The organism is Paenirhodobacter hankyongi, from assembly GCF_003664585.1.
Classification (GTDB): Bacteria; Pseudomonadota; Alphaproteobacteria; order Rhodobacterales; family Rhodobacteraceae; genus Rhodobacter; species Rhodobacter hankyongi.
In genome coordinates, this window is the sequence record NZ_RCHI01000007.1 from 111,601 (window position 1) to 165,784 (window position 54,184).

Annotated in this window: 55 protein-coding genes, 1 tRNA gene, 1 pseudogene and 1 riboswitch (2 of these 58 running past the window's edge); of the genes and pseudogenes, 31 read left to right on the plus strand and 26 right to left on the minus strand. The window is 70.0% G+C overall.

Annotated features, from left to right (window positions below):
• From hydA to DYS74_RS09450, 7 genes are all read left to right on the plus strand, one after another.
• Positions 1–524, plus strand: the 3' end of a protein-coding gene (gene hydA / locus DYS74_RS09420) for a dihydropyrimidinase (protein ID WP_121533170.1). 931 nt of this gene lie to the left of the window's left edge; only the last 524 of its 1,455 coding nucleotides appear in the window; its start codon lies off the left edge, out of view; its stop codon occupies positions 522–524.
• Positions 524–1,312: an ABC transporter ATP-binding protein gene (locus DYS74_RS09425; RefSeq protein ID WP_121533172.1), complete on the plus strand. Its 789-nt coding sequence runs from the start codon at positions 524–526 to the stop codon at positions 1,310–1,312. Before hydA ends, DYS74_RS09425 begins: the two co-directional genes overlap by 1 nt.
• Positions 1,302–1,838, plus strand: a complete 537-nt coding sequence (locus DYS74_RS09430) for a hypothetical protein (RefSeq protein WP_147435485.1) — start codon at positions 1,302–1,304, stop codon at positions 1,836–1,838. The genes DYS74_RS09425 and DYS74_RS09430 overlap by 11 nt, the downstream gene beginning before the upstream one ends.
• A 9-nt stretch (positions 1,839–1,847) precedes the next feature.
• Positions 1,848–2,711, plus strand: coding sequence for an ABC transporter permease (locus tag DYS74_RS09435; protein WP_121533176.1), 864 nt, complete (start codon positions 1,848–1,850; stop codon positions 2,709–2,711).
• Positions 2,708–3,556, plus strand: coding sequence for an ABC transporter permease (locus tag DYS74_RS09440; protein WP_121533178.1), 849 nt, complete (start codon positions 2,708–2,710; stop codon positions 3,554–3,556). The genes DYS74_RS09435 and DYS74_RS09440 overlap by 4 nt, the downstream gene beginning before the upstream one ends.
• Positions 3,557–3,603: 47 nt before the next feature.
• Entirely contained in the window at positions 3,604–4,584 is a 981-nt protein-coding gene (locus DYS74_RS09445; RefSeq protein WP_121533180.1) for an ABC transporter substrate-binding protein, read from the plus strand.
• A gap of 99 nt (positions 4,585–4,683) precedes the next feature.
• Positions 4,684–5,121 carry a hypothetical protein gene (locus tag DYS74_RS09450; protein ID WP_121533182.1) on the plus strand — a complete coding sequence of 146 codons (438 nt, stop codon included), beginning with the start codon at positions 4,684–4,686 and terminating at the stop codon, positions 5,119–5,121.
• Here the strand turns inward: DYS74_RS09450 and DYS74_RS09455 are convergent.
• On the minus strand, positions 5,118–6,236 hold the full coding sequence (locus DYS74_RS09455) for a mechanosensitive ion channel family protein (RefSeq protein ID WP_183077494.1): 1,119 nt from the start codon (positions 6,234–6,236) through the stop codon (positions 5,118–5,120). The two genes, DYS74_RS09450 and DYS74_RS09455, sit on opposite strands and share 4 nt — an antisense overlap.
• 174 nt (positions 6,237–6,410) lie before the next feature.
• Here DYS74_RS09455 and DYS74_RS09460 point away from each other — a divergent pair, with 174 nt between their 5' ends.
• The 5 genes from DYS74_RS09460 (at position 6,411) to DYS74_RS09480 (ending at position 12,439) form a co-directional block, all read left to right on the plus strand.
• Positions 6,411–7,715 carry a helix-turn-helix transcriptional regulator gene (locus DYS74_RS09460; RefSeq protein WP_121533184.1) on the plus strand — a complete coding sequence of 435 codons (1,305 nt, stop codon included), beginning with the start codon at positions 6,411–6,413 and terminating at the stop codon, positions 7,713–7,715.
• Positions 7,716–7,791: 76 nt separating this feature from the next.
• A complete protein-coding gene (locus DYS74_RS09465; protein WP_121533186.1) occupies positions 7,792–8,211 on the plus strand; it encodes a response regulator transcription factor in 420 nt (139 codons plus the stop codon).
• Positions 8,211–8,519 carry a hypothetical protein gene (locus tag DYS74_RS09470; protein ID WP_121533188.1) on the plus strand — a complete coding sequence of 103 codons (309 nt, stop codon included), beginning with the start codon at positions 8,211–8,213 and terminating at the stop codon, positions 8,517–8,519. Before DYS74_RS09465 ends, DYS74_RS09470 begins: the two co-directional genes overlap by 1 nt.
• Position 8,520: 1 nt before the next feature.
• On the plus strand, positions 8,521–11,208 hold the full coding sequence (locus DYS74_RS09475; protein ID WP_121533190.1) for an ATP-binding protein: 2,688 nt from the start codon (positions 8,521–8,523) through the stop codon (positions 11,206–11,208).
• 136 nt (positions 11,209–11,344) lie between these two features.
• The gene (locus tag DYS74_RS09480) at positions 11,345–12,439 is read left to right on the plus strand and encodes a FliM/FliN family flagellar motor C-terminal domain-containing protein (RefSeq protein WP_183077495.1); all 1,095 of its coding nucleotides are present in this window, start codon (positions 11,345–11,347) and stop codon (positions 12,437–12,439) included.
• Positions 12,440–12,445: 6 nt separating this feature from the next.
• Here the strand turns inward: DYS74_RS09480 and DYS74_RS09485 are convergent, their stop codons facing one another.
• The 12 genes from DYS74_RS09485 to DYS74_RS09540 form a co-directional block, all read right to left on the minus strand.
• A complete protein-coding gene (locus DYS74_RS09485) occupies positions 12,446–13,954 on the minus strand; it encodes an aldehyde dehydrogenase family protein (RefSeq protein WP_121533194.1) in 1,509 nt (502 codons plus the stop codon).
• Complete coding sequence (locus DYS74_RS09490; RefSeq protein WP_121533196.1) at positions 13,951–14,421, minus strand: (2Fe-2S)-binding protein; 471 nt, start codon at positions 14,419–14,421, stop codon at positions 13,951–13,953. Before DYS74_RS09490 ends, DYS74_RS09485 begins: the two co-directional genes overlap by 4 nt.
• On the minus strand, positions 14,418–17,447 hold the full coding sequence (locus tag DYS74_RS09495) for a molybdopterin cofactor-binding domain-containing protein (protein ID WP_121533198.1): 3,030 nt from the start codon (positions 17,445–17,447) through the stop codon (positions 14,418–14,420). Before DYS74_RS09495 ends, DYS74_RS09490 begins: the two co-directional genes overlap by 4 nt.
• Positions 17,444–18,295, minus strand: coding sequence for an aromatic ring-hydroxylating oxygenase subunit alpha (locus tag DYS74_RS09500; protein ID WP_121533200.1), 852 nt, complete (start codon positions 18,293–18,295; stop codon positions 17,444–17,446). Before DYS74_RS09500 ends, DYS74_RS09495 begins: the two co-directional genes overlap by 4 nt.
• 10 nt (positions 18,296–18,305) lie before the next feature.
• On the minus strand, positions 18,306–19,673 hold the full coding sequence (locus DYS74_RS09505; RefSeq protein ID WP_121533202.1) for an amidohydrolase family protein: 1,368 nt from the start codon (positions 19,671–19,673) through the stop codon (positions 18,306–18,308).
• Positions 19,670–21,187 (minus strand): GMC family oxidoreductase, encoded by a 1,518-nt coding sequence (locus tag DYS74_RS09510; protein ID WP_183077496.1) that lies wholly within the window; start codon positions 21,185–21,187, stop codon positions 19,670–19,672. The genes DYS74_RS09505 and DYS74_RS09510 overlap by 4 nt, the downstream gene beginning before the upstream one ends.
• Positions 21,188–21,233: 46 nt before the next feature.
• Positions 21,234–21,842 carry a thiamine pyrophosphate-dependent enzyme gene (locus DYS74_RS09515; RefSeq protein WP_121533206.1) on the minus strand — a complete coding sequence of 203 codons (609 nt, stop codon included), beginning with the start codon at positions 21,840–21,842 and terminating at the stop codon, positions 21,234–21,236.
• A complete protein-coding gene (locus tag DYS74_RS09520; RefSeq protein ID WP_113900952.1) occupies positions 21,839–22,339 on the minus strand; it encodes a thiamine pyrophosphate-binding protein in 501 nt (166 codons plus the stop codon). The genes DYS74_RS09515 and DYS74_RS09520 overlap by 4 nt, the downstream gene beginning before the upstream one ends.
• 105 nt (positions 22,340–22,444) lie before the next feature.
• Entirely contained in the window at positions 22,445–23,365 is a 921-nt protein-coding gene (locus DYS74_RS09525) for a LysR family transcriptional regulator (protein WP_121533208.1), read from the minus strand.
• Between the two features lie 8 nt (positions 23,366–23,373).
• The gene (locus DYS74_RS09530) at positions 23,374–24,003 is read right to left on the minus strand and encodes a glutathione S-transferase family protein (RefSeq protein ID WP_121533210.1); all 630 of its coding nucleotides are present in this window, start codon (positions 24,001–24,003) and stop codon (positions 23,374–23,376) included.
• Complete coding sequence (locus DYS74_RS09535) at positions 24,000–24,647, minus strand: Rieske (2Fe-2S) protein (RefSeq protein ID WP_121533212.1); 648 nt, start codon at positions 24,645–24,647, stop codon at positions 24,000–24,002. Before DYS74_RS09535 ends, DYS74_RS09530 begins: the two co-directional genes overlap by 4 nt.
• Positions 24,648–24,671: 24 nt before the next feature.
• On the minus strand, positions 24,672–24,929 hold the full coding sequence (locus tag DYS74_RS09540) for a hypothetical protein (RefSeq protein ID WP_183077497.1): 258 nt from the start codon (positions 24,927–24,929) through the stop codon (positions 24,672–24,674).
• 293 nt (positions 24,930–25,222) lie between these two features.
• On the opposite strand from DYS74_RS09540, the gene DYS74_RS09545 reads away from it, so the two are divergent.
• From DYS74_RS09545 to DYS74_RS09575, 7 genes are read left to right on the plus strand one after another with little or no spacing between them, the layout of a single operon-like run.
• The gene (locus DYS74_RS09545) at positions 25,223–26,347 is read left to right on the plus strand and encodes a BMP family ABC transporter substrate-binding protein (RefSeq protein ID WP_121533214.1); all 1,125 of its coding nucleotides are present in this window, start codon (positions 25,223–25,225) and stop codon (positions 26,345–26,347) included.
• A 7-nt stretch (positions 26,348–26,354) separates the two neighbouring features.
• Positions 26,355–27,911, plus strand: coding sequence for an ABC transporter ATP-binding protein (locus DYS74_RS09550; protein ID WP_121533216.1), 1,557 nt, complete (start codon positions 26,355–26,357; stop codon positions 27,909–27,911).
• Positions 27,908–28,957 (plus strand): ABC transporter permease, encoded by a 1,050-nt coding sequence (locus DYS74_RS09555; protein WP_121533218.1) that lies wholly within the window; start codon positions 27,908–27,910, stop codon positions 28,955–28,957. The genes DYS74_RS09550 and DYS74_RS09555 overlap by 4 nt, the downstream gene beginning before the upstream one ends.
• A gap of 1 nt (position 28,958) precedes the next feature.
• Entirely contained in the window at positions 28,959–29,894 is a 936-nt protein-coding gene (locus tag DYS74_RS09560) for an ABC transporter permease (RefSeq protein ID WP_121533220.1), read from the plus strand.
• Positions 29,891–31,297, plus strand: a complete 1,407-nt coding sequence (locus DYS74_RS09565; protein WP_121533222.1) for an 8-oxoguanine deaminase — start codon at positions 29,891–29,893, stop codon at positions 31,295–31,297. The genes DYS74_RS09560 and DYS74_RS09565 overlap by 4 nt, the downstream gene beginning before the upstream one ends.
• A 10-nt stretch (positions 31,298–31,307) precedes the next feature.
• Positions 31,308–32,171: an aromatic ring-hydroxylating oxygenase subunit alpha gene (locus tag DYS74_RS09570; RefSeq protein WP_183077498.1), complete on the plus strand. Its 864-nt coding sequence runs from the start codon at positions 31,308–31,310 to the stop codon at positions 32,169–32,171.
• A gap of 3 nt (positions 32,172–32,174) precedes the next feature.
• The gene (locus tag DYS74_RS09575; protein ID WP_121533226.1) at positions 32,175–33,488 is read left to right on the plus strand and encodes an amidohydrolase family protein; all 1,314 of its coding nucleotides are present in this window, start codon (positions 32,175–32,177) and stop codon (positions 33,486–33,488) included.
• Between the two features lie 3 nt (positions 33,489–33,491).
• On the opposite strand, the gene DYS74_RS09580 is transcribed toward DYS74_RS09575, so the two are convergent.
• Positions 33,492–34,052: a nucleotidyltransferase family protein gene (locus DYS74_RS09580; protein WP_121533228.1), complete on the minus strand. Its 561-nt coding sequence runs from the start codon at positions 34,050–34,052 to the stop codon at positions 33,492–33,494.
• 90 nt (positions 34,053–34,142) lie between these two features.
• Here DYS74_RS09580 and DYS74_RS09585 point away from each other — a divergent pair, with 90 nt between their 5' ends.
• Together DYS74_RS09585 and DYS74_RS09590 are read left to right on the plus strand one after the other, a co-directional pair.
• Positions 34,143–34,481 carry a TraR/DksA family transcriptional regulator gene (locus tag DYS74_RS09585; protein WP_121533230.1) on the plus strand — a complete coding sequence of 113 codons (339 nt, stop codon included), beginning with the start codon at positions 34,143–34,145 and terminating at the stop codon, positions 34,479–34,481.
• A gap of 96 nt (positions 34,482–34,577) precedes the next feature.
• Entirely contained in the window at positions 34,578–36,572 is a 1,995-nt protein-coding gene (locus DYS74_RS09590; RefSeq protein WP_121533232.1) for an enoyl-CoA hydratase/isomerase family protein, read from the plus strand.
• 9 nt (positions 36,573–36,581) lie between these two features.
• Here DYS74_RS09590 and DYS74_RS09595 read toward each other — a convergent pair whose 3' ends face one another.
• The gene (locus DYS74_RS09595) at positions 36,582–36,797 is read right to left on the minus strand and encodes a hypothetical protein (protein ID WP_121533234.1); all 216 of its coding nucleotides are present in this window, start codon (positions 36,795–36,797) and stop codon (positions 36,582–36,584) included.
• Between the two features lie 153 nt (positions 36,798–36,950).
• Here DYS74_RS09595 and DYS74_RS09600 point away from each other — a divergent pair, with 153 nt between their 5' ends.
• On the plus strand, positions 36,951–37,199 hold the full coding sequence (locus DYS74_RS09600) for a DUF2312 domain-containing protein (protein ID WP_121533236.1): 249 nt from the start codon (positions 36,951–36,953) through the stop codon (positions 37,197–37,199).
• Between the two features lie 88 nt (positions 37,200–37,287).
• Here DYS74_RS09600 and DYS74_RS09605 read toward each other — a convergent pair whose 3' ends face one another.
• Positions 37,288–38,169, minus strand: a complete 882-nt coding sequence (locus DYS74_RS09605; RefSeq protein ID WP_121533238.1) for a hypothetical protein — start codon at positions 38,167–38,169, stop codon at positions 37,288–37,290.
• Positions 38,170–38,250: 81 nt separating this feature from the next.
• Here DYS74_RS09605 and DYS74_RS09610 point away from each other — a divergent pair, with 81 nt between their 5' ends.
• Both DYS74_RS09610 and DYS74_RS09615 read left to right on the plus strand, forming a co-directional pair.
• Positions 38,251–39,939, plus strand: a complete 1,689-nt coding sequence (locus DYS74_RS09610; RefSeq protein WP_121533240.1) for an ABC transporter permease — start codon at positions 38,251–38,253, stop codon at positions 39,937–39,939.
• 42 nt (positions 39,940–39,981) lie between these two features.
• Positions 39,982–40,057, plus strand: a tRNA-Thr gene (locus DYS74_RS09615).
• 236 nt (positions 40,058–40,293) lie between these two features.
• Here the strand turns inward: DYS74_RS09615 and DYS74_RS18940 are convergent.
• Positions 40,294–40,506 (minus strand): annotated as a pseudogene (locus tag DYS74_RS18940) (transposase); the annotation flags it as partial.
• A gap of 360 nt (positions 40,507–40,866) precedes the next feature.
• On the opposite strand from DYS74_RS18940, the gene DYS74_RS09625 reads away from it, so the two are divergent.
• A complete protein-coding gene (locus DYS74_RS09625) occupies positions 40,867–41,352 on the plus strand; it encodes a hypothetical protein (protein ID WP_121533244.1) in 486 nt (161 codons plus the stop codon).
• 40 nt (positions 41,353–41,392) lie between these two features.
• On the opposite strand, the gene speB is transcribed toward DYS74_RS09625, so the two are convergent.
• The 7 genes from speB to DYS74_RS09660 are packed head-to-tail and all read right to left on the minus strand — an operon-like array spanning position 41,393 to position 47,313.
• Positions 41,393–42,367 (minus strand): agmatinase, encoded by a 975-nt coding sequence (gene speB, locus DYS74_RS09630; protein WP_121533246.1) that lies wholly within the window; start codon positions 42,365–42,367, stop codon positions 41,393–41,395.
• Positions 42,368–42,378: 11 nt separating this feature from the next.
• Positions 42,379–43,149 carry a creatininase gene (locus DYS74_RS09635; protein ID WP_121533375.1) on the minus strand — a complete coding sequence of 257 codons (771 nt, stop codon included), beginning with the start codon at positions 43,147–43,149 and terminating at the stop codon, positions 42,379–42,381.
• An 11-nt stretch (positions 43,150–43,160) separates the two neighbouring features.
• A complete protein-coding gene (locus DYS74_RS09640; RefSeq protein WP_121533248.1) occupies positions 43,161–43,868 on the minus strand; it encodes an SDR family NAD(P)-dependent oxidoreductase in 708 nt (235 codons plus the stop codon).
• Positions 43,862–44,620 carry an SDR family NAD(P)-dependent oxidoreductase gene (locus DYS74_RS09645; protein ID WP_121533250.1) on the minus strand — a complete coding sequence of 253 codons (759 nt, stop codon included), beginning with the start codon at positions 44,618–44,620 and terminating at the stop codon, positions 43,862–43,864. The genes DYS74_RS09640 and DYS74_RS09645 overlap by 7 nt, the downstream gene beginning before the upstream one ends.
• Positions 44,617–45,396, minus strand: coding sequence for an ABC transporter ATP-binding protein (locus tag DYS74_RS09650; protein WP_245965249.1), 780 nt, complete (start codon positions 45,394–45,396; stop codon positions 44,617–44,619). The genes DYS74_RS09645 and DYS74_RS09650 overlap by 4 nt, the downstream gene beginning before the upstream one ends.
• Positions 45,396–46,211, minus strand: a complete 816-nt coding sequence (locus tag DYS74_RS09655; RefSeq protein ID WP_121533252.1) for an ABC transporter permease — start codon at positions 46,209–46,211, stop codon at positions 45,396–45,398. Before DYS74_RS09655 ends, DYS74_RS09650 begins: the two co-directional genes overlap by 1 nt.
• Before the next feature lie 49 nt (positions 46,212–46,260).
• The gene (locus DYS74_RS09660; protein ID WP_121533254.1) at positions 46,261–47,313 is read right to left on the minus strand and encodes an ABC transporter substrate-binding protein; all 1,053 of its coding nucleotides are present in this window, start codon (positions 47,311–47,313) and stop codon (positions 46,261–46,263) included.
• A 172-nt stretch (positions 47,314–47,485) separates the two neighbouring features.
• On the opposite strand from DYS74_RS09660, the gene DYS74_RS09665 reads away from it, so the two are divergent.
• Positions 47,486–48,121: a TetR/AcrR family transcriptional regulator gene (locus tag DYS74_RS09665; RefSeq protein ID WP_121533256.1), complete on the plus strand. Its 636-nt coding sequence runs from the start codon at positions 47,486–47,488 to the stop codon at positions 48,119–48,121.
• A 3-nt stretch (positions 48,122–48,124) separates the two neighbouring features.
• Here DYS74_RS09665 and DYS74_RS09670 read toward each other — a convergent pair whose 3' ends face one another.
• Positions 48,125–49,105, minus strand: a complete 981-nt coding sequence (locus tag DYS74_RS09670) for an MBL fold metallo-hydrolase (RefSeq protein ID WP_121533258.1) — start codon at positions 49,103–49,105, stop codon at positions 48,125–48,127.
• Between the two features lie 339 nt (positions 49,106–49,444).
• On the opposite strand from DYS74_RS09670, the gene DYS74_RS09675 reads away from it, so the two are divergent.
• Positions 49,445–50,650, plus strand: a complete 1,206-nt coding sequence (locus tag DYS74_RS09675; protein ID WP_121533260.1) for an NAD(P)/FAD-dependent oxidoreductase — start codon at positions 49,445–49,447, stop codon at positions 50,648–50,650.
• A 28-nt stretch (positions 50,651–50,678) separates the two neighbouring features.
• Here the strand turns inward: DYS74_RS09675 and DYS74_RS09680 are convergent, their stop codons facing one another.
• Positions 50,679–51,566 (minus strand): LysR family transcriptional regulator, encoded by an 888-nt coding sequence (locus DYS74_RS09680; RefSeq protein WP_220668839.1) that lies wholly within the window; start codon positions 51,564–51,566, stop codon positions 50,679–50,681.
• A gap of 90 nt (positions 51,567–51,656) precedes the next feature.
• Here DYS74_RS09680 and DYS74_RS09685 point away from each other — a divergent pair, with 90 nt between their 5' ends.
• From DYS74_RS09685 to DYS74_RS09700, 4 genes are all read left to right on the plus strand, one after another.
• Positions 51,657–52,196 carry a GNAT family N-acetyltransferase gene (locus DYS74_RS09685; RefSeq protein ID WP_121533262.1) on the plus strand — a complete coding sequence of 180 codons (540 nt, stop codon included), beginning with the start codon at positions 51,657–51,659 and terminating at the stop codon, positions 52,194–52,196.
• Positions 52,197–52,198: 2 nt separating this feature from the next.
• Positions 52,199–53,362, plus strand: coding sequence for an MFS transporter (locus DYS74_RS09690; protein WP_121533264.1), 1,164 nt, complete (start codon positions 52,199–52,201; stop codon positions 53,360–53,362).
• Between the two features lie 62 nt (positions 53,363–53,424).
• A riboswitch (TPP riboswitch) is annotated at positions 53,425–53,534 on the plus strand.
• On the plus strand, positions 53,525–54,136 hold the full coding sequence (locus tag DYS74_RS09695) for a YkoF family thiamine/hydroxymethylpyrimidine-binding protein (protein ID WP_121533266.1): 612 nt from the start codon (positions 53,525–53,527) through the stop codon (positions 54,134–54,136). (Overlaps the previous riboswitch by 10 nt.)
• Positions 54,137–54,158: 22 nt before the next feature.
• On the plus strand, positions 54,159–54,184 hold the 5' end (the start) of the coding sequence (locus tag DYS74_RS09700; RefSeq protein WP_121533268.1) for an ABC transporter permease. Its footprint extends 727 nt past the window's final position; 26 of the gene's 753 nt are visible here — the first part of the coding sequence; it begins with the start codon at positions 54,159–54,161; its stop codon lies beyond the right edge, outside the window.

The window sequence follows — 54,184 nt, forward strand, 5'->3', positions numbered from 1 at the left end:
CCACCGACCATTGCGCCTTCACCGTCGAGCAGAAGCGCTATGGCGTCGGCGATTTCACCAAGATCCCGAACGGCACCGGAGGCCTCGAGGACCGGATGCCGGTGCTGTGGGAGAAGGGCGTGAACACCGGTCGGATCACGATGAACGAATTCGTCGCCGTGACCTCGACCAATATCGCCAAGATCCTGAACTGCTATCCGAAGAAGGGCGCGGTGCTGGTCGGCTCGGACGCCGATCTCGTGGTCTGGGACCCGAAGGCGTCGAAGGTGATCTCTGCCAAGACCCAGCAATCGGCGATCGAATACAACGTTTTCGAGGGCATCGAGGTGAACGGCCTGCCGCGCTACACGCTGTCGCGAGGGATGCTCGCCTATGCCGACGGCAAGGTGCTGGCGCCCGAGGGCCATGGCGAGTTCGTGGCGCGCGAGCCGAACGGCTCGGTCAACCGCGCGCTCTCGACCTGGAAGGAGCTGACCGCGCCGCGCCCGGTCGCGCGTGCCGGCATTCCGGCTTCGGGGGTGTGATGGCGGCGATCCCGATCATCGAGGCGCGGGGCGTCGATCTCGTCTTCCAGACGAACGACGGCCCCGTGCAGGCGCTGCGCGATGTGAACCTCGAGGTCGCGAAGGGGGAGTTCGTCTCCTTCATCGGACCCTCGGGCTGCGGCAAGACCACCTTCCTGCGCTGCATCGCGGCGCTGGAAACGCCGACCGGCGGCACGCTGAAGGTGCGCGGCATGAGCGCCGACGACGCGCGCCGCGAACGCAGCTATGGCTATGTGTTCCAGGCGGCGGGGCTGTATCCGTGGCGCACCATCGCCGGAAACATCCGTCTGCCGCTGGAGATCATGGGCTATCCGAAGCCCGATCAGGAGGCGCGGGTCGAGAAGGTGCTCGAGCTGGTCGACCTCAAGGGCTTTGGCAAGAAGTTCCCCTGGCAGCTCTCGGGCGGCATGCAGCAGCGCGCCTCGATCGCGCGCGCGCTCGCTTTTGACGCCGAGATCCTGTTGATGGACGAACCCTTCGGCGCGCTCGATGAGATCGTGCGCGACCGGCTGAACGAGGAACTGCTCAAGCTCTGGTCGCGCACCGGCAAGACCATCGGCTTCGTCACCCATTCGATCCCCGAGGCGGTCTATCTGTCGACGAAGATCGTGGTGATGAGCCCGCGTCCGGGCCGGATCACCGACGTCATCGACAGCCCGTTGCCGCGCGGCGAGCGGCCGCTCGAGATCCGCGACAGCCGCGAATTCCTCGAGATTGCGCATCGCGTGCGCGAGGGGCTGCGGGCAGGGCATGCCTATGAGGTCTGAACCGCACCGCCCCCGGACCTGGCCCCGGAGCTGCTCCGTCGCGCTGGCGGCGGTGATGGCGCTTGCCGCGCCCGCCGGGGCCGAGACCCTGGTCGATGCCTATGGGCTGGGCACCCATGCGCCCCGGCCCGAGGTCTGGACGAAGATCGACGATACGCTGTCCGTTCGCGCGCAGATCCGCGACGCGGAGGGCCGGCCGGTCGATCATGCCCGGCGTGGCGCGGTGCTGCGGTTGGGTCTTGATGCCTTCGTGCAGCCCGGTGCCGCCGACCGGCCGCTGGCCCTGAGCTGCGCGATCTCGTTTTACGACGCCGACGGGCGGGCCGCGCCTGGCAGCGACACGGTGCCGTGTTACGCGGGGCGCCTTGCGGCGGGCACCGGCCGGTTCCGGCCGCTCGATCTTGATTTCCGCTTCCGCAACACGGCGGGCGATCCTGCCGGCACCGCGGCGGTGGTGGTGCGTGTCACCGATACCGGAACGGGCGAGGGCATCACCCTTGCGCCGACCTATCGACTTGAGGACTGAGGCCGGGCGATGAAGACCATTCTGCCGATCCTGACCGTTGTCGCCGCCATTGTCGTGCTGTGGTATGGCGCGGCGGTCTGGCTGAATTCGAAATGGGTCTATGACCAGGCGGCGCGGGCGGGCACCGAGGTGACGACCGCACAGCTGATCTCGGAGACCATGGCGCAGGAGCGCCCGGTCCTGCCCGCGCCGCATCAGGTGCTGGCCGGGCTGTGGGACGGCGTCGCGGGGCAGAAGATCACCTCGAAACGCTCGCTCGTCTATCACGGCTGGGTCACGCTCTCGGCGACGATGGCGGGCTTCGTGCTGGGCACGGCGGCGGGGCTGATCCTGGCCATCGGCATCGTGCACAGCCGCGCCATGGACATGTCGGTGATGCCCTGGGCGATCGCCAGCCAGACCATCCCGATCCTGGCGATCGCGCCGATGGTGATCGTGGTGCTCGCCTCGCTCGGCATCAAGGGGCTGGTGCCGAAGGCGATCATCGCGGCCTATCTCAGCTTCTTCCCGATCCTTGTCGGCATGGTGAAGGGGCTGCGCGCGCCCGACGGGATGCAGCTTGACCTCTTGCGCACCTACAACACGCCGCGCGCGGCGGTGCTGTGGAAGCTGCGGCTGCCGTCCTCGATGCCCTATCTCTTCGCCTCGCTGAAGGTGGGGGTCGCGGCGGCGCTGGTCGGCACGATCGTGGCCGAGCTGCCGGCGGGCGCGACGGCGGGTCTGGGCGCGCGGCTGCTCTCGGGCAGCTATTACGGCCAGACGGTGCAGATCTGGGCCGCGCTTTTCGCCGCGGCGCTGCTGGCGGCGGCGCTCGTCGCCGTGGTCGGCGCGATCGAGGCGGTGACGCTCAAACGCATGGGGATGGCACGATGAGCTGGCAGGGCTGGGCGGCACTCGCCTTCTGGATCGCGACCTCGGCGCTGAACGTGACCATTGCCAACCGCTGGGGGGGGCATCGCTGGGCGCGGATCTTCGTGCCGGTGCTGTTCGGCATCACCCTGCTGGTGCTGTGGCAGGGGATGGTGATCGGGCTGGGGGTCAGCCCGGTGATCCTGCCGCCACCCTCGATGATCGCGGCGCGCTTTGCCGAAAGCACCGGGCTGCTCTGGGGCGATTTCGCCCAGACCATCCTGAAGGGGGCGCTGGCGGGCTATGTCATCGGCTGCGGCGCGGCGGTGCTGGTGGCGATTGTCGTCGACCGCTCGCCCTTCCTGCAGCGCGGTCTGCTGCCGGTGGGCAATTTCGTCGCCGCCCTGCCGATCGTCGGCATTGCGCCGATCCTGGTGATGTGGTTCGGTTTCGACTGGCAGTCGAAGGCGGCAGTCGTGGTGGTGATGGTGTTCTTCCCGGTGCTGGTGAACATGGTCGCGGGGCTTGCCGCCACCGATGCGCTGCAGCGCGACCTGATGCAGACCTATTCCGCCACCTACCGGCAGAGCCTTCTGAAGATGCGCCTGCCGGCGGCGATGCCCTTCCTGTTCAACGGGCTGAAGATCGCCACCACGCTGGCGCTGATCGGCGCGATCGTTGCCGAATTTTTCGGCAGCCCGACGCGGGGCATGGGCTTCCGCATTTCGACCGCGGTGGGGCAGCTTGATATGCCGCTCGTCTGGTCGGAGATTGCGGTGGCGGCCCTCGCCGGGTCGGGCTTCTTCGGGATGATGGTGCTGATCGAGAAGGTGGTGACCTTCTGGCACCCCTCGCAGCGCGCGAAATGAGTTTTTCAACACCGGGGAAACACCCGGGGTCAACTGTGGAGACGACGATGAAGAAATTTCTGATCGGTGCGGCGGCGCTGGCCCTGATGGCGGGGGGCGTGTCGGCCGAAGAGGTCAAGCTGCAGCTGAAATGGGTCACCCAGGCCCAGTTCGCGGGCTATTACGTGGCCAAGGACAAGGGCTTCTACAAGGAAGAGGGGCTCGACGTCGACATCATGCCGGGCGGCCCGGATATCTCGCCGACCCAGGTGATGGCCGGCGGCGGCGCCGATGTCACCGTCGACTGGATGCCCTCGGCGCTTGCCGCGCGCGAGAAGGGGCTGGCGCTTGTCAACATCGCCCAGCCCTTCAAGCATTCGGGCATGATGCTGACCTGCCTCAAGGAAACCGGGATCAAGGGGCCCGAGGACTTCAAGGGCAAGACGCTCGGCGTCTGGTTCGGCGGCAACGAATACCCGTTCCTGAGCTGGATGGCGACGCTCGGCATCCCGACCGACGGTTCGGCCGAGGGCGTGAAGGTGCTCAAGCAGGGCTTCAACGTCGATCCGCTGCTGCAAAAACAGGCGGCCTGCATCTCGACGATGACCTATAACGAATACTGGCAGGTGATCGATGCGGGCATCGCGCCCGAGGATCTCGTCACCTTCAAGTACGAGGACGAGGGCGTCGCCACGCTCGAGGACGGGCTTTACGTCATGGAAGACAAGCTCAGCGACCCGGCCTTCAAGGAGAAGATGGTCAAGTTCGTCCGCGCCTCGATGAAGGGCTGGAAATACGCCGAGGCGCACCCCGACGAGGCGGCCGGGATCGTGCTCGAGAACGACGAGTCGGGCGCGCAGACCGAAAAGCACCAGAAGCGGATGATGGGCGAGATCGCCAAGCTCACCATGGGCTCGAACGGCGCGCTCGATCCGGCGGACTACGAACGCACGGTGAAGATCCTGCTGGCCGGCGGCTCGGACCCGGTCATCTCGAAGGCGCCGGAAGGGGCCTATACGCTCGACATCACCGACGCGGCGCTGAAGTAAGCACGGCCCGCGCGGATCTGGGGCGCCCTTCGGGGCGCCCTTTTTTCATGGGCGATTCCTTAACCCCTCTGTGCTGATCTCGGGGCCGGAGGACTGCCCATGACCCGCACCTATGTGACCGACGAGGATTTGCCGGCGCCGCTGCTCTGGACGGGTGGCGCGCTGCTTGTCGTCGTGGTCGGGGTGCTGTTCTGGGCGGTGTGGAAAAGCCAGTTCGCGGCGCCGCCGGGCTATCTTTTCGACACCCCGACCGAGGCGGTCGAGGCGGGCTATTGCCTGGCCGTCGCGCAGGATTATCTGCCTGCGGGGGCTCCGGTCGGCTCGCTGCAGGACGAGGCGGCGCAATTCTGGATCGGCCGGTTGCGAAAGCTTGACGTCGACCGCATGGGCGGCGCGATCGCCGCCGGGCGGGCGAAGCTCGGCGCCGATCTGCGGGCCTCGCGCGGGCGCGAACGGGCGTGGTTCGACTATGCGCTCGACCGTTGCACCCGCCGCGCGATGAATTATGGCGCGCGCTTCGGCAGCCTTGAGGATTAGCCCGGCTCCCCGGCCAGGGACGGCGCCGCCGCGGTGACGGCGATCTCCTCGCGGGTGCGGGGCAGGGCGTTGGGATGTTCGGCCTGCAACCAGCCGATCAGCTTCTCGCGCATCTCGCAGCGCAGGTCGAAGGCGCGCGGCGCGGTGCGGGCCGAGACGAGCACGCGCAGCTCCATCACCCGTTCGCGGAAATCGGTGACCTGCAGCGCATAGACCTTGCCGTCCCACAGGGCCGAGGCTTCGGCCAGGTCGCGGCCCTTGGCGCGGATCTCCTCGACCGGGGCGCGGTGGTCGAGATAGAGCAGCACGGTGCCGATCAGCTCGGCGCTCTCGCGGGTCCAGTTCTGGAAGGGCTGTTCGATGAAATAGCTCAGCGGCACGATGAGCCGGCGCCAGTCCCACAACCGGATCACCACGTAAGTCGAGGAAATCTCTTCGACATTGCCCCATTCGCCCTCGACGATGAGGGCGTCGTCGATGCGGATCGGCTGGGTGATGGCAAGCTGGATCCCGGCGATCAGGTTCTTCAGCAGGGGTTGCAGCGCCAGGCCCACGACGATGCCCGCCGCGCCGCCCGCAGCCAGCAGCGAGACGCCGTATTGCCGCACCGGCTCGAAGGTCATCAGCGCCGCGGCGGTGGCGAAGAGGATCAGCACCAGCTTGGCGACCCGCATCAGGATGCGGGTCTGCGTGACATGCTTGCGGGCCAGCAGGTTATCCTCGGCATCCAGCTTGAAGCGGCGCAGGTGCAGCGTCGTCCAGATTGAAAGCGCGGTCCAGGCGATCCAGGCGAGGCACAGGATGAAGGCCACCAGCAGAAGCTGCGCGAGCCCCGCCGCCATGGTCGCCCCGAGTGGCGCGAGCGACAGCGCGAAGCGCAGCGCGGCGATGGCAAGGACCAGCCGCAACGGTGCCGCGCCGCGCCCGACGAGCGAGCGCCAGAACAGATCGCGGCCCGCCACCAGCCGGTTCAGCGCCCCGAAGACCAGCCGCCAGACCGCGAGCGCCAGCATCAGCGCTGCGCCCAGCACCAGCGCCGAGACCGCCCAGTCGGGCAGCCACCCCCCGGCCCGCGCGATCAGGGTTTCAAGGTCGGCCGTCACTGTCTTGCCCATGTTCCCTCCTTTGTGCTGCAACGCAGCAGGGCGGGGCGGGGTTCCGGGGCGCTTCCGCGCAAGGGCGCGGTGTTTCCCGTGCGGGCCTGAAAACCGCTGCCATCACGCGTAAAATGCTTTTGCAGACAGTCCATTGCCTGTAAATTCCGGGCATGGACACGAAGGGAGGTGGCCGTGGCCCGTTCCGCCCTCACCGGCACGCGGATCCGCGAGCGGCGCACGGCGCTGCATGTGAAGCAGGCCGATCTCGCCCGCGGCGTCGGCATTTCCGCGGCCTATCTGAACCTGATCGAGCACAACCGCCGCCGCGTCGGCGATGACCTGCTCGAGACGCTTGCACGCGCGCTCGGGGTCGAGCCGGTGGCGCTGTCGGAAGGGGCCGAGGCGGTGCTCTTCGACGGGCTGCGCGAGGCTGCCGCGGGCGCCGAGAAGGCCGGGCCCGAGCTTGAACGCATCGAGGAATTCGTCGGCCGCTTCCCGGGCTGGGCCGCGGTTCTGGCCGACCGTCAGGCGCGCGTCGGCGCGCTCGAGCGCGTGGTCGAGGGCTATGCCGAGCGGATGGCGCAGGACCCGTTCCTGCTCGACAACCTGCACGAGGTGCTCTCGGCAGTGACCTCGCTGCGCTCGACCGCGGCGATCCTGGCCGAGACCGAGGATATCGAGCCCGAATGGCGCAGCCGCTTCCTGCGCACCATGGCCGAGGAAAGCCTGCGGCTGTCGGGCACGGCGGAGTCGCTGGTGGGCTATCTTGATGAAATGGAGACCGCCGAGACCGGCCTTGCCGCGCCGCTCGAGCAGCTCGAGACCTGGCTTGCCGGGCGCGACTGGCATCTGGCCGAGCTGGAAACCGGCGCCCCGCCGGCGCCCGAGGCGCTGATCGAGGGGGTGCCGGAACTCGCCTCGGCCGCGGCGCGCGAGCTGGCGCTTGCCCATGTCGCGCGGGCGGCGGCCGAGGCGCGGGCGCTGCCGCTGGCGGCGTTCTCCGACGCGCTGGTCGAGCTCGGGCCCGAGCCGGGGCTTCTGGCCGCGCGCTTTGGCGTGCCGGTCGGGATGGTCTTTCGCCGCCTTGCCACGCTGCCGCCCGGCCTGCCCGGGCGGGTGCCGGCGGGGCTGGTCGCCTGCGACGGCTCGGGCACGCTGACCCTGCGCCGGCCGGTGCCGGGCTTTGCCCCGCCGCGCTTCGGCGCCGCCTGTCCGCTCTGGCCGCTCTACGAGGCGCTGGCCCGCCCGTCGCAGCCGGTGCGCGCGGTGATCGACGTGGCCGGGCGGCTGCCGGCGCGCTTCCTCGCCTATGCCTGGTGCGCCCAGCACCCGGTCGGCGGCTTCGACGGGCCGGTGCTGCGCGAAGCGATGATGCTGCTTCTGCCCGCCCCGCCCGGCCGCGAGGGCACCGAACGCGCGGTCGGCAGCTCGTGCCGGATCTGTCCGCGCGCGGGCTGTCCGGGGCGGCGCGAGCCCTCGATCCTGCCCGAACGTTGAGGCCCCCCGACCGCTCGCCGTTTGACAGCGGGGCCCCGTCCCGCGATAGTCGGCCGAGGGGGAGAGGAGGCACAGGATGGCGCAACGTCAGGTGCTGCTGATCGAGGACGAGCCGCATATCGCCGAGGCGATCCGGTTCATCCTGGGTCGTGCGGGATGGCAGGTCATGCTCGAGACGAACGGCGGCGAGGCGCTGGCGCGCATCGCCGGGCTGCGGCCCGAGGCCGTCATTCTCGATCTGATGCTGCCCGGCCGCTCGGGACTCGAGATCCTGACCGATCTGCGCGCCGATCCGGGGCTTGCCGCGACGCCGGTGCTGATGCTGACCGCGCGCGGTCAGGCGCGCGACCGCGAGGCGGCCGAACAGGCCGGCGCCACCGCCTTCCTGGCGAAACCCTTCGCCAATGCCGATCTCGTCGCCGCGCTCGAGGCGCTCGCCGGGGCCGGCGCCGCGAATGGGGCCGCTGCCGCCGTTGCCGCGCCGGGGCGGCGCTGATGCCGCGCAGCGCCGGCCAGCCGCTGTTCCTGGCCCGCCGTTCCTACCGCCGCCGGCGGATGATGGACGGCGCGCGCGTGTTGCCGCTTCTGGGGGCGGTGCTGCTTCTGCTGCCCGGGCTGTGGCATGCCGAAGCCGGCACCGGGCCGCGCACCGGGGCGGGGGGGATCTATCTTTTCCTCGTCTGGTGCGGGCTGATCCTGGCGGCCTTCGGTCTTGCCCGCGGCCTTGGCCCGGCGCTCGAGGCCGAGGAAGAGGCGGTGGGCGAGCCGCCGCCGGCCCCCGGGACGCCGGGCAGGGACGGCTGAGATGCCCTTCGACAGTCTCGTCGCGGTCAGCCTCGGTTACGTCATCATCCTGTTCACCGTGGCCTTCGTGGCCGAGCGGCGGGCGCGGCTTGGCCGGCTGCGGTTCCTGCGCAGCCCCTGGGTCTACACCCTGTCGCTGTCGATCTATTGCACCGCCTGGACCTTCTATGGCGCGGTGGGCTATGCGGCGCGCTCGGGGCTTGAGTTCGCCACCATCTACCTTGGCCCGACGCTGGTTTTCGTCGGCTGGTGGGCGCTCCTGCGCAAGCTGGTGCGGATCGGTCGGGTGCAACGGGTGACCTCGATCGCCGACCTGATCTCGAGCCGCTACGGCAAGTCGAACCTGCTCGGCGTCATCGTCACGCTGATGTCGGTCGCCGCCGCCACCCCCTATATCGCGCTGCAGCTGCAGTCGGTGACGCTGAGCTTCGGCGTCTTTGCCGCCGACCCGCACGAGGGCTGGCCGATGCCCGATCAGGGCTCGACCGCGTTCTGGATCGCGGCGGGGCTGGCGCTCTTCACCATCCTCTTCGGCACCCGCAACCTCGATGCGAACGAACGTCACCACGGCGTCGTCATGGCGATCGCGCTCGAGGCGGTGGTCAAGCTGCTGGCGCTGGTCGCGGTCGGGGTCTTCGTCGTCTGGGGCATCGCCGGCGGGCCCGCCGATGTGCTTGCCCGCATCGAGGCCTCGCCGATTGCCGGCTGGGATCTGCACCCGGGCCGCTTTGCCGGGCTGACCTTCGTCTCGGCCGCGGCGGTGCTGACCCTGCCGCGGATGTTTCAGGTGCTGGTGGTCGAGAATGTCGAGGAACGCCATCTGGCCACCGCGAGCTGGGCCTTCCCGGCCTATCTGATGCTGATGAGCCTTTTCGTCGTGCCGATCGCCGTGCTCGGGCTCGAGCGGCTGCCGGCGGGGGCGAACCCCGACCTCTTCGTGCTGACCCTGCCGCTGGCCGAGGGGCAGGGGCGGCTGGCGCTCCTTGCCTTCCTCGGCGGGTTCTCCTCGGCCACCTCGATGGTGATCGTGGCGGCGATCGCGCTCGCCACGATGGTCTCGAACCACATCGTCACGCCGCTGTGGCTGGCGCTGCGCGCCGGGCGGGCGCAACAGGGCGACGTGCGCGGCCTCGTGCTGATCAGCCGGCGGCTCTCGATCGGCGCGGTGCTGGCGATGGGGTATTTCTACTACCAGCTGTCAGGCGGCACCGAGGCGCTGGCCGAGATCGGGTTGATCGCCTTCGTCGGCACTGCGCAGGTGCTGCCGGCGCTGATCGGCGGCATCTTCTGGCGCGGCGCGACGCGTCTTGGCGCGATGGTCGGGCTGGTGAGCGGTTTCGCGATCTGGCTTTACGCGCTGTTCCTGCCCTCCTTCGGCGGCGGCGGGCTGATGTCGGCGGGGCTGCTGGCGGAGGGGCCCTTCGGCATCTCCTGGCTGCGGCCGCAGGCGCTCTTCGGGCTCGAGGGGCTCGACCCGCTGCTGCATGCGCTGTTCTGGTCGCTGCTCGTCAACACACTCGCCTTCCTCGTCTTCTCGATGACCAGCTTCCCGGGACCGATGGAGCGGTTGCAGGGTGTGGCCTTCGTCAATGTCTTCGATCAGGGCCAGGGCGCGCGCAGCTGGTCGCGCGGCCAGGCCGAGGCCGAGGATCTGCTCAGCATGGCGCAGCGCATCCTGGGTGCCGAGGAGGCGCAGCACTTCTTCCAGACCCGGGCGGCGGCACAGGGCAAGGCCGGCTTCCTGCCCGACCCGACGCCCGAGTTCCTGGCGCGGCTCGAGCGTCAGCTGGCGGGCTCGGTCGGCGCGGCGACGGCGCATGCGATGATTGCGCAGCTCATTGGCGGCGCCTCGGTCAGCGTGCAGGACCTGATCGCCGTCGCGGGCGAGGCCGCCGACATCAAGGAATATTCGGCCCGCCTCGAGGCGAAGTCGGAAGAGCTTGCCCGCACCGCGCGCGCGCTGCGCGAGGCGAACGAGAAGCTGACCTCGCTGTCGGTGCAGAAGGACGCCTTCCTCGGCCAGATCAGCCACGAGCTGCGCACGCCGATGACCTCGATCCGCGCCTTTTCCGAGATCCTGATGGAGCCCGACCTGCCCGAGGCGCTGCGTGCGCAATATGCCGAGATCATCCACGAGGAGGCGCGGCGGCTCACCCGGCTGCTCGACGACCTGCTCGACCTGTCGGTTCTGGAACACGGCAAGGCGCAGCTCACGGTCTCGGTCGCGAACCTGCACGACCTGATCGACCGCGCCGTCTCTGCCGCCTCGAACACCCGGCCCGAGCGCGACTTCCGCCTGGAACGCGACACCCCGGCCGAGCACATGCCGATCTTCACCGACACCGACCGGCTGGTGCAGGTGTTCATCAACATCATCTCGAACGCTCGCAAATATTGCGACGCCGAACGGGCGGTGCTGCGCATCGAGGTGAAGCGGCGCGGCCAGAAGGCGCAGATCGACTTCATCGACAACGGCTCGGGCATCCCGAAGGCCAGCCAGGCGCTGATCTTCGAGAAATTCGCCCGCCTCACCGACACCTCGAAGGCCGGGGGCGCGGGGCTGGGGCTCGCGATCTGCCGCGAGATCATGGCCAATCTGGGCGGCAGCATCGACTATCTGCCGGGGCAGGGGGGCGCCGCCTTCCGGGTCACGCTGCCATTGCGCCGGCGTGAAGGCGAGGCCGCCTGAGACGGCGAAATCCCGCGCGCCTCAATGATTTGTAAACCCTGAGCGGGGCATTCTGGCCGCCAGGGGCGCCCCTGTGGCGTGGACAGCGGCGGGACGGATCGGGCAGATGGCGGGGCAGGCTCAGGACAGGCCGGTATTGGCGCGCAAGGCAGAGGCCGGGCGGCCCGATCCCGGCGCGCCGCTGATGACGGCCGAGCGGGCGATCTCGCAGGCACTGTCGCGCGCGGCGGGCGAGCTGTTCGATCTGCCGCTGGCGGTGAGTGCGATCCGCGAGCGGCGGATGACGCTCTCCGACCTGCCCGAGCTTCTCGAGGAGCTGTCGCTGCTTGCGCTGATCGAGGGGCCGCAGGAGACGCTCGGCCTGCTGGCCCTGCCGCCCGCGACGCTCGCGACGCTGATCGAGGTGCAGATGACCGGTCGGGTCGGGCGCGCCGTGGCGCCGCCGCGCCGCCCGACCCGGGTCGATGCGGCGATGGCGGCGGAGTTCGTCGATGCCGTCCTCGAGGGGATCGAGGACGGGCTCGAGGGCATGGAGGAGCAGGTCTGGGCGGGGGGCTATCGCTATGCCTCGCATCTTGACGATCCGCGCCCGCTTGGCCTGCTGCTCGAGGATCTGGGCTATCGTGTCTGGCAGATCGACCTCGTGCTCGGCCCGGCGCCGGGGCGCCCTGCCGGGCTCTTGTGGGCGGTGCCGGCGCAGGGGCATTTCCGGCGCCAGCCGGTGCGGCCGACGGCGGGGGCTCCGGCTGCCCCCGCGCCCGAGAGCGATGCGGCCGAGGCCGCCGATTGGGCGCGGCGGATGGAGGGCACGGTGATGGGCACGCAGGCGGTGCTCGAGGCGGTGCTGCACCGCGTCACCCTGCCGCTCGCCACGGTGATGACCTTCGGCCCCGGCACCTGCATCCCGTTGCCCGAGGATGCGCTCGAGCGGCTGTCGCTCGAGGGCGCGGGGCGGCGGCGGCTGGCCCCGGCCCGGCTTGGCCAGCACCGCGGCTTCCGGGCGTTGCGGATTTCCTCGGACGAGGACGAGGCGGCGCTGCCGCAGGCGGCAAAGCCGCTGAAGATGAAGACTGCTCCGCCGTTCGAGCCCGGACCCTCGCCCTTTGCCGCCGCGCCGGCCCCGGGCACTGCTGCGGCGGGCATGGGCGCGCTTGGTCTTGCCATGGACTGGGACGGCGACGCCGGGGAGGCGCCGGCCAAACCGGCCGCGCGGCGCAGCTCCTCGGCCTGAGGCGGTTCAGACCACCATGCAGACGGTCTTCGTCTCGAGGTAGTTCTCGAGCCCGTTCGGCCCGTTCTCCACCCCCCAGCCCGAGGTCTTCATCCCGCCTTTCGGCAGCTCGGGCGAGAAGTAGCTGTGGCAATTCACCCAGACCGTGCCCGCCCGCACCGCCGCCGCCATCCGGTGCGCGGCGCTCAGGCTTTCGGTCCAGACCGAGGCGGCAAGGCCGTAGTCGGTGTCATTGGCGAGCGCCAGTGCCTCCTCTGGCTCGTCGAAGGGGGTGATCGCGGTGACCGGGCCGAAGATCTCCTCGCGCATCAACGCCATGTCGGGGCGCACGCCGGCAACGACCGTCGGCGCGAAGAAGGCCGGCGCCTCGGCAAAGCCCGTGCCGCCCGCCAGCACCTCGGCCCCGTCGGCGCGTCCGCCCGCGACATAGGCCGCGACGCGTGCCGCCTGGTCCGGGCTGACGAGGGGGCCGAGGTCCGAGGCCGGGTCGAGCCCGTGGCCTAGCCGCAGCCGCCCCGCCTCGCGCGCCAGCCCCTCGGCCATCGCCTCATAGACCTTGCGCTGCACATAGACGCGCGAGCCCGCAACGCAGACCTGCCCGGAATTGGCGAAGATGCCGCGCGCGACGCCGGGAATGGCGCGCGACAGGTCGGCATCGGCCATCACGATCGCGGGCGACTTGCCGCCCAGCTCCAGCGTCAGCTTCTTCAGGTTGCCGCGCGCCGAGCCGAGCAGGATCCGCCCGACCTCGGTCGAGCCGGTGAAGGCGACCTTGGCGACGCCGGGATGACGGGCCAGCGCATCGCCGACCTCGGCGCCAAAGCCGGTCAGCAGGTTGACGACGCCCGCGGGCAGCCCCGCCCCGAGCATCAGCTCGCACAGCCGGATCGCGGTGAGCGAGGTCTCCTCGGCCGGTTTCAGCACCACCGTGCAGCCCGCGCAAAGCGCCGGTGCCAGCTTCATCGCCGCCATCAGCAAGGGCGAGTTCCACGGCGTGATCGCCGCCACCACGCCGATCGGCTCGCGCCGGGTGTAGGCCATCACCTGCTTGCCGGCGGGCGCATAGCCGATCGAGGGGGTGATCGCGGTGCCGAGGATCTTGCTCGCATAGCCCGCGTAATAGCGGAACTGCGCGATCGCGCCCGGGATCTCGCCAAAGCGGGCGGTGGCGAAGGTCTTGCCCTGATCGAGGCTTTCAAGCTCGGCCAGTTCGTCGGCGTGCGCCTCGATCGCATCGGCGATCTTCCACAGCAGCGCGCCGCGCGCCATCGGCAGCATCTGGGCCCAGTCGGGGCGGGAAAGCGCCGCCTGTGCCGCGGCAACGGCGGCCTCGGCCTCGGCCGCGCCGGCGCGGGCGAGCGTGGCGAGCAGCGCGCCGGTCGCCGGATCGGTGGTGTCGAAGGTCGCGGCGGTGGCGCGCCATTCGCCATCGATCAGGATCTTCTTCGCGCCAGTGGCCAGGAAGGCGCGCGCGCCCTCGGTCTTCGGGGCATGGGGGGTGAGGCTCAGGGTCATGGCAGGTCTTTCAGGCGGTCGCGGGCGGTTCTCGCGCCGCGCAGGATCGAGTGGTAGCCGGTGCAGCGGCACAGATTGCCCTCGAGCGCCTCGGCAATGCGGGCGTCATCGGGCAAGGGGCGGGCGGAGAGCAGCCCCGCCAGCGTCATCATCATGCCGGGCGCGCAATAGCCGCATTGGAAGGCGTTTTCCTCCTCCATCGCGGCGGCGAGCGTCTCGCCCACCGGCAGGGCGGCGAGCCCGGCGATGGTGGTGATCGCGCGGCCCGCGACCTGCCAGCCCGAGAGCAGACAGGCGTTCACCGCGGCGCCATCGAGCAGCACCGTGCAGGCGCCGCAGCGACCGATGGCGCAGCCCGCCTTGACCTCGGTCGCGCCAAGCCGCTCGCGCAGCGCGTCGAGCAGGGTTTCCTCGGCGCCGATCGTCGCCGGGGCGCCGTTCAGGGTGAAGGCGAGGGGCGGGCTCATCGGGCGGCCTCCAGCATCGCAAGCAGGGTTTCGGGCGGGAAGGGCGCGGTCGCGGGCCAGGCGCCAAGCGCATCGGCGACGGCATTCGCGATCGCCGGCGTCACCGCGCCGATGCCAAGCTCGCCCACCCCGCGCGGGCCGAAGGGGTCGGCGGGGTCGAGCGGCTCGTGCGCCGTCGCCCGCATCCGCTCGGGCACGTCGCGCACCGTGGGCATCAGATAGCTGTCGAAGTTGCGCGCAAGCGGCCGGCCGGCGGTCATCGGCATGTCCTCGGTCAGGGTGAAGCCAAGGCCCTGCACCAGCCCGCCCTCCATCTGGCCAAGATACGAGGCCATGTCGATCACCTTGCCCGCGGCGGTGTGGATCTCGAGGTCGAGCACCCGCACCGCGCCGCTCACCCGGCTGATCGCGACACGGGCGAGGGTGACGCCATAGGCGAAGATGAAGCGCGCATTGCCGGCGAGATAGTCGCTTTTCGGGAAGGCGAAGAAGGTCTCGGCGCGCTCCGGCGCCAGTTCGGAAAAGGCGAGGGTGGGGCTGTGATTGCCGCCCTCGGCCTGGACCCCGCCCGGCACGATGCGCAGCCGGTCAGCGGGCAGGCCAAGCCGCCGGGAGGCCTGCGCGAGGATCTTTGCGGCCAGCGCCGGCGCCGTCTCCTCGACGCCGCGCCACACCACATAGCCGCCGCGCGAGGCGGTGGTCGAGCCGCTGTCGGGCGCGGTGCCGGTGTCGCCGAAGATCACCTCGATGTCGGCGCGCGCGCAGTGCAACCGTTCGGCCACCGCGGCATGGACCGAGGCCACCATGCCCTGACCGATCTCGTCGAGCCCGGTGAAGACGCGGATCTTGCCGTCTTCGAGCCGCACTTCGAACCGCGCCTCGTCGGTCGGGATCGTGCCAAGCCCGTTGCCCTGATAGTTCAGCGCGATGCCGGTGCCGGTGACCTCGTCGGGGCGCGCGGCGGCGGGCGCCCACAGGTCCGAGGCAGCGGCAATGTCGAGCATCTCGGACAGCTTCTCGGTCGGCGCGACTTTCTGGCCGAGGAAGCCGGGCTCGCCGGTCCGGCGCAGGTTCCGGCGCCGGATCTCGACCGGGTCGAGCCCGCACAGTGCGGCAAGCCGGTCGATCTGGCACTCGATCGCATAGCTCATCTGGTTCGCACCGAAACCGCGGAAGGCGCCGCCGGTGCCGTTGTTGGTATAGGCAAGCCGGCCGCGGGTGCGGATGTTCGCGACCCGGTAGGGGCCGGCCGCGTGCTCCATCGCGGTTTCGAGCACGCCGGGCGAGAGCGAGGCATAGGCGCCGCTGTCGGCCAGCGCCTCGACCTCCTGCGCCACCAGCCGCCCCTCGGCGTCGCAGCCGGTGCGCATGCGGATCACGAAGGGGTTGCGCTTGGTGCCGGCAAGCACGCTTTCGGCGCGGCTCAGATGCAGGCGCACCGGGGCGCGGGCCTTCAGCGCCAGAAGTGCGAGCGCCGGCTGCACCGTCAGCTCGTCCTTGCCGCCGAAGGCGCCACCGGTCGGAGAGGTGACGACGCGGATCCGGTCCTCGGGCAGGGCGAGGATGCGGGCAAGCTGCATCCGGTCGCGCGCGCCGTGCTGGCCGCCCGCGCAGACGATCAGCCCCTCGCCCTCGGGCGCGGCCCAGCCCCCTTCGGTCTCCATGAAACCGTGCATCTGCCGCGGCGTGACATAGGTGTCCTCGACCACATGCACGGCAGCGGCAAAGCTCGCCGCCAGATCGCCGCGGCTGAGCCCGACCTCGGTCACCAGGTTGCCGGAGGCATGGACCGGGGGCGCCCCGGGGGCAAGCGCCGCCGCCATGTCCTCGACCAGCGGCAGCGGACGATAGTCGACGCGGATGAGCGCCAGCGCGCGTTCGGCGGTTTCGGCGTCGATGGCGGCCACTGCGGCCACCGCATCGCCGATATAGCGCACCCGGTCGGAACACAGCGCCGGCTGGTCCTGGAACAGGATGCCGAAGGCATTCAGCCCCGGCACGTCGCGATGGGTGACGACTGCGCGCACGCCGGGCAGGGCCTCGGCCGCCGCGGTGTCGATCGCCAGGATCTCGGCATGCGGATGGGCGGCGCGCAGGATGCGGCCGACCAGCATCCCCTCGGCCCGCACATCGGTCATGTAGGCCAGCGTGCCGCGCACCTTGGCGGGCATGTCCTCGCGCATGTGCCAGCGCTCGCCACCGGCGGCGCGGCTCAGTTCCGTCAGCTCGGGCAGCGGCGCGGGGGCAGGGCGCGGACGCGCGGGGCGGGGAAGCGGCGCCAGCCCGACCAGCCCCGCGACCAGCGCGCTCGCGGCGACGCGCCGGCGGTAGCGGGCGCTGCGAAAGGCGCAGTCGGGGGCGGCGATCTCGGCCTCGATCCGTTCGCGCAACGCGGCGCGGTCGAGCGTGGCGAGCGGCCGGCCGAGCAGCCAGCCCTCGGTCTCGGGCAGGCGCGCGGGGGCGACCGCGCCGCCGCCGACCGCGAGCCGCACCGCGGCGATGCGGTCGTCCTCGAGGCTGAACGCGCCCGCCGCGGCGATGATCGAGGGGCAGAACCCCGCGCGCAGCCCGGTCTTGCGCCAGATCTGCCGGGCAAGCGGCGAGACGGTGACCGACAGCACCAGCCCTTCGGGGTGGGCGAGCCAGTCGACGAGCGGACGGGGGCCGTGAGTGGTCCCGACCTGCGCCTCAAGCGCAAGAAGGGCAGGAAGAAGGCACCCCGCCCGCCAGCCGATGGTGCCGCCGAGCGTCGCCAGACGGCGAATGTTCGGGGCGGCGACATCGGCCGCCGCCGCGCTCAGAAGCGGCACTGCCCCCCAACGCAGGGTTTCGAGATCGGTTCCCGCGCCGATCCGGTTTCCTTCAATGCCATTCGGCAGCAGCGCCCCGATGTCGACCAGATCCGCCGGCACCGGCTTGCCCGCCGCCGCATCCAGCCGAAAGGCGGTGCCGCCCGCGACCGGGCGCGCCCCCGCGGCGATGCGGGCGAGTGCCTCGTCGAGCGTCGCGGCGCGGGTGACGCTCATTCGGCGGCCATCGCGGCGGGTTCGGCGGTGGTGCCGAAGGTCAGCCCCTTCTCCTTCAGCCAGCGGCGATAGGCGATCGAGGAACTGTCGGCGCGGGTTGGGATCTCGGCCCGCGGCTCGAGCGGCAGAAGCCGCGGGCGCTGGTTCTCGACGATGATCCGGTCTTGCAGGAAGATCACCTGCTCGAAGCGCAGAAGCTGCGTCTGCGTCGCCTGCTGGTCGAGCAGGTACATCACCGGCTGCGCCCGGCACAGACCGGCCTCGATCGGGTGGATGAAGAGCGCGATGGCGTCCTGCCGCTCGGGCGCCGAGGGGCAGACGCGATAGAGCATGACGACGAAGGGATCGGGCACGCGATAGGTCAGCCGGGCGAATTCGCCCTCGGGCCGGGTGCTGGTCATCTGCGGCTGGAAGAAGGTGCAGTTCGTCGCCCAGACCTCGTCGACCTCGCGGCGGATCTCGGACTTGTAGCCGGGCACTTCGGTGTGCGGCTCGGAGCCGAGGATGTCGGTGTGCACGAAGGGAAAATGCGCCATGTCGAGAAAGTTCTCGACCACCCTCAGCCCCGAGGCCCGCATGGTCACCCAACCGCAGGGGACGAAGCGGCGGTCGGGTTCCCCGGCTTCGGCGATGTCGAAGATCTCGCGCCCGGGGGTGCCGAGCGTGGTCCACAGACAGCCGAATTTCTCGCGCACCGGCAGGGCGCGCGCGTCGGACGTCACCTGCCGGCCCGGCCCGATGGTGATCGGGTGGCCCAGCAGTTTCGTCTCCTCGACCCGGTCGAGGTCGGCAAGCGTCGCGACCGCATACCAAGCGTTCAGGGCGACGGGATCTTGCGTGGCGCTCATCGTGGCCTCCTCAGGCATCGGTCCATTGTTTCGAGGCGTTCTCGGCCAGCCACGCCTTGCGGCGGGTGAAAAGGCCGGGGGCAAGGCGGTCGATGCGGGCGATGATCTCGCCCATGTCGCCGGTCTTCAGCGCGCCATCCTCGACGACGATCGCGCCATTGACCATGGTCATCGCCACGTCCGAGCCGCGCACCGCATGCACAAGGTTGTGCTGCAGGTTGAACCACTCGCCATCGGGCAGGAAGGGGGTCATCCGCGGCGTGTCGGCGCGCACCGCGATGATGTCGGCCTTCTTGCCGGGTTCGAGCGCGCCGGTGACATCGCCCAGCCCCACCGCCTTCGCGCCGAGCGAGGTGCCCATGCGCAGCGCCGTCCAGCTGTCCATCGCCGCGGCGTCGCGGTGCCGCAGCTTGCCCAGAAGCGAGGCGGTCTTCAGCTCCTCGAACATGTCGAAGTTGTTGTTTTCCTTCTCGCCATCGGTGCCAAGGCCGACCGGCACGCCCAGCTCCAGCATCTCGGCCACCGGTGCGATGCCCGAGGCGAGCTTCATGTTCGACACCGGGTTGTGCGCGACCGAGACATTGTGGCCCGCGATCAGCTCGACCTCGTCGCGGTCGAGCCAGACGGCATGGGCGAACATCGTGTGGCGGGTCTCGAAGAAGCCCAGATCGCGGAACACCTCCATCGGGCGGCGGCCATAGCGGCGGAGGAACTCGGCCACCTCGATCTCGGCCTCCGAGCAATGGGTGTGGAACGGCACGTCGTATTTCTTCGCCATGTCGATGGCGCGCCGCTGCCCGGCCTCGTCGGCATAGAACAGATGTTCGAGCCCGACCCAGACCGAGACCCGGCCGTCCGCGCCGCCGTTCCAGCGCTGGATCAGCGCCTCGTTCATGTCGAGCCGGTCGAAATAGTCGTAATCGGGGTGCTCGCCCACATAGGGCACGGCGATCAGCCGGTTGCCCATCACCTCGGCGGCCTTGGCCGAGCCCTCCATGAAGCGCCACATGTCGACGACGGTGGTGGTGCCGGACAGCAGGCTTTCGGCATAGCACAGATAGCTTGCCGCCTCGGCTTCCTCGGGGCGCAGCATCCGGTGCATCGGGTTGATGTGCAGCGTCAGCCAGTCCCAGACCGGCAGGTGTTCAGCGGTGCCGCGCAGGAAGCCGGAATGGGCATGGGCGTTGATCAGCCCGGGCATCAGCACGGCGCGGCCCATCGGCTTGACCTTGGCGCCGGGGTGGGCGGCAAGGATCTCGTCGGCGGGGCCGACGGCGGCGATGGTATCGCCGCGCACCACGACCGCGCCCTTGGCGATCACCCGCAGCGCGGCATCCATCGTCACCACGGCATCGGCGGTCAGGATCAGGTCGGTCATGCGTCCTCCAGAATGAACGTCGCCGCGCGTTCGCCGATCAGGGTCACGGGGGCGTGGGTGTGGCAGGCGGGGATCACCGGGATCACGGAGGCATCCGCCACCCACAGCCCGCGCGTTCCCCGGACGGCAAGGCGCGGGGTGACCGGGGCCTCGTCCGAGGCCCCCATCCTTGCCGTGCCGCAGCAGTGGAAGAAGGTCGAGCAGCCGCGCCGGACGAAGGTGTCGAGCGCGTCGCCGGCAAGCCGCCCCTCGGGCGCGGCAAAGCCCGCGAAGAGGCCGGCAAAGGCCGGACCCGTGACCATGTCAAGCATCGCCTCGACGCCGCGTTTCATCGCGGCGAGGTCACGCGGATCGGTGAGCAGGCCGGGGCGGATGTCGAGCGGGTCATCGACCCCGGTGCCGGTCAGCCGCAGCCGCCCGCGCGACCACGACCGCATCACGCCGAGGCCAATGGCGAAGAGCGGCCCCTGATCGGGCAGGCGGTAGTGCTCCATCAGCGCGGGCACCCCCGAGCGGCCCTGGATCGGGAAGGCGAGCAGGTCCGCCTCGGGCAGGCTGGCGTCGGATTTCCAGATCGTCAGCGTGCCGCCGCCGTTCCCCTGCATCGGGCCGAAGGGCTCGGTCAGGCGGAAATTCAGTGCGCGCAGCAGCGGGTGGTCCTGCAGGTTCTGCCCCACGCCCTCGGCCCGCACCCGGCAGGCAAGGCCGAGGCGGGCGAGCTCCGCCTCGGGGCCGATGCCGGCAAGGGTCAGCAGCCGCGGCGTCTCGAAGGCGCCGGCGGCAAGGATCACGCCGCGGCGCGCGGTGAAACGGCCGGCCGTGGTCTCGACCCCGGTCGCGCGGTCGCCGGTGAAGATCAGGCCAAGCGCCCGGGTCTCGGGGAGTAGCGTCACCCCGCGCCCCAGCATCGGCCGCAGATAGCCGTCGGCCGAGGTCCAGCGCCGCCCGTCCTTCAGGTTGAAATTGCCAAGCGCCACGCCGAGGGGCTCGGGCCCGTTCGGATCGGCCAGTTCCGGCAGCCCCATCGCCCGCCCGCCCGCCAGCATCGCGCGGGTCAGCGGGTGCTCGGTGCTCGAGCGCTCGATCGACAGCGGGCCGCCCACGCCGCGCAGGTGGGTGGCGCCGCCCGCCCAGTCCTCGGCGCGACGGATGAAGGGCAGGCAGTCGTCAAAGGACCAGCCCGGCGCCTCGGCGTCCCATCGTGCGTAATCGGCGGGGGTGCCGCGATACCACATCATCGCATTGGTGGCCGAGGAGCCGCCCACGGCCTTGCCGCGCGGAATGGCGATGGTGCGGCCCAGCACCTCGGGGGCGGGGGCATAGTCGTGCGCCCAGTCCCAGATGCTGCGCTGCAACCCGAACCAGCAGGAGGGATCCTCGATCTCGCGCACGCCCTTCGGGTCGCGCCCGGCCTCGAGGACCAGCACCTCGGCGCCCGCCTCGGCCAGACGCCGCGCCACCGGCGCGCCGCCCGAGCCCGAGCCGATGACGATGAAATCGAAGCTGTCCTGCATCGCCCTCGTGCCTTCTGCCCCCATGCCTTCTGTCCAGCGTGTCGTCTCAGTTGTGCTCCGAGGGGCCCATGATGGTGATCCCCTCGGTCGCCTCGACATGGCGCACGAAGATGTACTTGTCCTCGCGCCCGTCGGAATGCTTGCGGCGGATGTCGGGCTGCACCGTGCCCGCGACCTTGGCGACGACGATATAGGGCTCGGCCGCGGCCAGGCCCTTGCGGCAATGGTCCTCGAACTCCTCGAGGGTGCGGGCGGTATAGGCATGCGGCACGCCCGCGCCGCGCGCGATCGCCGCGATGTCGACCCGGCCGAAGGCGGTGTGGGTCGGCGGGCCGCCGATCGACTGATAGCATTCGTTGTCCCAGACCACGACGAACAGGTTCTTCGGCTGCTCGTTGCCCAGCGTGGCGAGGATGCCGAGGTTGAACATCATGCCGCCGTCGGTGTCGAGCGAGACGATGCGGCGGTCGGGAAGCCCCGCCGCCAGACCGAAGGCCTGCGGCGTGACGCAGCCCAGCTGCTGCTGGAACAGGCTGGCCGCGCGCATGTGCGGGGCGGCGTTGTACCATTCGTCGACCGAGGCACCGAGCGACAGGATCACCAGCTCGTCCGACAGCATCGCGGCCAGTTTCGTCATGCAGTCAAAGCGTTTCATCGCACGATGCTCCCCGACAGCGCCACCGCGGTGTGGTAATAGCTGGCATAGGCCAGCTCGTAGGCGTCGACGATCGCCTGCTCGATCCGCGCTTCCTCGCGCTCGACCACATAGGGGATGCGCAGCGCCTGCAGCACCGGCTCCATCGTCACGCCATGCGGCACCGCCCACCAGTTGTTCTCGCCCATGTCGCCGCGATAGCTCATCAGCATCACCACCGGGATGCCGGCGCCGAGCCCCATCCGGGCAAGCGGCTCGACCGAGGCGCGCAGGCCCGAGTTCTCCATCACCAGCGCCGCGCGCTTGCCCGAGAGGAACACGCCGCCGCAGATCGCCGCGCCCTCGCCCTCGTTGGTGACGCGGATGGTGCGGATGTCGGGATCGGCATCAAGCGCCGGATAGAGCTCCTTGAAGAGCGAATCCGGCAGGTAGCAGACGATCGAGACGCCTGCGCGCTTGAGGCCGCGGATCACGGCGTCGACGGCGCTTTGCTGCATTGGAGAGTCTTTCCTGCGTTGTCTTCCCGCTCAGCCAACCAGCTTTCCGGTGTTCCGAAAAGACGATGATTTCCGAACCAGTCGTTGTGCCTGGCGCAACACCTGTCAGGCCAGCCGCTCGAGCGCGAGGCCGAGCGAGGAGCCAAGCGCCTCGGCCGCCTCCGAGGCCTCGCCCTTCGGCCGCGCGATCAGCGACAGGCGTCGCGCGCTGAGGCGCGAATCGGAAAGCGGGATGAACACCAGCTCGCCGCGCGCGATCTCGGCCTGCACGCCGAGCTGGGTCTGCAACACCGTGCCGAGGCCGCGCTTGGCCAGGTCGATCATCAGCCCGATCGAGTTTGTCCGTGCCCGGCGCGAGAATTCGACGAAGCTGCCCGACAGCACCTGTTCGATCGAGCTGTCGAGGGTGAGCGAATGGTCCGACAGGATCACCCGCTCGCCGGCCAGGTCATAGGAGCGCAACGGCCCCTTCTGCTGCGTCAGCCGGGTGCCGGGGGCGACCATCACCCCAAGCGGCAGCTGCACCGCGGTGATCCGGCGCGCGCCGCGCGGCAGGCGCATGTCGAAGGCGATGGCGATGTCGGCCTCGCCCTGCGTCACCAGATCCACCGCCTCCTGCGAGCCGCAGACATGCACGTCGACCGAGATCTCGGGGTGGCGGATCCAGAAGGCGGCAAGCACGTCGGGCACCAGCGCACGGGCCGCACTCTCGATCACCGCAAGCGTCACGGTGCCGCGCCGCAGCCCCTGCAGGTCGCCGATCTCGGTCACCGCGCGTTTCAGCTCGCGGTCGGACTGGCGCAAATGGTAATGCAGCAGCTCGCCCGCCGAGGTCAGCTTCAGCCGCTGCTTCTGGCGCTCGAACAGCGGCGTGCCGATGTCCTCCTCCAGCTGCTTGATGGTGCGGCTGACCGAGGAGGGGGCGACGTTCATCGCGAGCGCTGCCTGCCGGATCGAGCCGAGCCGCGCCACCAGCATGAAGTGATGCGTGCGTGACGAGATCAGCCCGAGCCGGTGCAGGTCCATCTGTGCCCTCAGTGATAATCCGGAATGCCCGGCATGGTGATGAAGCCCGGGGTCAGCCGCACCCGCCGCGCCCAGAGCCGCAGCGCCGGGAAGGCGTCGTGGTCGAGCCCGTGGTCGCGGCTGAGTGCGAAGGCCGGGAACAGCGCCAGATCGGCGAGCGTCAGCTCGGGCCCGGCGAAGAAGCCAAGGCCGCGGATCGTCTGATGCGTCATGTGGTCTTCCATCACCCGCAGCATCCGTGCGGTGCGCGCCGAGAGCGCGGCGAGGTCGCCCGGTGTTGCCATCAGCGCAATCTCGCGCGCGGCCTTCGCCGGTGCCAGATGCTGCGCCCAGAAGGCCAGCCAGTCGTCGATGCGCGCGGCGATGATGCTGTCCTCGGGCATCAGCCGCCGTTCCGGATCGAGCGCGGCAATCCGGCGCAGGATCGCCTCGGGCTGGGTCAGCACCAGCATCTCGTCCTGCAGGATCGGCAGCGTGCCGAGCGGGTTCAGCCGCAGGTAGGCATCCGAGCGGTGTTCGGCGCCCGGGAACATGTCGACGTTGCGCAGATCGAGTGCGACGCCGCTGCAGGCGGCGACCAGCCGGGCGCGATAGCAATCCTCGTCGAGGTCGTAATTGTGCAGAAGCGGCGCGCTCATGCGGCGATCTCCTTCTCGGCGGTGCGGCGCAGCGTCTCGGCCCAGTCACAGATCGCAAGCAGGGTCTCGGTCGAGGCGCCGGGGCGGGTGGCGATATGCAGTGTGACTGCCCCGGGGCGGATCGGCTGCACGCCGATGGCAAGCGGCCCATGCGCGCTGTCGAGGGTCGCAAGCGCCCCCTCGATCACCGCGTTCTCCTCGTTCAGCAGCATGTTGGCCACCGAGATCAGTCCGGCCTCGATGGTGATCGAGCGCACCGGCACCGCGTCGGGCAGAGCCGGCAGTTCGCCCGCCTCGGCGCCAAGCGGCAGCGCCGCCCAGATCATCGCTCCGGTCTCGGTGCAGCCATAGCGCGCCACGCAGATCGAGCCCGGCACCTCGAGCTCGGGGTGGGCGGGGATCTTGCGGCAGGTGCCGCCCTCGTCGAATTCCCAGCCGTGATAGAGGCAGGCGATGTGATCGCCGCGCACGAAGCCGAAGCTCATCTTCATGCCGCGATGCGGGCAGCGGTCCTCCCAGACATGGGCGCGCCCGTCGGTGTCGCGCCAGACCACGATCTCGGCGCCCTCCGCCACGGTTCCCGCCGAGGTGCCCGGCGTGATGTCACGGGCAAGGGCAAGCGGCACCCATTGCGTCCCAGTCATTCTTCGATCCTCGCTGTTGGTCGTTCAGTTGTTGTCATTGCGGTCCACCTCGCGCACCAGGCAATCCGCCGGACCGAGGCTCATCGCCATCTCGAAGGCGTCGAGCAGGTCCGGGGCGCCACTGACGCGCAGGCGCGCCGCCGTTGCGTCGAGTGCAACCGTGTCGAGCGCGATCGACAGCCGCGCCGCGCGGTGCGCGGCGAATTCGGCGAAGCTGTCCGGGCGGATCTGCCCGGAGAAGGTGAAGGTCGCGCGCGATGCAGGGCGCCGGGAAGCAGGCATGGCTGGCCTTTCGGGCGGTGGAAACGGGGCTGGCCGGAGGGCCGGAGGCGCGGTGGATCCCATCGCTCCGGGGCCGGTCGCGGCTCAGTAAGACCAGCCCCGGCCGGCCCGTCAAGTGTTGCGGTCAGCGCAACGTTGAGGTCTCGGATTTGGCGCTAGTCAGAACGGGCGGAATCGGGGCACGCTGCAGATGCAAACGGTGCGCGGTTCCGCAGCCCCGTCCACGACAGAACCGATGACACGGAGTTCCGCCGGCAAGAGCGGACCCGCCAACCGACACTGGGAGCCTCCTCATGATCTCTATCAAGTCTCTTTCCCGCCGCGGCTTTCTGAACATGGGCGCCGCCGCGGGCGCGGGCCTGCTGCTGCCGCGAACCGGGCTGGTGCGCCCCGCCTTCGCGCAGGCGCCGCTCGCCCCCGTCGACGTCAAGGATGCGATGATCGCCTTCGGCCACACCGGCCCGGTCTCGGACGAGGGCTGGACCTGGGCGCATGACCAGGGGATGAAGGCGGTCGAGGCGGCCTTCCCGGGCATCCGCACCTCCTTCGTCGAGTCGGTCCCCTATTCGGCCGACGCCACGCGCATCTTCCGCCAGTTCGTCGCCGACGGGGCGAACATGGTCTTCGCCACCTCGAACTATGGCGATTTCCTCTATGACGTCGCCAAGCGCGCCCCCGAGGTCGCCTTCTATGAATGCGACGGCCGCACCCACATGGACAACCTCGGCACCTATTACGTGCAGCACTGGTATCCGTCCTATGTCGCGGGCATCGCCGCGGGTGCGATGTCGAAATCGGGCAAGCTCGGTTATGTCGCCTCCTTCCCGGTGCCCTCGGTCTATTCCGGCACCAACGCCTTCCTGATGGGCGCGCGCACGGTGAACCCGGCCGCGACCGTGCAGTGCATCGTCATCAACTCGTGGTTCGATCCGCAGGCCGCGACCCAGGCCGGCACCGCGCTTCTCGACAACGGCTGCGACGTGCTCTTCGGGATCATGGACGAGGCCGGCTATCTGCAGGTCGCCGAGGCGCGGGGCGCGAAGGCGGTGATGTGGAACACCGACCTGCGCCGCTATGGCCCGAAGGCCTACATCACCTCGATCATGGTCGACTTCAAACCCTTCTACGTCGAGCAGGTGCGCCGCCGCCTTGCCGGCGAATGGACGCCGACCTACGGGCTGCTGCCGATGGGCCAGGGTGTCGACCGCGACGCCTGGGGCGAGACGGTGCCGCCCGAGGTCGCCGCCAAGGCCGATGCCGCGCGCAAGAAGATGATGGAAGAGGGCTGGAGCCCCTTCGTCGGCGAGATCAAGGACTCGAAAGGCAACATCAAGGTCGCCGCAGGCCAGAAGATGACCGAGGAAGAACTCTATCACTGGGACTGGTCGATCGAGGGCGTCTCGGGCCTCGACGCCTGAGGCGGCGATGGCAGAGCCTTCGATCCAGTCGCGTCTCGGGCTGGCGCCCGGGACGCCTCCGCTTGTCTCGCTGCGCGGGGTTGGCAAGGTCTTCCCGGGCGTGATCGCCAATGCCGATGTCGATCTCGACGTCTTCCCGGGCGAGATCCACGCGCTTCTGGGCGAGAACGGCGCCGGCAAGTCGACGCTGATGAACATCCTGACCGGAATCTATCAGCCCGACGAGGGCGAGATCATCGTCGGCGGTCGCGCGGTCAGCTTCGCCTCGCCCGTCGATGCGATCGCGGCGGGCATCGGCATGGTGCACCAGCACTTCAAGCTGGTGCGCGCCTTCACCGTGGCCGAGAACATCCATCTGGGCTGGAGCGAGACGCCAAGGCGGATCTCGCGCGCGGCGCTCGAGGCGCGCACGGCCGAGCTGTCGTCGCGGCTGGGGCTGGCGGTCAATCCGGCGGCGCGGGTGGCCGAGCTGTCGACCGGCGAGCAGCAGCGCGTCGAGATCCTGCGGGTCCTTGCCCGCAAGGCGCGGGTGCTGATCCTCGACGAGCCGACGGCGGTGCTGACGCCCGCCGAGGCGCGCGAGCTTTTCGCCGCGCTGCGCGCCTTCGTGGCCGAGGGCAATGCGGTGATCTTCATCAGTCACAAGCTCGACGAGGTGCTGGAGATCGCGCATCGCGTCACCATCCTGCGGCAGGGCCGCAAGGTGGCGACCGACTGGACCGAGGCCTGCACCGAGAAGAGCCTCGCACAGCAGATGGTCGGCCGCGAGATCGTGCTGAGCGACATGCGCGGCACCGACATCGGCCGCATCGGCGCGCCGGTGCTGGCGCTCGAGGGCGTCAGCCTGATGTCCGAGGGCGTGACACTGCTGAAGAACGTCTCGCTCGAGCTGCGCGCGGGCGAGATCCTCGGCATCGCCGGGGTCGCGGGCAATGGCCAGCGCGAGCTGACGCAGGTGATGACCGGGCTTGCGGTGCCGACGACCGGCCGGGTGTGGCTGGAGGGCGCCGATGTCACCCGTGCCGGCGCGCGCAGGATCGCGGCGCAGGGCGTGGGCCATATCCCCGAGGACCGGCTGCACGCCGGCATGGCGCCGGCGCTCTCGATCACCGACAACGCGGTTCTGCGCGAATACGCGAAACCGCCGCTGTCGCTCGGGCCGCTGTTCCGGCCCTGGCGCGCGACGCGGCTCGCGCGCGAGATCGCCGCCGCGGCCGAGGTCATGGTGCCGAGCTTCGAGATGCCGGCGCGCAACCTCTCGGGCGGCAACCAGCAACGCCTCGTGGCGCGGCGCGAGATGCGCATCGCCTCGAAGGTGCTGGTTGCGGCCTATCCCTCGCGCGGGCTCGATGTCGGCGCGATCAACACGATGATGCGCTATTTCACCGAGCTGCGCGACGCCGGCGTCGCCGTGGTTCTGGTGTCCGAGGAACTGGAGGAGCTGTTGACCCTCGCTGACCGGATCGCCGTGATGTTTCATGGCGAGATCATGGGCGTCGTGCCTGCCGAGGGCGCGGATATCGAGGCGATCGGCCTGATGATGGGCGGGAGGCACGCGGCATGAGCTATCGTCTGCAACGCCTGCCGGTCGCCAAACCCTCGGTCGCCTTCGCGGCGCGCATCGCCTCGGTGGTGCTGGCGCTGCTGACCGCGGGGCTGGTGCTGAAACTCGTCGGCATGGAGCCTCTGGCGCTGGCCGGGCGGGTGCTGAAATCGACCTTCGGATCGAGCTTCGGGCTCGAGGATCTGGCGCTTCTGTTCACGCCACTCCTTTATTGCGGGCTGGCGGTCGCGGTGGCGCTGCGGATCGGGGCGTGGAACATCGGCGCCGAGGGGCAGTTCAATCTGGGCGCCTTTGCCGCGGCGGGGATCGCCCTTTTCGTGCCGGGGCCGGACTGGGCGCAGCTGCCGGCGATGGCGGTCACGGGGGCGCTGGCGGGGGCCGCCTGGATCCTGGTGCCGACGCTCGCGCGCGCCTATGCCGGCGTGTCCGAGCTGATCACAACGCTTCTTTTGAACTTCGTCGCGCTGCTCTTGGTCTATTGGGTCTCGACCGGGCCTTGGCTGGACCCGTCGGGGCATGCGCTCGCGACCACCGCGCGGCTGCCGGTCTCGGTGCCCGAATTCTGGGGCATCGTGCATTGGGGGCTGCCGGTCGCGGTGATCCTCGCCGTGGGGCTGGCCGCGGTCTTTGCCTTCACCCGCTGGGGCTATGAGGTGCGGATCGGCGGCTCGAACCCGGGGGCGGCGCGCTATGCGGGCATGCCGGTGCGGCGCCACCTGATCGCGGTGATGCTGCTTTCGGGCGCCATCGCCGGGCTGGGCGGGATGATGGAGGTCGCGGGCACCGTCGGTCGGCTGCAGGGCGGGATCTCGAACAATTACGGCTATCTCGGCATCATGGTCGCGGTGCTGGCCCGCGCTGCGCCGCTCGGCACCATCGCCACCGCCTTCCTGATGGCCACCATCCTGAACGGCGGCATCATCTTGCAGACCCAGGGGCTGACCACCCACACCGTGCTCGCGCTGACCGGGCTGATCCTGCTCTATGCGGCGATCGGCGACGAGGCCGCGAAATACCGCATCGTCAAACTCGCGAAGGGAGCGTGAGATGGATATTCTCGCAGGGCTGATCCAGACCGCCTTCCTGGCCGGCGGGGTGCTGGCGCTTGCGGCGCTGGGCGAGGTGCTGGCCGAGCGCGTGGGCGTCGTCAATCTTGGTGTCGAGGGGCTGATGGCGCTGGGCGCGATGACCGCGATCACCACCGTCGTCGCCTCGCCCCATCCCTGGCTTGGTTTCGGCGCGGCGCTGCTCGTCGGGCTGGTCGTCGGCATGGTCTATGCCTTTGCCACCGTGGTGATCCGCGCCAATCAGGTGCTGAGCGGGCTCGCGCTGACCTATATCGGCACCGGCATGGCGGCGACGCTGGGCAAGCCCGTCTCGGGCAGCCCGTCGCCCGCCACCTTCCGCCCGCTCGACCTTGGGGTCCTGTCCGATCTGCCCTTCGTCGGGCGCGCCTTCTTCAGCCACAACATCCTCGTCTACATCATCTTCCTGGTGTTGCCGGTGGTGCTGCACTGGCTGATGTTCCACACCCGCCACGGGCTGAACATGCGCGCCGTGGGCGAGAACCCGGCCGCCGCCGATGCCGCGGGCATTTCGGTGATGAAGTTCCGCTTCTGGTACACCGCGCTTGGTGCGGCGCTGGCGGCAGGTGCCGGCGCCTATCTGACGCTCGCCTTCGTGCCGAGCTGGTCCGAGGGCGTGGTCTCGGGCCGCGGCTGGATCGCCGTGGCGCTGGTGATCTTCGCGGGCTTCCGGCCGGTGAACGCGGTGCTGGCGGCGCTTCTGTTCGGCTTCGTCACCGCGCTTGGCTTCGTCGGGCAGGCGCGGAACTGGCCGGTCGCCGCCTCGATCCTGTCGATGCTGCCTTACCTTGGCACCATCGCGCTGATGATCGTGCCGGTACTGGCCTGGCAGCGGATGCGCCGGCTGATGGCCGCGCCCGAAGGCCTGACCGAACCCTATTTCCGGGACGTGCGATGAAGACCCTGTTGAAGAACATCTCGGTCCTTGCGACCTTCGACGACGCGGGCGGCCCGGCCGGGCGCGAGCTGACCGATGCGGGGCTGCTGATCGACGGCACCCGCATTGCCGCGGTCGGACCGATGGCCGACTTCGCGGACGTCGCGGCCGACCGGGTGATCGACCTGAGCGATCACGTCGTCATGCCGGGGATGGTGAACACCCACCACCATTTCTATCAGAACCTGACCCGGGTGATGGTGCAGGACGATCCGCTCTTCGACTGGCTGAAGACGCTCTATCCGATCTGGGCGCGGATCGACGACCGGGCGATGGAGGTTGCCGCGCGCATGGCGATGGCCGAGCTGATCGCCTCGGGCTGCACCACCTCCTCCGATCACCAGTATATCATGCCCAACGACTGCACCCTCGACACACCGATCCGTGTCGCGCAGGAGATGGGGATGCGCTTTCACGCGGCGCGGGGCGCGATGTCGCGCGGCGAAAGCAAGGGCGGCCTGCCGCCCGACAGCTGCGTCGAGGAGGAAGAGGACATCCTGCGCGACGCCGAGCGGCTGATCCACCGCTATCACGACATGAGCGAGGGGGCGATGACGCGCATCGTTCTGGCGCCCTGTTCGGCCTTCTCGGTGACGCCCGGGCTGATGCGCGAGGCGGCCGAGCTGGCGCGGTCGCACCGGGGGGTGCATCTGCATTCCCACATCGCCGAGGTGCTCGACGAAGAGGTCTATTGCCATGAGATCTATGGCATGCGCTCCGTGGGCTATGCCGAAAGCGTCGGCTGGCTCGGCCCCGATGTCTGGTTCGCGCATGCGATCTTCCTCGACGATGCCGAGATCCGGCTGTTCGCCGAGACCGGCACCGGCGCCACCTTCTGCCCCTCGGCGCACATGCGTTGCGGCCTTGGCATCATGCGGGCGCGCGAGATGCTCGATGCCGGGGTGACGGTGGGGCTTGGCGTCGACGGCTCGGCCTCGAACGACACCTCGAACATGTTCCAGGAGGCGCGCATGGCCCAGTATCTGCAGCGCGTCGCCCCGGCGAGATACCTGTCGGCCAAGCCCGGCGGGCGCGGCGGCTTCGGCGGCACGCCGGCGGCGCTGTCGGCGCGCGAGGCGCTGTGGATGGCGACGCGGGGCGGGGCGAAGCTGCTGGGCCGCGACGACATCGGCCAGCTCGCGCCGGGCAAGGTTGCCGACGTGATCGCGGTGCGCCGCGATCAGCTCGGCCTTGCCGGCACGCAGCGCGATCCGCTTGCCGCGCTCGTCATGTGCGGCCCCTTCGCGGTCGATTATTCCTTCATCAACGGTGTGCCGGTGATCGAGCGGCGGGGCTTCACCCGGCTCGACATCGAGGCCGCCCTTGCCGAACATGGCCAGACCATGGCGCGGATCTATGCCTGAGGAGATGGTAATGAACGCTCTTGTTCCCGAAGTGACGGATGACAGCAACGACCAGTGGTTCTGCCTTGGCTGCATTCAGGACATGCCGCAGGGCGCCCATGGCACGCGGCTTCTGGGCCATGACCTCGTGGTGACGAAACGCGGTGACCTGCTGACGGTGCGGATGGACGAGGCGGAACTGCCCGTGCGCGAGCGCTATGGCTATCTGTGGACGACGACCGGCACGCCCGCGGGCGAGGTGCCCGAGATCACCGAGGCCGACGAGCGCGACCGCCGCTATGTGCCCTGCGGCGCGATCCCGGTGCGCGCCTCGGCGCCGCGGGTGATCGAGAACTTCCTCGACATGGCGCATTTCCCCTTCGTGCACACCGACATCCTCGGCTCGGAACCGCTGACCGAGGTCGAGAAATACAAGTGCGAGATCCGCCGCGACGTTGACGAGGTCTGGGCGACGGATTGCGTCTTCACCCAGCCGAAGGCGGCGCTGGCCGCGACCGGCGCGATCCGCACCGATTACATCTATCGCGTCACCACGCCCTTCACCGTGCTGCTCTACAAGACCTGCCCGAATTCGGCGACGCGGTGGGACGTGATCTGCCTCTTCGTGCAGCCGGTCGAGCCGGGTGTCTCGATCGCGCATCCGGTGATGTTCCTGCTCGATGATGAGGGGGCGATGCAGGATCTGATTGCCTTCCAGCAGGTGATCTTCCTGCAAGACAAGATCATCCTCGAGAACCAGCGCCCGGTGCTTTTGCCGCTCGAGCCGCGGGCCGAGACGCCGACCCGCGCTGATGCCTCCTCGATCGCCTATCGGCGCTGGCTGAAGGAGAAGAACTGCCTCTATGGCACCAGCCTCGGCCCGAAGGCGGCCTGAGCGATGCGCCTGCGCCGGCTGATCGCCGATGCCTTCCACGCCCCCCGCGCGGGCGAGCTGGAGGAACTGAGCGATGCGCTCTTCACCCTGGCCGAGGACGGCACCATCCTGTCGGTCGAGCCGGGCGGCCACGCGCAGGACGCCGAGCGCCTGCCCGCGGGGCAGGTGCTGTTGCCGGGTTTTGTCGACCTGCATGTGCACGCGCCGCAATATGCCCAGCTGGGCACCGCGCTCGACCTGCCGCTCGAGGACTGGCTGAACGCCTATACCTTCCCGCTCGAGGCGCGCTTTGCCGATCTCGATTTCGCCGAGACGGTCTATCGCGCGCTGATCGCCGACATGCTGGCGCTCGGCACCACCTCGGCGCTGCATTTCGCCACGATCCATGTGCCGGCGACGAACCGGCTCGCCGAGATCTGCCTTGAACTCGGCCAGCGCGCGGTGATCGGCAAGGTGGCGATGGATCATCCCGAGACCTGCCCCGAGTTCTACCGCGACGCTTCGGCCGAGGCGGCGGTCGACGGCAGCCGCGCGGTGATCGCCCATATCGCCGCGCTGCCGGGCAATGCCGGGCTGGTCGCCGCCGCGATCACCCCGCGCTTCGTGCCGTCGTGCACCGACGCCTGCCTTGCAGGGCTCGGCCGGCTTGCCGCGGAGACCGGAGTGCGGGTGCAGTCGCATGTCTCGGAAAGCGATTGGGAACATGGCTTCGTGCGCACCCGCATGGGCCGCTCGGATGCCGAGACATTTGCCCAATTCGGCCTGATGCCGGCGCATTCGGTCTTTGCCCATGCGACGCATCTGTCGCCCTCGGACATGGATCTGATGCGCGACCATGGCGCGGGCGTCGCGCATTGCCCGCTCTCGAACGCCTATTTCGCCAATGCCGTCTTCCCGCTGCGCGCGGCGCTCGCGCGCGGGCTGCGGGTCGGGCTTGGCACCGACATCTCGGGCGGGCCCGCGCCCTCGATCTTCGAGGCGGCGCGGATGGCGGTGGCCGCGGCGCGGATGCGCGAGGGGGGCGTCGATGCCGATCGGCCGCCCTCTGATCGCGGCGCGGGGCCGTCCCGCATCGACATGCGCACCGCCTTCCACCTGGCCACCCGCGGCGGGGCCGAGGCGCTTGGCCTGCCGGTCGGCGCCTTCGTGCCGGGGCTGAAGTTCGACGCGATGGCGGTCGACACCATGGCGCCCGACGGCACGATCCGGGTCTTTGGCCAGACCGGCGAGCGGCTGTTGGAGAAGATCCTGCACGGGGCCAGCCGGCCGAATATCGCGCGGGTCTGGACCGACGGCGTCGAGCGTCTCCGCCGCTGAGGCCTATTGCAGCTGCGCCAGATCCTCGGGCGTGTCGATATCGGCCAGCAGGTGCGGCATGCAGGGCACCCGCACCACGCCGGGCGCGCCGCGCAGCAGGCTGCCCGCGCCGCGGTCGCCCTCGAGCGCGCGCAGCTCGTCGAACATCGAGGCCGGCAGGCAGACCGGCGGCGCGCCATGGCTGCCCGCCCAGGCCGAGGCCGGACGGTCGGCCGCGGCATGTTCGAGCACCTGACGCATCAGCGAGGGCGGCACCCGCGGCATGTCGGCCAGCACGATCAGCAGCCGTTCCGCGCCCGCCGCCTCGGCATGATCGACCGCGGCGCGCAGGCTGTCCGACTGCGTGCAGCCCGGGGTGACCTCGACGATCTCGTAATCGGTCAGCAGCGGGCGCAGCGCGGGCGAGGAGATCACCGCGACCCGGTCGTCGACCGGCACTGCCAGCAGGGCGTGGGCGGCATGGGTGGCAAGTGGACGGCCGCGAAAGGGCGCAAGCAGCTTGTCTTCGGCTCCGAAGCGGCGCGAGACTCCCGCCGCAAGCAAGGCACCGATGGTGCGCGTCATTCTCACCCCTTCCGCCCCGCAGGATTGACCTGCATCAAGGCCACTTTTTACCGATCCCGGCACATTACACCGGAAAGAGAGGAGAAAGCCATGAAATCCCTCGATACCAGACGGGCGGAGCTTGAAGCCCGCAAGGCGGTGTTGCTGGCGCGCGTCGATCAGATTTCCGACGACCTCGAGGAGAGCGAGGGCGAGAAGGACTGGGCCGAGCAGGCGACCTGGCACGAGACCGACGAGGTGCTGCGGGGCTTGGGCGTCTCGGCGCAGGACGAGATGCGGATGATCGAGGCGGCCGAGCGGCGCATGGCCGAGGGCGAGTATGGCTATTGCACGGTCTGCGGCGAGAAGATCTCGGAGGAACGGCTCGATCTGTTGCCGGCGACGCCTTTCTGCCGCAACCACGCGCCCAAGCGCAAAACGCCGGCCTGAACGCCCGCCCTCACCAAGCCTCTGGAAAGGGGCGGTTTTTCCTTGCAGCAGCGGGGGTTGTCCGTAAACTCTGCGAAACGGCGGAGCGGACGGGCGATGACGAAACGGGCAAGGTTGCAGCGGCGCGAGGGCGTGGCGCTCATCACTCTGGCAGGCGCGGCCGAGGCGCCGGTGGGCGCGGGCTTTGATGCCGGGCTGCGCGCGGCACTGGCGGGCGCGCTTGCCGCCTGCGATCAGGACCCCGATCTGCGCGCCATCGTGCTGCGCGCGGGCGAGGGCGGCTGGCCCGTCGCGGCCGAGGTTCCCGGGGATTACGCCGACACTGCCGAGGCGCCGCCGCTTGGCGCGCTGGCCAGCCGCATCGCCGCGGCGCGGGTGCCGGTGGTCGCTGTGCTGACCGGCACGATCGCCGGCGGCGGGCTGGCGCTGGCCCAGGCGGCGGGGCTGCGCATGGCGCTTGCGGGCACGCGTTTTGTCGCGCCGGAGGCGGGGCTTGGTCTGATTCCCGCGGCGGGTGGTCTGGTGCGGCTCGCGCGGCGCGCGGGGGCCGTCGCGACGCTCGACTTCGTTGCGGGCGGCAAGGTGCTGGATGCACAGGCTGCGATGCGGGCCGGGCTGTGCGATGCCGTGGCCTCCGAGGGGGCAATCGAATCCGCCGCCCTGACCGAGGCGTTGCGCGTGGCTGACGCGGGTGCCGCCCCGCTGCCGCCGCGCGAGGGCTCGGTCGAGGACCCGGCGCGCTATCTCGACGGGCTGGCGGCGGCACGGGCGCGGCTGCCCGAGGGGCCGCTTGCCACCGTCTTTGCCCGCGCCGCCGAGGTGATCGAGGCGGCGGCGCTGCTGCCGCTCTCCGAGGCGCTCGAATTCGAGGCGGTGGCCTATGCCGATCTGGCGCTGGCCGAGCTGTCGGCGGCGCTTGGCCATGTCGGTGCGGCGCGGCGGGCGGCAGCGCAGATCGCCGGTGCGCCGGTCGCGGGCGAGGTCCCCCGTGTCGGCGCCGTGGCGCTGTGGAACCAGCCCGACCGGATCGCGCTCGGCCTTCTGGGCCGTGGATTGCGGGTGCAGGTCGGCGCCACGAAACCCGCGCGGATCGAGGCCTCGGTGCGCGCCATCGCCGAGGCTCAGGAGGCGGCGCTGCGGGCTGGCCGCGTCAATGCCGCCAAGCGCGATGCCGACTGGGACCGGCTCGAGCCGGTTGTGGCGCCCGATGGCTTTGCGCCGGCCGATCTGCTGCTGGCCGCGCCGCAGGAGGGCGAGCTTGCCCGGTTGCGCGCGGCGCTGCCGGCGGGAACGCTTCTGGCGCTCGAGGGCGGCGGGGAGGGGGCGGAGCTGTCCTTTGACCGCTGGCCGGGGCTGGCCGAGGTCTGGGCTGCGGTGCCCGAACCCGGCGCGGCACTGCATCGCCTGGCGGCGGTGCTGCGCGCCGAGGGCGGCGCTGTCGTGCATACACGCGCCCTCGGGGCACGGCTCGAGGCGGCGCTGCTTGCCGCGGCCGAGCGCGCGGTGATGGCGGGGGCGGCGCCGGCGGCGGTCGATGCCGCGCTGATCGGCTGGGGCTTTGCCGAGGGGCCCTTCGCGCGGCTCGACCGGATCGGGCTTGCGGCCGGGCAGCGGCTTCTGGCCGCGGCGGGGCGCGCGGGCGGGGCCTATCTCGCCTGGCTCGGGCTCGAGGAGCGCACGGGGCGTGCCGCGGGGCGGGGGGTGTGGCTTTACGCGCCGGGCAAGCCGCCCGCGCCCTGGCCCGACGAGGCGCCGGTGCTCGAGGCGCTGCGGATTGAGGCCGGGATCGTGCCACGCCGGCTGACCGCGGCCGAGATCGTGGCGCGGGTACTGGCCGAGCTGGCGGGCGAGGGGGCGGCGGCGCTGCAGGCCGGGGGCGCGCATCGTGCGGGCGATGTCGACCTCGTGGCGATTGCCGCGATCGGCTTTCCGCGTCACCGCGGCGGGCCGCTGTTCCAGGCCGACCGGGCGGGGCTTCTGGCGCTGCGCAAGCGGCTGCGCGCACTGGTGGCCGAGGGCGCGCCCGAGCCGGTCACGCTGCTTGACGTGCTGATCCGCAACGGCCGGCGTTTTGGCGAACTCGACGGCTGAGCCCGTGGCTCAGCGCAGGATCACGCCGACCACGACCATCATCAGACCAAGCGCCGAGACCAGCAGCGCGCCGATGTTCAGCAGCACCGCCTGCTGCAGCTTCACCCGCAGCTCGGCATCGCTCAGCTTCGCGCGGCGGGCGCGGCCGACGGTCAGCACGCTCCAGATGATGCCGGCAAGGCCCGCCAGAACGATGATGGCGCCCGGCCAGATCAGATAGTCCATTGCTTCCTCCCGCATTTTCCCTTCCGGCGTAGCCCGGCGGGCGGCGCTTGGCAAGCAAAGGCCGGCCGGCGGCAGGCTTCGGGCGCTTGAAGCGCGGGGGCCGGCGGGCTAGTCAGGACGCACCGACCGGACCGGACGAGCAGGAGCAGACCCATGAACGATGCCGCCTATAACGTGACCGCTGACGAACTGCGCCAGTTCATCGAGCAATACGAGCATCTCGAAGCCGAGAAGAAGGACATCACCGAGCAGCAGAAGGACATCATGTCCGAGGCGAAGGCGCGCGGTTACGACACCAAGGTGATCAAGAAGATCATCGCGATGCGCAAGCGCGACCGCGACGATCTGGCCGAGGAGGAAGCGATCCTCGACATCTACAAGGCCGCGCTCGGCATGGCCTGAGCGCCGCGCAACCGTGCCGGCCCCCCGCGCGTGCGGGCAGGGTCGGCCGGTGCCGGACTGAGCCGTGCTTGGCTGAACGGTGGCGGGCTCAGGGGGCGATGAAGGTCACGCCTTCCATCGCCGCGATCTCGGCCACGTCGGCCTCGTAGGCGCGGGTGACCTGCGCCACCAGATCCTCGGTCCAGCCCGGCAGCGACAGCTCGACCTCGAGCGTCTCGGGGCGGGCGAACTTGTCGAGGAAGGCACTGACCACCTTGCGCCGCTGCGCCACCGACTGCGGCGGGTGCTGCGCCATGTAGCCGCGCAGCCGCGTCATCCCCTCGCGCGTCATGATCTCCTCGAGCAGGCTGTCCTCGCCGGCGAGCGGCACCTCGGCCGGAATCCCGCCAAGGCTGCGCAGCACCTCGGGGAAGATCAGCGGCTGGTCCTCGTTGCACCACACGACAAAGCGCAGCCCGCGCGCGGCGGCGACCATCTCGCGCACCACCGGCGCCCAGCGGAGGCTTTCCGGCGTCTGCCCCGCCATGAAGTCGTCATAGCTGCGTTCGGGCGCGCGCGCGACCAGCGCCGCGACCAGCGTCGCGGGGTTGATCAGGCCAAGGTGAAACTCGGCCTGCGCATCGGGAAAGAGATTCGCCAGCGGCTCGAGCTTGGCCGGGGCCGAGGCGTAGAACCCCGCCTCGGTCACCGCGCGGTCATAGAGGCCCAGGAAATTCGGGTGGCTGAAGATCAGCCGGCTGCCCTCGGGCGCGGCATCGCCAAGGCAGGTGGCAAGCAGGCTGGCCTGGGTTTCCGGGTCGGCAGGCTGGCCCTTCAGCGCGATCAGCGCGTCCCGCAGCGCGCCGCGATAGGCGCGCGGGGCCGGCACCACGGCTCCCACCTGCGCCAGCGCCTCCTGATTTGCCGCGAGCGTGGTGATCAGCCGGTCCTCGTCGGTGGAATGCGCGCCGAGGTGAAAGACGACCTGCATGAAAAAGTCCTTTGCTGCCCGCGGCCGAGAATAGCTGCGGATTTCTGGACAGGCAAACCGCTTCTGGGATATGGCAGACGGATGGAAACTGATAAGAACACTCGGAATTCCGCGGCGGGGCCCGCGACGGCGGGCGCGCTGCGCCAGGCGGGCTCGGGCCTGTGGTCGGCCGGCGCGCTGGCGATTGCGGCGCTGATCGCGGCGCCGCTGGTCGCGGTGATCTGGATCGCCCTCAACCCGACCGAGAACATCTGGCCGCATATGCTGGCCTCGACCCTGCCGCGCTATCTGGCGAATACGGCGGCGCTCGCGGGCGGGGTGGCGGTGCTCTCGGCCGCGGCGGGGACGGGGGCGGCCTGGCTCGTCGTCATGTACCGCTTCCCGGGCAGCCGGCTGCTCGAGTGGCTGCTGCTGCTGCCGCTTGCGGTGCCGGCCTATGTCGGCGCCTATGCGCTGGTCGATTTCCTCGACTATTCCGGGCCGGTGCAGGCCGGGCTGCGTGCCGCCATGGGCTGGGCCACGGCGCGCGACTACTGGTTCCCCGAGGTGCGCTCGCGCGGGGCGGCGACGCTGGTCCTGGCGGCGGCGCTTTACCCCTATACCTACCTGCTGACCCGCTCGGCCTTCCGCGAGCAGTCGGGGGCGAGCTACGAGGTGGCGCGGGCACTTGGCGCCGGGCCTTGGGCGCTCTTTTGGCGGGTCGGCCTGCCGCTCGCGCGCCCGGCGATCGCCGCCGGCGCGGCGATCGCGATGATGGAGACCGTGGCCGATTTCGGCGTCGTCGATTACTTCGGGGTGCAGACCCTGACCACCGGCATCTTCACCACCTGGCTCGAGGCCGGCAATGCGGGCGGGGCGGCGCAGATTGCCTGCGTGATCCTCGGCGTCGTGCTGCTGCTCGTCGCGCTCGAGGCGGCGGGGCGGCGGCGGGCACGGCATTACCAGTCGGCGCGCGGCACGCGCCCGGTGATCGCCACGCGGCTGCCGGGGCTTGCGGGCCTCGCGGCCACGGTGGCCTGCACGATCCCCTTCGCCGCGGGCTTCGTGCTGCCGGTGGCGGTGCTTGGCGCGCAGGCCGCCGCCCATCCCGAGGCCTGGGGCGGGCGCGGCCTGGCCCGTGCCTTCTGGCACACGCTGGTGACGGGCGGTGCGGCGGCGGTGCTGACCGTCGCGGCAGCGCTGTTCCTCGTCTATGGCGTGCGGCTCTCGGGGCGGCGGCTGCCGCGGCTGGTGCTGCCGGTCACGGTGCTGGGCTATGCCGCGCCGGGCGCGGTGCTGGCGGTGGGGATCCTGCTGCCGCTTGCCGCGCTGGACCACCGCATCGCCGATGCCATCGCGGCGCTGACCGGCCATGACCCGGGGCTGATCCTCACCGGTTCGGCCACCGCGATCGTGCTGGCCTATGTCGTGCGCTTCTTCGCGCTGGCCGAGGGCTCGGCCGAGACCGCCTTCGGCCGGATCCCGCCCTCGCTGCCGATGGCGGCACGCTCGCTCGGCCGCAGTGCGGGGGGCGTGCTGCGCGCGGTCTACCTGCCGCTGATGAAGGGCTCGATCGGTTCGGCGCTGCTGCTCGTCTTCGTCGATTGCGTGAAGGAGCTGCCGGCGACGATGCTGTTGCGCCCGTTCAACTACGAGACGCTGGCGACGCGGGTGCACGAGAAGGCGAGCCTCGAGAACCTCGGCGACGCGGCGCCGCCGGCGCTGCTGGTGAGCGCCGTGGGCCTGGCCGCGGTGGTGGTGCTGGCGCGGGCGAACCTGCGCCGGCGCTGAGTGCTTGCGCGATCGGGCCGCGCCCTGTATCGAGGGCCGCATGCCGGCGTAGCTCAGTTGGTAGAGCGGCGATCTTGTAAGTCGAGGGTCGGGGGTTCAAGTCCCTCCGTCGGCACCAATGCCTCGATGTTTTTCATTATTTTTGAGAGACGTGGTGGATGCCTGATTTTATCAGTCCACCTTTTGGCCCACCTTTTGATGGTTCCTTGAAATCATGCCCTGTCGGGTGTTGCCCAGGCATTCGATGTGATGCGCCCGCTGGGATCGATCATCTTTTTGCGCCCGGCAACAGCCCCCTGTGCGGTTCGCTCGAACCGATGGCGCTCACCGCGCATTGCATCGCGCGCCGGACAAAAAATCGTTCTCCAGCGTCAGCTCCCCGATCTTGGCGTGCAGGCCCTTTACGTCGACGGTCGGCCCCGGATCGGCCTTCGGGGCTTCCCAGAATACCCCGGTCGCTCCCTCAAGCAACTGCTCACGCCACTGTTTGGTCTGGTTCGGATGGACGTCAAGATCCTGTGCAAGCTCGATCATGGTCTTTCCGACCTTGATCGCGGCTATCGCCACTCAATCGTCGGGAAAACAGTCCCCCGGACTGTTTTCTGATCCTCCTCATACCTTGAAAGCCGGACTATGGTTCCGGGGTGGTCGTCTTGCCATGGTCTTCTCATCGCTCGCAGCATCATGCTGCTGTTGCGCGGAAAATCCACTTATCCCGGCTGTTCAGATCGCCCCAGCCACCTCACTCGTCAGAACGGCCCTTGGATGTCGAACAATCCCAAGATCCCACATGTCCGCAGGACCGTCCGACCGCCGGCGGGAACTGGCCGCGGCGCGGCGCGGCGCGGTCACGCAGGCGTGGCTGTCCTCCGCGCCGGATCCGTGGCATGCCCGTGCCGAACTGACCACTGTCGCCGGGACCTCTCGATGCGTGCACACCTGCTTTCCCTTGCCACCGCCTGCGCCTTTGCTGCACCCGCGCTGCCGGCGCTGGCGCAATTCGCCACGCTGCCGCCCGCCGATGCGCCGATGAACTTCTCTGCCGCGCAATGCAGCGCGCTGCACGAGATCGAGACCGGCGTGGCGACCCGTTCGGCCGACGAGATCGAGCGGATCGGGGCGGTTCTCGAGGCAAACCAGAATGCAGACCCGGCCGCGGTCGCGCAGCTTTCGGGGCTGTCGCTGCCGACGGTCACGACGATGGGCGCGCTCGACCCGCAGCAGGGCATGGCCTTCTCGCTCGTCTTCGGCTCGATGCTGCGCCACTATCACCCGGAACTGCTGCTCAAGCAGCTGCGCATGCGTGGGCCGCTGGGGCAGGTGCCCGATGTCTCGGGCAGCCCGCTCGGCATGGCGGTTCTCGACGGGCTTCTCGACACGGCGCAGCAGAACTATCTGACGCAGTGCTCGTGAGTCGGGCGGGCGCCCCGGTCGGTGCCGGGGCGCTGGTGTCTCAGCCGTTGCGGCGCTGATCGACCTGCGTCGCCATCACGCACATCAGCTCGAACATCACCGTGGCGCCGGCGAGCGCCGTCATGCCGCCGACGTCGAAGGGCGGCGCCACCTCGACCACATCGGCGCCGGCGATGTTGACCGGGCCAAGGAGGCGCAGCATCTGTTGCGCCTCGCGGGTGGTGAAGCCGCCGATCTCGGGCGTGCCGGTGCCGGGCGCCATCGACGGGTCGATCGAGTCGATGTCGAAGGTGATGTAGGTCGGCGCCTGCCCGACGATCTCCAGCGCCTCGGCGATCACCGCCGCGGGACCGCGCGCCACGAATTCCTCCATGTAGATGATGCGGATGCCCTGCGCCTTCGCCCAGTCATGCTCGCCGGGTTCATAGACCGAGCCGCGGATGCCGATCTGCACCACGCGCTTCGGGTCGAGCACGCCCTCCTCGATCGCGCGGCGGAAGGGGGTGCCATGGGTGAAGCGGTTGCCGCCGAAATAGGTGTCGTTGGTGTCGGAATGCGCATCGAAATGGATCATCCCGAGCGGCTTGCCGCCCCCCCGCGGCCCGTTCGCGACGGCGCGCAGCGAGGGCAGGGTGGTCAGGTGGTCGCCGCCCACGGCAAGCGGCAGTGCGCCGGTGGCGACGATCGCGGCCATGCCGTTCTGGATCCGGGCGATCCCGTCCATCACGTCGATCGGGTTCACCGAGAGGTCGCCCACATCGGCGATATTGGCGATCTCGAAGGGGGCGGCGCCCGAGACGTGGTGCGCGCTGCGCATCAGGCTCGACATGTTGCGCACCTCGCGCGGCCCGTGCCGGGCTCCGGCGCGGTTCGTCGTGCCGCCATCCCACGGAATCCCGATCAGCGCGATATCGAGCCCTGCGGCCGAGGCCACGGCGGGCAGGCGCATGAAGGTCGAAAGCCCGGCGAAGCGCGGCACTTCGGCGGCGTCGATGGGCTGGTGGAACTTGGTCATTTTCAGCGTCCTCAGTTGAATTCGCGGGCAACGGCGGCAACGATGCCGGCGGTGCAATCGGCCAGAAGCCATTCGCCCTTCGCGGCCGACGACCCTTCGGTCAGCGACAGCACGCCCGAGGGCGGCACCTCGGCGCAGGGCTTGGGGTAGCGGTCATAGGGCAGGAAGGCGGCGGGGCCGTCATGGGCGGCCTTTGTCAGATCGACAAGCTCGGGGCGCAGCGCCATCATCATCGAGGTCTCGATCACCGAGGCATGTTCGAGCTCGATCCCCGGATAGCCATCGGGGAAGATGCGATCGAGCGTCTCGGGCTGCACCATGTCCCAGTGGTCGACGCGCAGGATGACAAGGCCATCGGTGCGGTCACGCCCGATCGCGTCAAGCGCCAGTTCGATCCCCTCGATCGTCGGGCCGATATTCTCGTAATGCCCGTTCACGGTGACGATCTTGCGCACCTTCTGGCGGAAGAGGTCGCAGATCACGTCGCGCACGATCAGCGCGAAGGTCTGTGCGGTCAGGTTCACCGTGCCGGGAAAGCCCGGGCCGCCGCCGGTTTTGGGTTGCGAGCGGTTGCCATAGGCCAGCGTCGGCAGCACCAGCCCGCCGACCTCGGCCGCCGCCCGTGCGGCCACTGCGGTGGGCAGCACCACGTCGACGTTCAGCGCCATGTGCCGGCCGTGCTGTTCGGTCGCGCCGAGCGGCAGGAACACCGGCGCGCCGGCGGCGATGCGGGCCTCGACCTCGGGCCAGGGCAGTTCGGCATAGAAAACGGTGTCGGTCATCGTCTGGTCCATCACATCATCGCCGCGCCGCCATTGGCGCCGAGGCATTGTCCGATAAAGAGCGTGGCGCCGGGGCCGGCGAGGAAGACCACGGCGGCCGCCACTTCCTCGGGGCGGCCGATGCGGCCGATCGGGTAGGCGGTTTCCTCGGCCTGCGCGCGGGCGTCGAGTTTCTCGAAGCCCAGAAGCGGGGTGTCGGTCGGCCCGGGCGCCACGGCGTTCACCAGAACCCGCGGTGCCAGTTCGCGCGCCCAGGAGCGGGTCGCGCCCAGCATCGCCGCCTTGGTCGCAGCATAGACCGAGGCATTGGCGCGGCCGAGATAGGCGAGTTCCGAGACGGTGTTGATGATCCGCCCGCCGTCCGGCAGATGCGGCAGCACCTCGCGCGCGACCAGCATCGCGCCGCGCACATTGACCGCGAACATCCGGTCGATATGGGCGGCGCTCAGCGCGCCAAGCGGGGCTTCCTCGAGGATGCCGGCGTTGTTGACGAGGATGTCGATGCCCCCCATCCGCGCCGCCGCGCCGGCGACCGCCGCCACGATCTGCGCCTCGTCGGCAAGGTCGCAGGCCAGGATCTGGAACGGCGCCTCGGTGCTGAGCAGATCAAGGCCGATCACCTCGGCGCCGGCCTCCTGCAGCGCGCAGGCGGCGGCAAGGCCGATGCCGCTCGCCGCGCCGGTGACAAGGGCACGCTTGCCCGCAAGCGGTTTCACCATGGGACTTCTCCTCGGTCGACGCCCAGCGACTGGCCGGTGATGTTCGCGGCAAGGTCGGAGGCAAGAAACAGATAGGTGGGGGCCATGTCGGGCGGCTCCATCAGACCGGGCAGGGCCTGCCCGGCGACGATGTCGGTGAGCAGATCGTCCTCGGCCCGGCCCGCCTCGGCCGCGATCCGGCCGAGCGAGCGCATCGAGGCCTCGGTCCGCACCCAGCCCGGGCAGACTGCGTTCACCCGGATGCCGCGGGGGCCGAGCTCGCGCGCCCAGGTCTTGGTCAGCCCGATGATCGCGTGCTTCGAGGCGACATAGGCGCCGAAACCCGGTTCGGCCACGCGGCCCCAGATCGAGGCGGTGTTGACGATCGCGCCGCCCGCGCCCATCCGGCCAAGCGCCGTGGCGGTGACCAGCGCCGTGCCGGTCACGTTGATGTCGATCACCCGGCGGAAGGCGTCGGTCGTCGCGTCCGACGCATCCGCGATCGGCGTCATCAGCTCGAGGCCTGCATTGTTGATCAGCACGTCGATGCGCTCGAGGGGCGCGAGGGCGCGGAGCACCTCGGATTTCACCGAGATGTCGGCCTCGGCCGCGGTGGCGCCAAGGTCGGCGGCGCGCGCGTGCACCGCGGCGTCATTCGCGATCAGGTGCAGCGTCGCGCCGGCGCGGGCGAAGCCCTGGGCGATGCCCAGCCCGATGCCGCGGCTCGAACCGGTGATGACGACGGTGCGGCCGGTGAAGTCGAGGCCGGTCATTTGTGCCCCTCCTCGCGCATCATCCGCATGATCTTGCGCTCCATCTCGGCATAGCCGGGCAGGGCGATCACATCTTCCTTGTTGCGCAGCCGGCCGGGCTTGAAGGTGGGGAGGATCTCCTCCTTCAGTCGGCCCGGATGGCTCGACAGGAACACGATCTTGTCGGCGAGAAAGATCGCCTCCTCGATGTCATGCGTGACGATGATCATCGTCGTGCCCGAGGCCTCGGCGACCTCGATCATCAGCTCCTGCATCTGCCAGCGGGTCTCGGCGTCAAGGGCGCCGAAGGGCTCGTCCATCAGCAGCACGTCGGGGGCATTGGCCAGCGTGCGGGCAATCGCCACACGCTGCCGCATGCCGCCCGAAAGCCGCGAGGGATAGGCGTCGATGAATTTCGACAGCCCGACGAGGCCGATGAAGCGCTCGGCCCGCGCGCGCCGTTCGGCCGCGGGCACGCCGTTGATCTTCATGCCGAATTCGACGTTCTTGCCGACCGACATCCAGTCGAACGAGCTGTAGGCCTGAAACACCATGCCACGCTCGCGCCCGGGCCCGTCGATCGGGGTGTCGTTCAGTAGCACGGCACCCGAGCTCTGGGTCTCGAGCCCGGCGATCATCCGCAGGATGGTGGACTTGCCACTGCCCGAGGGGCCGAGGAGCACGCAGATCGAGCCCTTCTCGACCGCGAAGGTAACATCGTCGACCGCGGTCAGTGCCTGCCCGCCGGGCAGATCGAAAGTCTTGGAAACGTTTTGGATTTGCAGCAGGGCGGACATCAGCGCTTGTCCTCCAGATAGGGGAAGAGGCGGCGGTGGAGCAGGGCGAAGGCCATGTCGCAGGCCATGCCGAGCGCGCCGATCACGATGATGCCGGCAAGGATCTCGTCGGTCTTCAGGAACCGGCGGGCGCGCATCATCATCGCGCCGATGCCGGTGGTCGAGGCGACGATCTCGGCGATCACCAGATAGGTCCAGACCACGGCCAGCATCTGCCGCATCGCGACGAGGATATTGGGCAGCACGGCAGGCAGCATCACCTGGAACACCGTCACCCGGCGATTGGCGCCAAGCGTCAGCGCGGTCTCGATCAGCTCCTTGCGGATCTCGCGGGTGTGGTCGGCGATCAGGGTGACGAGGAAGAAGATCACACCGAGGAAGAGAAGCGCGAGCTTCGGCGTCTCGCCGGTGCCGAACCACATCAAGAGGATCGGGATGAAGGAGGGCGCGGGCAGATAGCGCCAGGCCGAGACGAAGGGGGCGAAGACGGCGTTGATCGCCGGGAAGGCACCCATGGCGACGCCGAGCGGCACCGCGACGAGGCTGGCAAGCGCAAAGGCGATCAGCACCCGCCCGATGGAGATCAGCACATCGGCGCCGAAGCCCTGCTCGGCGAAGAGCCGCACGATGGTGGCAAAGACCTTGCCGGGCGGCGGCACCAGGATCGGGTTCACCCAGCCAAGCCCCGAGGCGAGGATCCAGACCCCGAAGAAGGCGATCCAGACCCCGAGGGCCGAGATCAGCGCCTGTCGCCCCGAGACCGGGACGCGGACTTGCAGCAGCCGGGCTTTGCGCCCCTTGGAAGCGGTCGACATCGGGTCCTCCGTTGCTCCCCGCGGCGGGTGCCGCGGGGCAATGCCGGGATCAGTTCGCGGTGAAGGACTGGCGATAGCCCTGCGCCACAAGATCGCCCATCAGCGAGCAGTCGATGCCTTTCGCCGGATCGATCTTGGTCTTCATCAGGCCAAGCTTGATCCACCACTCGTTGGTCAGCGCGACCGAGCCGGGCATCGAGCCGTTCGACAGGCCGAAGGGCGGATCGCCCGCCAGCACGCCGCAGGTGCGCGCGCTTTCGTCGAAGTCGAAGACATAGATGCCGCCGTCGAGGCTCTTGCCATTGGTGCCGATCACCGCGTTGACGTCCTCGACCGGCCATTGCAGGGTCTCGGCCATCAGCGCGTTCACCTCCTCGACATGGTCATGCCAGTAACCGCGGGCGTCCCATTCGGCCTTGAGGACGGCGAGGGCCGCGTCGCGCTTCTTCGCGATGAAGTCCTTGTTCATGTAGAGCGAGTCCATGAAGATGCCGGTCTTCAGCATCTCGGGGTCGGTGGTGTTCACCACCGATTTCGCGCCGGGCGCGGCCTCGAGCACCTTCGAGATCCAGGGCTCGTACATGTAGGCCGCGGCCAGGTCGCCCGAGAGCATCGGCCCCACCGCCTCGTCGGCATTGAGGTTCACCCAGGTCACGTCGCCGGGCGCGATGCCCTGCCGGTCGAGCCAGAGCCCCATCAGCAGCTGCCCGATATAGGCCTGCGGCGCGGCAACCTTCTTGCCCTTCAGCGCGGCGGGGTCCATGCCGGCGGCGAGGATCACGTGATCGACCCCGTAGGAGGGGTTGAGATAGGCGACGTTGACCTCGTTCAGCCCGGCCTCGACCGAGACCGGCACGTAATCGGCGGTGCAGCCGTAGACGTCGATCTGCCCCGCGGCGAGCGCCGCATGGCCGCCGAGCGGGTCCTCGAAATTGGTGATGTTGAGGTCGTAACCGGGCAGCAGGTTCTTCTGCCTGGCCACGTCGAGCATGGCATAGCCGGGCCAGGACACGCACATGCCGATGTTGATGGTGTCCTTGGCCGAGGCGGTTCCGGCACTCAAGGCGGCGATGGCAGCAAAGGCGATGGTCAGCGTCTTCATCGTGGGGCTCCCTGACGGTCGTCGTTTTTCTTGGTGATGTCGTGAGTGGTGGTCGTGCGAGTGATGGTGGTCTTGCAAAAATTCATACGTGGCAAAATTCTTTAGTCAATAAAAAATTTGAGACGATAAATTGTTTGTTGCAATTCCCGCCCCGAGACGAAATGATGCCGCCATGACGGAACAACAGCCCACCAGCCTGCGCGAGCGGCAGAAGGAAGACCGCAAGGCGCGCATCATCGCCGCCGCCAAGAGCCTGTTTCTCGAGGCCGGTCTTGAAAAGATCACCATGGAGGCGATCGCCGAGATCGCCGGCGTCTCCAGTGTCACCGTGCACAATTACTATGGCACGAAATCGGGGGTGCTGCTGGCACTTGTGGCGGAAAGCGACCGCGAGCTGCTGGCGACGCTCGAGCGCGGGTTGCGCGCGCGGGGCGAGACCCTGACCGACCGCGTCCTCGGCTTCTTCGAGATCGTCTGCCGCCACACCCAGACCCATCTCGACAAGGCGATCTGGCGGCAGGTGATCGCGGCCTCGGTCTCGGGCACCGAACCGCGCTTCGGCAAGCTCTATCACGAGCTCGACAACCGTCTGGCCTCGGTGCTGATCCGCGAAGTCGAGCGCATGGTCGGGGCGGGGATTCTGCCGGAAACGGTCGATCCGGCGCATTTGGGCTGGGCGCTGTTCAACCTGCAGAACGCCCGCTTCATCGAGTTCATCGCGGCCGATGGCAGCAGTTGCGAGGCCGGGCTCCAGCACCTGCGCAACGATCTGAATGCGCTGATGCCGGGCGGGTTTCCGGGGCGCTGAGGCTCAGCCTTCGGCAAAGACCTCGCCCGGGCGGAAGGCGCGGAACCGCTCGGGCGCGATGCCGGCCGTGGCAAGCGCCGCGGCAAGCAGCTCGGCCGGTTCCTCGCGCGGCTCGTCGGTCAGCTGGAAGGTGCCCCAGTGAAAGCCAAGCGCCGCGCGCGCGCCGATGTCGCGAAAGACCTGCACCGCCTCGTCGGGCGCGATGTGCTGCGCGGCCATGAACCAGCGCGGCGCATAGGCGCCGATCGGGATCAGCGCGATGTCGGGGGCGCCGTGGCGGGCGCGGATGGCGCGGAAGATCGCGCCGTCGCCATAGCCCGTGTCGCCCGCGAACCACAGCCGCGCCGCGGGGCTGTCGATCCAGAACCCGCACCACAGCGCCCGCCGCCGGTCGCCGAGCCCGCGCGCCGACCAGTGGTTCGCCGGCGTCAGCGTCGCGGCGATGCCGGGGGCGAGGGGCACCTCCCCGTGCCAGTCGGCGGTGACGATCCGCGCCCCCGTCACCGCGCGCCGCACCGTCGCATCGGTGCCGAGCGGCATCACCATCAGCGGCCGGTGCCGCGCCTGCAGCCGGCGCAGCGTGGCGATGTCGAGGTGGTCATAGTGGTTGTGGCTGAGCAGCACCGCGTCGATCGGCGGCAGCCGGTCGAAGTCGATCCCCGGCGCGGTGACACGGCGCGGGCCGATCAGCCGCGAGGGGCTGGCGCGTTCGGACCAGACCGGATCGGTGAGCAGGTTCACCCCGGCCACCTGAATCAGCATCGTCGCATGGCCGACCATGGTGACCCGCGCGGGGCCCGATCGGGCCGGCGGCACGGCGGGTGTCACCGCCACCCGTTTCGGCCAGGGCGCGCGGTTGCCCTCGCGCTGCCAGCGCAGGATCTCGCGCAGGCTGCGGTCGGGCGAGGGCTGGTCCGGCGCGAAGAAGCGCGTGCCGTCGAAATGGTCGCTGACGGGGCCGGCATAGGGGCGGGAGCGGAGCATGGTCATCGTCCTCCGGGCGCGGATGCGTCCCCTTCAGATGGACGGCGCGGGCCGCGCTGTCCAGCCCCGGCTGCCGGTCGGTCATCTCGGGCGAAAAATCATTCCGTTCCGGAATGAGGTCGGGTCCAATCCGAATTGGCGTTTCGCGGTGCCGCGCGGCAGTCTTGGCGCATCGGGCGACGGCGCCCGACCTCGGGCCTGGTCCCGGTTTCCCCGCTCCGGATGTGCTGCCGGTCAGGTCGCGGACAGCTGTCCGCGGGCCCGGGGAAGCTGGTGCGCCGGCCTTGCCCGCGCCCGGCGGTTCCGGGCCTGAACGGATTGTCGAGGACGAGACCGAAGATGCGTGAACAGTATGATGTCGTGATCGTGGGCGGGGCCGTGATGGGCGCCTGCACCGCCTACTGGCTGGCGTCGAACCCGGACTTCGACGGCACGGTGCTGGTGGTCGAGCGTGACCCGAGCTATGCCACCGCCTCGACCGCGCTTTCGGCCTCGGGCATCCGGGTGCAGTTCTCGAACCGCGCGAATGTCGAGATCGGCCTCTTCGGTCATGACTTCATCCGCGATTTCCCCGACCTGATGGAGGTCGAGGGCGACCGGCCCAGCCTTGGCTATCACCCGGGCGGATATCTCTTCATCGCCAATACCGACGATCAGGTCCGCATCCTGCGCGAGAACCATGCCGTGCAGCGCGCCGCCGGTGCCGAGGTCGAGCTGTGGGATGCCGACAAGCTGAAATGGGCCTTCCCGCATCTGAACACCGAGGACGTGCTGCTGGCCTCCTATGGGCTGAGCGGCGAGGGCTGGTTCGACAACACCGGGATCATGGCGGGAGCCCGGCGCAAGGCGCGCGCGCTCGGCGTCGATTTCGTCGCCGACGAGGTCGTGGCGATCGCGCGCGAGGGCAACCGGGTGACCGGCGTCACGCTGAAATCGGGGGCGAGCGTCGGCGCCGGCACGATCGTCAACGCCGCCGGGCCGCGCGGCGGGCGTGTGGCGCGCATGGCCGGGCTCGATCTGCCGGTCGAGCCGCGCAAGCGCACGCTCTTCGTCTTCGACGCGGCGGGCACGCCCGAGGGCAGCGCACGGGTGAACGATGGCCGGCTGCCGCTGATGGTCGATCCGACCGGCGTCTGGTGCCGGCCCGAGGGGCGTTTCTTCATCGCCGGCGGCGTGCCCGAGAACGACCTGCCGCCCGATTACGACGATTTCGACCCTGACCACCCGGAATGGGAAGAGCAGATCTGGCCGGCGCTGGCCGAACGCTCGCCGAATTTCGAGGCGCTGAAGCTCGTGCGCTTCTGGGCCGGGCATTACGATTACAACACCTTCGACCAGAACGGCATCGTCGGCCGCCATCCCGAGGTGACGAATTTCATCTTCCAGAACGGCTTTTCCGGGCACGGGTTGCAGCAGGGCCCGGCGGTCGGCCGCGCGGTGATGGAACTCATCACCTATGGCGGCTATCGCAGCATCGACCTGAGCGACATGCGGTTCGAGCGCATCGCCGAGGGCCGGCCCTTCCTCGAGCAGGCGATCGTCTGAGCGGGCGTGGCGGGGTGGGGCGCGGCGGTCAGCCGGTCAGCCCCGCCCGAAGCGCCGCGATCACCTCGCGCAGCCCCGCGGTCAGCCGCTTGTCGCGGCGCAGCACCAGCCCGAGGCGGCGGCACAGTCGCGGCTCGAGCGGCACCGAGCCGAGCCCGCCTGCCTTTCCGGGCCGCACCGAGGAGGCGGGCAGTACCGACCAGCCGAGCCCCGCGCCGACGATCTCCTTGATCGCCTCGACGCTGCCAAGCTCCATCACCGGCTTCGGCTGCAGCCCGGCCGCGGCGAACCAGCCGTCGATCAGCAGCCGGGTGTGGCCCGCATCCTCGTAAAGCACCAGCGGCCGGGCGGCGAGGGCCGCCGCGGTGATCGGCCCCACGGGCGCCTCGGTGGCGGGACAGACCGCGACCAGATCCTCCTCGAAGATCGGCGTGACCTCGAGCGAGCGGCCCGGCGCGGGCAGGGTCACAAGGCCGAGATCGAGGGTGTTCTCCTCGACCAGACGGCGGATCTCGGGGCTGTTGCCGGTGCGCACGGTGCAGTCGAGCCCGGGCATCTCCCGCTTCAGCGCGCCGAGGATCGGCGGCAGCAGGTAGATGCAGGCGGTGGCGCCGGTGCCGATCCGCACCCGCCCGGCGCGGCCGGCGCGGAAGGGCTGCACCGCCTCCTGCATCGCCTCGACCTCGTCGCGGATCCGGCCCGCACCGGCCAGCACCACCCGCCCGGCCTCGGTCGGACGCATGTGGCGGCCGCTGCGCTCGATCAGCCGCACGCCGAAGAAGGTCTCGAGCGCGCGGATCTGCTGGCTCACCGCGGGTTGCGAGAGCGCTTCCTTCTCGGCCGCGGCCGAGAAACTGCCAAGCTCGGCCACATCCGCAAGCAGGTCGAGATGGCGCAGGGTCAGGGTATTCTTCAAGGTTTTCCTTATCGATTGCATAAGAAGCATAGCATTTCCTTTTGCAATCCGGAATGCCATCCTGCCCGCGACATCCTTGCGGAGCAGAGCATGAGCGACGCCTTTCCCCTGACCTTGCGGCCCTGCCGGGCCGATGACCTTCCCGCCATCCAGGCGATCTATGCCGAGGCGGTGCGCTTCGGCACCGCAAGCTTCGAGCTCGATCCTCCGGATCTGACCGAGATGCAGGCGCGCTGGCAGAAGGTGGTCACCGCCGGTTTCCCCTATCTGGTCGCGCTGCGGCAGGGCGCGGTTGTCGGCTATGCCTATGCCGGCGCCTACCGGCCGCGCCCGGCCTATCGCGGCACGGTCGAGAATTCGGTCTATGTCGCGCCGGCGGCGCAGGGGCTCGGCGTCGGCCGGGCGCTGATCCGGGCGCTGATCGCCGAGTGCACCGCGGCGGGGTTTCGCCAGATGGTCGCGGTGATCGGCGATAGCGCCAATGCCGCCTCGATCGGGCTGCACCGCGCGATGGGGTTCGAGCCGGTCGGCACGCTGCGCTCGGTCGGCTGGAAGCACGGGCGCTGGCTTGATTCCGTGCTGATGCAGCGCCCGCTCGGCCCGGGCGATGACACCCCCTTCGAGGGCTAGCGATGCTGCCCCGCCGCACCGTCGCCGCGGTCGGGCTGAGCCAGCTGGTGAACTGGGGCCTGTCCTATTACGCGCTTGGCGTCTTCGGCCCCTCGATCGCGGCCGAGCCGGGCTTTGGGCCCGCGCTTGCCTATGGCGGCTTCTCGCTGGCGCTTGCGGTGATGGGGCTCAGCTCGGCCGCGCTTGGCCGCGCGGTCGACCGCCACGGCGGGCGGGCGGTGATGAGCGCGGGCTCGCTGCTGCTGGCGCTTGGCTGTGCGATGCTGGCCGTGGCGCCGGGGGCGGGGCTGTATCTGGCCGGCTGGGTCGTTCTCGGGCTCGGCATGCGGATGTGCCTTTACGAGGCGGCCTTCGCGGCGCTGGTGCAGGCCGGGGGCAGCGCCGCGCGGCCGGCGCTGTCGCAGATCACCTTGCTGGGCGGGCTCGCCTCCAGCCTGTTCTGGCCGCTCGGGGCCTTCCTCGAGGGCGCGCTTGGCTGGCGCGGGGCGCTGCTTGTCTATGCCGCGATCGCGCTTTCCATGCTGCCGCTTTACCGGCTGCTGCCGGCGGCGGGGCAGGGCGGGGGCGGCACTGCCGCGCCGCGCCGCGCGACGATCCCGCCCGAGACGCGCGCCGCCGCCATCCTTTTCGCCGCCATCGTCGCCGCCACCGCCTTCCTCAGCTCGGGCCTCTCGGCGCATCTGATCGCGCTGCTGACCGGGCGGGGGATCGACCCGGAAGGCGCCGTCGCCCTTGCCGCCCTGCCCGGGATCGCGCAATCGGCGGCGCGGCTGCTCGAGATCGTGCTTGGCCGCCGGCTCGATCCACGGGCGCTGGCGCTGGTCGCGGCAGGGATCCTGACGCTTGGCATGGCGGCGGGGCCGGCGATCGCCGGGGCAGGGCCCGTGGCGGTGCTCTTCGTGCTCGCCTATGGCGCCGGCAACGGGCTCCTGACCATCGCGCGCGGCAGCCTGCCGCTGGTACTGTTCCCGGTCGCCGATTACGCGGTGATCGCCGGGCGGCTGATCGGCCCGTCCTTCTATGCCGCGGCCGCCGCGCCGCTGATCTACGCGACGCTGATCGCGCGGGCCGGCCCCGGTGCCGCGCTGGGACTGAGCCTTGCGCTCGCGCTTGTCGCCGCGGCCGCGGCCGCCATGCTGTTCCTGCGCCGGCCCGCGCCGCTCTGACCCCGGCGCGGAAAATCCCAGCACCCCCTGTTGACAGCCCGCCCGTTCGGTCGCATGGTCACGCCCGTAACCAGGGGTGCTCCAGATCCGGGGCTGAGATGCGCGAGGACCGCGCGGACCCTTCAAAGCTGATCCGGGTAATGCCGGCGGAGCGAGGGCATCATGTTCATCGGCGCGCAAGTGTCGCTTTATCCGATGACGTCGGAATTCATCCGGGTCATCCTGTCGGGCCTCGAGGCCCTCACCCCCTATCGCGACAGCCTGCGGATCGAGACCGACGACATCTCGACCCTGATGGTCGGCGCGCCCGGGCCGCTCTTCGATGCGGTGCGCGACCTCTTCGCCCGCACCGCGCAGGACCCCGCGCATGTGACGATGCATGTCACCTTCTCCCGCGGCTGCCCGGGCGAGCCCGACGAGCCCGCCTGCCGCTGCGAGACATTGACCCGCGCGCAGGGCACGCCCTTGGCGCAGCGCCAGGCCGAGGCCCTGGCCGCGGTGCAGGCGGCGCCGGTGCTGGGCGTCGAGATCGACGTGCAATTCTCGCTCTACGTGCTCGGACAGGACCGGCACATGGACGAGATCTATGGCTGCATCGACGTCCTCAAGGCCTCGGGCACCTTCCTGCGCTCGAAGAATTTCTGCACCCGGCTGCGCGGCGACGCGGGCGCCGTGTTCGAGACGGTGCGCCAGGCCTTCCTGCGATTCGGTCCGGCCGAGGGGCATGTGACGATCGACCTGACGGCCTCGGCCAATAGCCCCAGCCCGCGCTGAGCCCGGACCGGAGGTTCTGCCGATGCTGTCGCGTGCGCTGCCGCCGCT

Bases quoted from the DNA above. Each gene is read 5' to 3' on its own strand.
- DYS74_RS09425 (WP_121533172.1), top strand. From the start codon at position 524: ATGGCGGCGATCCCGATCATCGAGGCGCGGGGCGTCGATCTCGTCTTC.
- DYS74_RS09430 (WP_147435485.1), top strand. From the start codon at position 1,302: ATGAGGTCTGAACCGCACCGCCCCCGGACCTGGCCCCGGAGCTGCTCC.
- DYS74_RS09435 (WP_121533176.1), top strand. From the start codon at position 1,848: ATGAAGACCATTCTGCCGATCCTGACCGTTGTCGCCGCCATTGTCGTG.
- DYS74_RS09440 (WP_121533178.1), top strand. From the start codon at position 2,708: ATGAGCTGGCAGGGCTGGGCGGCACTCGCCTTCTGGATCGCGACCTCG.
- DYS74_RS09445 (WP_121533180.1), top strand. From the start codon at position 3,604: ATGAAGAAATTTCTGATCGGTGCGGCGGCGCTGGCCCTGATGGCGGGG.
- DYS74_RS09450 (WP_121533182.1), top strand. From the start codon at position 4,684: ATGACCCGCACCTATGTGACCGACGAGGATTTGCCGGCGCCGCTGCTC.
- DYS74_RS09455 (WP_183077494.1), bottom strand. From the start codon at position 6,236: ATGGGCAAGACAGTGACGGCCGACCTTGAAACCCTGATCGCGCGGGCC.
- DYS74_RS09465 (WP_121533186.1), top strand. From the start codon at position 7,792: ATGGCGCAACGTCAGGTGCTGCTGATCGAGGACGAGCCGCATATCGCC.
- DYS74_RS09470 (WP_121533188.1), top strand. From the start codon at position 8,211: ATGCCGCGCAGCGCCGGCCAGCCGCTGTTCCTGGCCCGCCGTTCCTAC.
- DYS74_RS09475 (WP_121533190.1), top strand. From the start codon at position 8,521: ATGCCCTTCGACAGTCTCGTCGCGGTCAGCCTCGGTTACGTCATCATC.
- DYS74_RS09485 (WP_121533194.1), bottom strand. From the start codon at position 13,954: ATGACCCTGAGCCTCACCCCCCATGCCCCGAAGACCGAGGGCGCGCGC.
- DYS74_RS09490 (WP_121533196.1), bottom strand. From the start codon at position 14,421: ATGAGCCCGCCCCTCGCCTTCACCCTGAACGGCGCCCCGGCGACGATC.
- DYS74_RS09495 (WP_121533198.1), bottom strand. From the start codon at position 17,447: ATGAGCGTCACCCGCGCCGCGACGCTCGACGAGGCACTCGCCCGCATC.
- DYS74_RS09500 (WP_121533200.1), bottom strand. From the start codon at position 18,295: ATGAGCGCCACGCAAGATCCCGTCGCCCTGAACGCTTGGTATGCGGTC.
- DYS74_RS09505 (WP_121533202.1), bottom strand. From the start codon at position 19,673: ATGACCGACCTGATCCTGACCGCCGATGCCGTGGTGACGATGGATGCC.
- DYS74_RS09510 (WP_183077496.1), bottom strand. From the start codon at position 21,187: ATGCAGGACAGCTTCGATTTCATCGTCATCGGCTCGGGCTCGGGCGGC.
- DYS74_RS09515 (WP_121533206.1), bottom strand. From the start codon at position 21,842: ATGAAACGCTTTGACTGCATGACGAAACTGGCCGCGATGCTGTCGGAC.
- DYS74_RS09520 (WP_113900952.1), bottom strand. From the start codon at position 22,339: ATGCAGCAAAGCGCCGTCGACGCCGTGATCCGCGGCCTCAAGCGCGCA.
- DYS74_RS09525 (WP_121533208.1), bottom strand. From the start codon at position 23,365: ATGGACCTGCACCGGCTCGGGCTGATCTCGTCACGCACGCATCACTTC.
- DYS74_RS09530 (WP_121533210.1), bottom strand. From the start codon at position 24,003: ATGAGCGCGCCGCTTCTGCACAATTACGACCTCGACGAGGATTGCTAT.
- DYS74_RS09535 (WP_121533212.1), bottom strand. From the start codon at position 24,647: ATGACTGGGACGCAATGGGTGCCGCTTGCCCTTGCCCGTGACATCACG.
- DYS74_RS09540 (WP_183077497.1), bottom strand. From the start codon at position 24,929: ATGCCTGCTTCCCGGCGCCCTGCATCGCGCGCGACCTTCACCTTCTCC.
- DYS74_RS09545 (WP_121533214.1), top strand. From the start codon at position 25,223: ATGATCTCTATCAAGTCTCTTTCCCGCCGCGGCTTTCTGAACATGGGC.
- DYS74_RS09550 (WP_121533216.1), top strand. From the start codon at position 26,355: ATGGCAGAGCCTTCGATCCAGTCGCGTCTCGGGCTGGCGCCCGGGACG.
- DYS74_RS09555 (WP_121533218.1), top strand. From the start codon at position 27,908: ATGAGCTATCGTCTGCAACGCCTGCCGGTCGCCAAACCCTCGGTCGCC.
- DYS74_RS09560 (WP_121533220.1), top strand. From the start codon at position 28,959: ATGGATATTCTCGCAGGGCTGATCCAGACCGCCTTCCTGGCCGGCGGG.
- DYS74_RS09565 (WP_121533222.1), top strand. From the start codon at position 29,891: ATGAAGACCCTGTTGAAGAACATCTCGGTCCTTGCGACCTTCGACGAC.
- DYS74_RS09570 (WP_183077498.1), top strand. From the start codon at position 31,308: ATGAACGCTCTTGTTCCCGAAGTGACGGATGACAGCAACGACCAGTGG.
- DYS74_RS09575 (WP_121533226.1), top strand. From the start codon at position 32,175: ATGCGCCTGCGCCGGCTGATCGCCGATGCCTTCCACGCCCCCCGCGCG.
- DYS74_RS09580 (WP_121533228.1), bottom strand. From the start codon at position 34,052: ATGACGCGCACCATCGGTGCCTTGCTTGCGGCGGGAGTCTCGCGCCGC.
- DYS74_RS09585 (WP_121533230.1), top strand. From the start codon at position 34,143: ATGAAATCCCTCGATACCAGACGGGCGGAGCTTGAAGCCCGCAAGGCG.
- DYS74_RS09590 (WP_121533232.1), top strand. From the start codon at position 34,578: ATGACGAAACGGGCAAGGTTGCAGCGGCGCGAGGGCGTGGCGCTCATC.
- DYS74_RS09595 (WP_121533234.1), bottom strand. From the start codon at position 36,797: ATGGACTATCTGATCTGGCCGGGCGCCATCATCGTTCTGGCGGGCCTT.
- DYS74_RS09600 (WP_121533236.1), top strand. From the start codon at position 36,951: ATGAACGATGCCGCCTATAACGTGACCGCTGACGAACTGCGCCAGTTC.
- DYS74_RS09605 (WP_121533238.1), bottom strand. From the start codon at position 38,169: ATGCAGGTCGTCTTTCACCTCGGCGCGCATTCCACCGACGAGGACCGG.
- DYS74_RS09610 (WP_121533240.1), top strand. From the start codon at position 38,251: ATGGAAACTGATAAGAACACTCGGAATTCCGCGGCGGGGCCCGCGACG.
- DYS74_RS09625 (WP_121533244.1), top strand. From the start codon at position 40,867: ATGCGTGCACACCTGCTTTCCCTTGCCACCGCCTGCGCCTTTGCTGCA.
- speB (WP_121533246.1), bottom strand. From the start codon at position 42,367: ATGACCAAGTTCCACCAGCCCATCGACGCCGCCGAAGTGCCGCGCTTC.
- DYS74_RS09635 (WP_121533375.1), bottom strand. From the start codon at position 43,149: ATGACCGACACCGTTTTCTATGCCGAACTGCCCTGGCCCGAGGTCGAG.
- DYS74_RS09640 (WP_121533248.1), bottom strand. From the start codon at position 43,868: ATGGTGAAACCGCTTGCGGGCAAGCGTGCCCTTGTCACCGGCGCGGCG.
- DYS74_RS09645 (WP_121533250.1), bottom strand. From the start codon at position 44,620: ATGACCGGCCTCGACTTCACCGGCCGCACCGTCGTCATCACCGGTTCG.
- DYS74_RS09650 (WP_245965249.1), bottom strand. From the start codon at position 45,396: ATGTCCGCCCTGCTGCAAATCCAAAACGTTTCCAAGACTTTCGATCTG.
- DYS74_RS09655 (WP_121533252.1), bottom strand. From the start codon at position 46,211: ATGTCGACCGCTTCCAAGGGGCGCAAAGCCCGGCTGCTGCAAGTCCGC.
- DYS74_RS09660 (WP_121533254.1), bottom strand. From the start codon at position 47,313: ATGAAGACGCTGACCATCGCCTTTGCTGCCATCGCCGCCTTGAGTGCC.
- DYS74_RS09665 (WP_121533256.1), top strand. From the start codon at position 47,486: ATGACGGAACAACAGCCCACCAGCCTGCGCGAGCGGCAGAAGGAAGAC.
- DYS74_RS09670 (WP_121533258.1), bottom strand. From the start codon at position 49,105: ATGCTCCGCTCCCGCCCCTATGCCGGCCCCGTCAGCGACCATTTCGAC.
- DYS74_RS09675 (WP_121533260.1), top strand. From the start codon at position 49,445: ATGCGTGAACAGTATGATGTCGTGATCGTGGGCGGGGCCGTGATGGGC.
- DYS74_RS09685 (WP_121533262.1), top strand. From the start codon at position 51,657: ATGAGCGACGCCTTTCCCCTGACCTTGCGGCCCTGCCGGGCCGATGAC.
- DYS74_RS09690 (WP_121533264.1), top strand. From the start codon at position 52,199: ATGCTGCCCCGCCGCACCGTCGCCGCGGTCGGGCTGAGCCAGCTGGTG.
- DYS74_RS09695 (WP_121533266.1), top strand. From the start codon at position 53,525: ATGTTCATCGGCGCGCAAGTGTCGCTTTATCCGATGACGTCGGAATTC.